The 54,828-nt window shown below is 67.8% G+C and carries 55 protein-coding genes (1 of these 55 only partly in view); 32 read left to right on the top strand and 23 right to left on the bottom strand.

Going from position 1 to position 54,828, the window contains the following annotated elements; translation table 11 throughout:
- The 7 genes from HMPREF2924_RS37145 to HMPREF2924_RS31435 form a co-directional block, all read right to left on the bottom strand.
- On the bottom strand, positions 1–86 hold an 86-nt coding region (locus HMPREF2924_RS37145; protein WP_239667264.1), incomplete at its 3' end, for a hypothetical protein.
- Positions 87–223: 137 nt separating this feature from the next.
- A complete protein-coding gene (gene mexW / locus HMPREF2924_RS31410) occupies positions 224–3,280 on the bottom strand; it encodes a multidrug efflux RND transporter permease subunit MexW (RefSeq protein ID WP_003110732.1) in 3,057 nt (1,018 codons plus the stop codon).
- Between the two features lie 50 nt (positions 3,281–3,330).
- Entirely contained in the window at positions 3,331–4,461 is a 1,131-nt protein-coding gene (gene mexV, locus HMPREF2924_RS31415; protein WP_003102651.1) for a multidrug efflux RND transporter periplasmic adaptor subunit MexV, read from the bottom strand.
- A gap of 169 nt (positions 4,462–4,630) precedes the next feature.
- Positions 4,631–5,725 (bottom strand): DUF1513 domain-containing protein, encoded by a 1,095-nt coding sequence (locus tag HMPREF2924_RS31420; protein ID WP_003134697.1) that lies wholly within the window; start codon positions 5,723–5,725, stop codon positions 4,631–4,633.
- A gap of 10 nt (positions 5,726–5,735) precedes the next feature.
- On the bottom strand, positions 5,736–6,800 hold the full coding sequence (locus HMPREF2924_RS31425; protein WP_003094017.1) for an imelysin family protein: 1,065 nt from the start codon (positions 6,798–6,800) through the stop codon (positions 5,736–5,738).
- 9 nt (positions 6,801–6,809) lie between these two features.
- A complete protein-coding gene (locus HMPREF2924_RS31430; protein ID WP_003094015.1) occupies positions 6,810–8,231 on the bottom strand; it encodes a di-heme oxidoreductase family protein in 1,422 nt (473 codons plus the stop codon).
- Between the two features lie 162 nt (positions 8,232–8,393).
- A complete protein-coding gene (locus HMPREF2924_RS31435; protein ID WP_003134694.1) occupies positions 8,394–9,734 on the bottom strand; it encodes an imelysin family protein in 1,341 nt (446 codons plus the stop codon).
- Positions 9,735–9,927: 193 nt separating this feature from the next.
- On the opposite strand from HMPREF2924_RS31435, the gene HMPREF2924_RS31440 reads away from it, so the two are divergent.
- Positions 9,928–10,500 (top strand): LemA family protein, encoded by a 573-nt coding sequence (locus tag HMPREF2924_RS31440; protein WP_003134692.1) that lies wholly within the window; start codon positions 9,928–9,930, stop codon positions 10,498–10,500.
- Between the two features lies 1 nt (position 10,501).
- Complete coding sequence (locus HMPREF2924_RS31445) at positions 10,502–11,404, top strand: GIDE domain-containing protein (RefSeq protein ID WP_003134691.1); 903 nt, start codon at positions 10,502–10,504, stop codon at positions 11,402–11,404.
- On the opposite strand, the gene bifA is transcribed toward HMPREF2924_RS31445, so the two are convergent.
- The 4 genes from bifA to HMPREF2924_RS31465 form a co-directional block, all read right to left on the bottom strand.
- A complete protein-coding gene (bifA, locus tag HMPREF2924_RS31450; protein ID WP_003094007.1) occupies positions 11,405–13,468 on the bottom strand; it encodes a cyclic-di-GMP phosphodiesterase BifA in 2,064 nt (687 codons plus the stop codon). It lies immediately after the preceding gene.
- A 180-nt stretch (positions 13,469–13,648) separates the two neighbouring features.
- Positions 13,649–14,230 carry a superoxide dismutase [Fe] gene (gene sodB / locus HMPREF2924_RS31455; protein ID WP_003094005.1) on the bottom strand — a complete coding sequence of 194 codons (582 nt, stop codon included), beginning with the start codon at positions 14,228–14,230 and terminating at the stop codon, positions 13,649–13,651.
- Positions 14,231–14,576: 346 nt separating this feature from the next.
- Positions 14,577–15,179, bottom strand: a complete 603-nt coding sequence (locus HMPREF2924_RS31460; protein WP_003094003.1) for a LysE/ArgO family amino acid transporter — start codon at positions 15,177–15,179, stop codon at positions 14,577–14,579.
- Between the two features lies 1 nt (position 15,180).
- On the bottom strand, positions 15,181–15,582 hold the full coding sequence (locus HMPREF2924_RS31465) for an ACT domain-containing protein (RefSeq protein WP_003094000.1): 402 nt from the start codon (positions 15,580–15,582) through the stop codon (positions 15,181–15,183).
- 97 nt (positions 15,583–15,679) lie between these two features.
- Here HMPREF2924_RS31465 and HMPREF2924_RS31470 point away from each other — a divergent pair, with 97 nt between their 5' ends.
- Positions 15,680–16,582 carry a LysR family transcriptional regulator ArgP gene (locus tag HMPREF2924_RS31470; RefSeq protein ID WP_003134688.1) on the top strand — a complete coding sequence of 301 codons (903 nt, stop codon included), beginning with the start codon at positions 15,680–15,682 and terminating at the stop codon, positions 16,580–16,582.
- Here HMPREF2924_RS31470 and HMPREF2924_RS31475 read toward each other — a convergent pair whose 3' ends face one another.
- A complete protein-coding gene (locus tag HMPREF2924_RS31475; protein ID WP_003134686.1) occupies positions 16,583–17,641 on the bottom strand; it encodes a saccharopine dehydrogenase family protein in 1,059 nt (352 codons plus the stop codon).
- A gap of 184 nt (positions 17,642–17,825) precedes the next feature.
- On the opposite strand from HMPREF2924_RS31475, the gene HMPREF2924_RS31480 reads away from it, so the two are divergent.
- Positions 17,826–18,815, top strand: coding sequence for an NAD-dependent epimerase/dehydratase family protein (locus HMPREF2924_RS31480; RefSeq protein WP_003103823.1), 990 nt, complete (start codon positions 17,826–17,828; stop codon positions 18,813–18,815).
- Here the strand turns inward: HMPREF2924_RS31480 and HMPREF2924_RS31485 are convergent, their stop codons facing one another.
- Entirely contained in the window at positions 18,816–19,079 is a 264-nt protein-coding gene (locus HMPREF2924_RS31485) for a hypothetical protein (protein WP_003103821.1), read from the bottom strand. It abuts the gene before it with no gap.
- Between the two features lie 290 nt (positions 19,080–19,369).
- On the opposite strand from HMPREF2924_RS31485, the gene HMPREF2924_RS31490 reads away from it, so the two are divergent.
- From HMPREF2924_RS31490 to HMPREF2924_RS31505, 4 genes are all read left to right on the top strand, one after another.
- Positions 19,370–20,206 carry an ATPase gene (locus tag HMPREF2924_RS31490; RefSeq protein WP_003093989.1) on the top strand — a complete coding sequence of 279 codons (837 nt, stop codon included), beginning with the start codon at positions 19,370–19,372 and terminating at the stop codon, positions 20,204–20,206.
- 216 nt (positions 20,207–20,422) lie between these two features.
- Positions 20,423–20,650 (top strand): ferrous iron transporter A, encoded by a 228-nt coding sequence (feoA, locus tag HMPREF2924_RS31495; RefSeq protein WP_003103819.1) that lies wholly within the window; start codon positions 20,423–20,425, stop codon positions 20,648–20,650.
- Positions 20,651–20,667: 17 nt separating this feature from the next.
- Positions 20,668–22,968, top strand: coding sequence for a Fe(2+) transporter permease subunit FeoB (gene feoB / locus HMPREF2924_RS31500; RefSeq protein ID WP_023094988.1), 2,301 nt, complete (start codon positions 20,668–20,670; stop codon positions 22,966–22,968).
- The gene (locus HMPREF2924_RS31505) at positions 22,968–23,210 is read left to right on the top strand and encodes a FeoC-like transcriptional regulator (protein WP_003134682.1); all 243 of its coding nucleotides are present in this window, start codon (positions 22,968–22,970) and stop codon (positions 23,208–23,210) included. The genes feoB and HMPREF2924_RS31505 overlap by 1 nt, the downstream gene beginning before the upstream one ends.
- Before the next feature lie 24 nt (positions 23,211–23,234).
- On the opposite strand, the gene HMPREF2924_RS31510 is transcribed toward HMPREF2924_RS31505, so the two are convergent.
- Genes HMPREF2924_RS31510 through pyeR form a run of 3 tightly spaced genes read right to left on the bottom strand, consistent with a single transcriptional unit; the run spans position 23,235 to position 25,841 of the window.
- The gene (locus HMPREF2924_RS31510) at positions 23,235–24,287 is read right to left on the bottom strand and encodes an alkene reductase (RefSeq protein WP_003093980.1); all 1,053 of its coding nucleotides are present in this window, start codon (positions 24,285–24,287) and stop codon (positions 23,235–23,237) included.
- Positions 24,288–24,323: 36 nt separating this feature from the next.
- Positions 24,324–25,490 carry an MFS transporter gene (locus tag HMPREF2924_RS31515; protein ID WP_003103801.1) on the bottom strand — a complete coding sequence of 389 codons (1,167 nt, stop codon included), beginning with the start codon at positions 25,488–25,490 and terminating at the stop codon, positions 24,324–24,326.
- Between the two features lie 48 nt (positions 25,491–25,538).
- Positions 25,539–25,841, bottom strand: coding sequence for an ArsR family transcriptional repressor PyeR (pyeR, locus tag HMPREF2924_RS31520; RefSeq protein WP_003093978.1), 303 nt, complete (start codon positions 25,839–25,841; stop codon positions 25,539–25,541).
- Between the two features lie 152 nt (positions 25,842–25,993).
- Here pyeR and HMPREF2924_RS31525 point away from each other — a divergent pair, with 152 nt between their 5' ends.
- Both HMPREF2924_RS31525 and HMPREF2924_RS31530 read left to right on the top strand, forming a co-directional pair.
- Positions 25,994–26,566, top strand: coding sequence for an acyl carrier protein phosphodiesterase (locus tag HMPREF2924_RS31525; protein ID WP_003093976.1), 573 nt, complete (start codon positions 25,994–25,996; stop codon positions 26,564–26,566).
- A gap of 149 nt (positions 26,567–26,715) precedes the next feature.
- A complete protein-coding gene (locus HMPREF2924_RS31530) occupies positions 26,716–27,576 on the top strand; it encodes a universal stress protein (protein ID WP_003093974.1) in 861 nt (286 codons plus the stop codon).
- On the opposite strand, the gene olsA is transcribed toward HMPREF2924_RS31530, so the two are convergent.
- On the bottom strand, positions 27,573–28,349 hold the full coding sequence (olsA, locus tag HMPREF2924_RS31535) for a lyso-ornithine lipid O-acyltransferase (protein WP_003134666.1): 777 nt from the start codon (positions 28,347–28,349) through the stop codon (positions 27,573–27,575). The two genes, HMPREF2924_RS31530 and olsA, sit on opposite strands and share 4 nt — an antisense overlap.
- On the bottom strand, positions 28,349–29,104 hold the full coding sequence (gene olsB, locus HMPREF2924_RS31540) for an L-ornithine N(alpha)-acyltransferase (protein WP_003093970.1): 756 nt from the start codon (positions 29,102–29,104) through the stop codon (positions 28,349–28,351). The genes olsA and olsB overlap by 1 nt, the downstream gene beginning before the upstream one ends.
- A 202-nt stretch (positions 29,105–29,306) precedes the next feature.
- Between olsB and HMPREF2924_RS31545 the strand changes: the two genes are divergently transcribed.
- The 16 genes from HMPREF2924_RS31545 (at position 29,307) to HMPREF2924_RS31620 (ending at position 44,620) form a co-directional block, all read left to right on the top strand.
- The gene (locus tag HMPREF2924_RS31545) at positions 29,307–30,203 is read left to right on the top strand and encodes an acyl-CoA dehydrogenase middle domain-containing protein (protein WP_003093969.1); all 897 of its coding nucleotides are present in this window, start codon (positions 29,307–29,309) and stop codon (positions 30,201–30,203) included.
- An 84-nt stretch (positions 30,204–30,287) separates the two neighbouring features.
- Positions 30,288–31,073: an oxygen-binding di-iron domain-containing protein gene (locus HMPREF2924_RS31550; RefSeq protein WP_003093967.1), complete on the top strand. Its 786-nt coding sequence runs from the start codon at positions 30,288–30,290 to the stop codon at positions 31,071–31,073.
- 67 nt (positions 31,074–31,140) lie between these two features.
- A complete protein-coding gene (locus HMPREF2924_RS31555) occupies positions 31,141–32,256 on the top strand; it encodes a serine hydrolase domain-containing protein (protein ID WP_023094987.1) in 1,116 nt (371 codons plus the stop codon).
- A complete protein-coding gene (locus tag HMPREF2924_RS31560) occupies positions 32,253–32,588 on the top strand; it encodes a hypothetical protein (RefSeq protein WP_003093963.1) in 336 nt (111 codons plus the stop codon). Before HMPREF2924_RS31555 ends, HMPREF2924_RS31560 begins: the two co-directional genes overlap by 4 nt.
- Positions 32,589–32,648: 60 nt before the next feature.
- Complete coding sequence (locus HMPREF2924_RS31565) at positions 32,649–33,239, top strand: YceI family protein (RefSeq protein ID WP_003093959.1); 591 nt, start codon at positions 32,649–32,651, stop codon at positions 33,237–33,239.
- Between the two features lie 164 nt (positions 33,240–33,403).
- Positions 33,404–34,624, top strand: a complete 1,221-nt coding sequence (locus HMPREF2924_RS31570; RefSeq protein WP_003134659.1) for a M20 aminoacylase family protein — start codon at positions 33,404–33,406, stop codon at positions 34,622–34,624.
- Between the two features lie 37 nt (positions 34,625–34,661).
- Positions 34,662–35,981 (top strand): citrate-proton symporter, encoded by a 1,320-nt coding sequence (locus HMPREF2924_RS31575; protein WP_003093955.1) that lies wholly within the window; start codon positions 34,662–34,664, stop codon positions 35,979–35,981.
- Positions 35,982–37,466 carry an amidase gene (locus HMPREF2924_RS31580; protein WP_003093953.1) on the top strand — a complete coding sequence of 495 codons (1,485 nt, stop codon included), beginning with the start codon at positions 35,982–35,984 and terminating at the stop codon, positions 37,464–37,466.
- Positions 37,467–37,565: 99 nt separating this feature from the next.
- A complete protein-coding gene (locus HMPREF2924_RS31585) occupies positions 37,566–38,336 on the top strand; it encodes an IclR family transcriptional regulator (RefSeq protein ID WP_003093951.1) in 771 nt (256 codons plus the stop codon).
- A 64-nt stretch (positions 38,337–38,400) separates the two neighbouring features.
- Positions 38,401–38,973 carry a YceI family protein gene (locus HMPREF2924_RS31590; protein ID WP_003093949.1) on the top strand — a complete coding sequence of 191 codons (573 nt, stop codon included), beginning with the start codon at positions 38,401–38,403 and terminating at the stop codon, positions 38,971–38,973.
- Positions 38,974–39,047: 74 nt separating this feature from the next.
- A complete protein-coding gene (locus HMPREF2924_RS31595; protein ID WP_003120863.1) occupies positions 39,048–40,127 on the top strand; it encodes a phospholipase D-like domain-containing protein in 1,080 nt (359 codons plus the stop codon).
- 99 nt (positions 40,128–40,226) lie between these two features.
- Positions 40,227–41,507 carry an acyltransferase family protein gene (locus tag HMPREF2924_RS31600; protein ID WP_003112774.1) on the top strand — a complete coding sequence of 427 codons (1,281 nt, stop codon included), beginning with the start codon at positions 40,227–40,229 and terminating at the stop codon, positions 41,505–41,507.
- A 93-nt stretch (positions 41,508–41,600) separates the two neighbouring features.
- Complete coding sequence (locus HMPREF2924_RS31605) at positions 41,601–42,212, top strand: DUF2846 domain-containing protein (RefSeq protein WP_003101143.1); 612 nt, start codon at positions 41,601–41,603, stop codon at positions 42,210–42,212.
- 103 nt (positions 42,213–42,315) lie between these two features.
- Positions 42,316–42,900, top strand: a complete 585-nt coding sequence (locus tag HMPREF2924_RS31610; RefSeq protein ID WP_003134656.1) for a DJ-1/PfpI family protein — start codon at positions 42,316–42,318, stop codon at positions 42,898–42,900.
- 20 nt (positions 42,901–42,920) lie between these two features.
- Complete coding sequence (locus tag HMPREF2924_RS31615; RefSeq protein WP_003093942.1) at positions 42,921–43,229, top strand: ribbon-helix-helix domain-containing protein; 309 nt, start codon at positions 42,921–42,923, stop codon at positions 43,227–43,229.
- Between the two features lie 83 nt (positions 43,230–43,312).
- The gene (locus tag HMPREF2924_RS31620) at positions 43,313–44,620 is read left to right on the top strand and encodes an Nramp family divalent metal transporter (protein ID WP_073699919.1); all 1,308 of its coding nucleotides are present in this window, start codon (positions 43,313–43,315) and stop codon (positions 44,618–44,620) included.
- Between the two features lie 96 nt (positions 44,621–44,716).
- Here the strand turns inward: HMPREF2924_RS31620 and HMPREF2924_RS31625 are convergent, their stop codons facing one another.
- Positions 44,717–46,240 carry a fumarate hydratase gene (locus HMPREF2924_RS31625; RefSeq protein ID WP_003093938.1) on the bottom strand — a complete coding sequence of 508 codons (1,524 nt, stop codon included), beginning with the start codon at positions 46,238–46,240 and terminating at the stop codon, positions 44,717–44,719.
- A gap of 277 nt (positions 46,241–46,517) precedes the next feature.
- Between HMPREF2924_RS31625 and HMPREF2924_RS31630 the strand changes: the two genes are divergently transcribed.
- The 3 genes from HMPREF2924_RS31630 to HMPREF2924_RS31640 all read left to right on the top strand — a co-directional run bounded on the left by HMPREF2924_RS31630 (position 46,518) and on the right by HMPREF2924_RS31640 (position 49,403).
- Entirely contained in the window at positions 46,518–47,645 is a 1,128-nt protein-coding gene (locus tag HMPREF2924_RS31630) for a GGDEF domain-containing protein (RefSeq protein ID WP_003093937.1), read from the top strand.
- A complete protein-coding gene (locus HMPREF2924_RS31635) occupies positions 47,638–48,564 on the top strand; it encodes an iron-sulfur-binding ferredoxin reductase (protein ID WP_003134650.1) in 927 nt (308 codons plus the stop codon). The genes HMPREF2924_RS31630 and HMPREF2924_RS31635 overlap by 8 nt, the downstream gene beginning before the upstream one ends.
- Positions 48,565–48,629: 65 nt before the next feature.
- Positions 48,630–49,403, top strand: a complete 774-nt coding sequence (locus HMPREF2924_RS31640; RefSeq protein ID WP_003110043.1) for an enoyl-CoA hydratase — start codon at positions 48,630–48,632, stop codon at positions 49,401–49,403.
- Between the two features lie 189 nt (positions 49,404–49,592).
- Here HMPREF2924_RS31640 and pyk read toward each other — a convergent pair whose 3' ends face one another.
- The 3 genes from pyk to HMPREF2924_RS31655 all read right to left on the bottom strand — a co-directional run bounded on the left by pyk (position 49,593) and on the right by HMPREF2924_RS31655 (position 52,932).
- Positions 49,593–51,044 carry a pyruvate kinase gene (pyk, locus tag HMPREF2924_RS31645; protein ID WP_003134648.1) on the bottom strand — a complete coding sequence of 484 codons (1,452 nt, stop codon included), beginning with the start codon at positions 51,042–51,044 and terminating at the stop codon, positions 49,593–49,595.
- Positions 51,045–51,126: 82 nt separating this feature from the next.
- Entirely contained in the window at positions 51,127–52,041 is a 915-nt protein-coding gene (locus tag HMPREF2924_RS31650; RefSeq protein WP_003134646.1) for a universal stress protein, read from the bottom strand.
- A gap of 84 nt (positions 52,042–52,125) precedes the next feature.
- Positions 52,126–52,932: a tol-pal system YbgF family protein gene (locus tag HMPREF2924_RS31655; protein ID WP_003093924.1), complete on the bottom strand. Its 807-nt coding sequence runs from the start codon at positions 52,930–52,932 to the stop codon at positions 52,126–52,128.
- Positions 52,933–53,025: 93 nt separating this feature from the next.
- Here HMPREF2924_RS31655 and HMPREF2924_RS31660 point away from each other — a divergent pair, with 93 nt between their 5' ends.
- The 3 genes from HMPREF2924_RS31660 to HMPREF2924_RS31670 all read left to right on the top strand — a co-directional run bounded on the left by HMPREF2924_RS31660 (position 53,026) and on the right by HMPREF2924_RS31670 (position 54,352).
- Positions 53,026–53,409: a tetratricopeptide repeat protein gene (locus HMPREF2924_RS31660; RefSeq protein ID WP_003120855.1), complete on the top strand. Its 384-nt coding sequence runs from the start codon at positions 53,026–53,028 to the stop codon at positions 53,407–53,409.
- 100 nt (positions 53,410–53,509) lie between these two features.
- Complete coding sequence (locus HMPREF2924_RS31665; RefSeq protein WP_003093901.1) at positions 53,510–53,932, top strand: DUF4124 domain-containing protein; 423 nt, start codon at positions 53,510–53,512, stop codon at positions 53,930–53,932.
- Between the two features lie 60 nt (positions 53,933–53,992).
- Positions 53,993–54,352, top strand: coding sequence for a PilZ domain-containing protein (locus HMPREF2924_RS31670; RefSeq protein ID WP_003093898.1), 360 nt, complete (start codon positions 53,993–53,995; stop codon positions 54,350–54,352).
- 4 nt (positions 54,353–54,356) lie between these two features.
- Here the strand turns inward: HMPREF2924_RS31670 and HMPREF2924_RS31675 are convergent, their stop codons facing one another.
- Positions 54,357–54,828, bottom strand: the 3' portion of a protein-coding gene (locus tag HMPREF2924_RS31675) for a DUF58 domain-containing protein (RefSeq protein WP_003110040.1). The gene runs 860 nt beyond the window's last position; 472 of the gene's 1,332 nt are visible here — the last part of the coding sequence; its start codon lies off the right edge, out of view; the stop codon is at positions 54,357–54,359.

Genomic DNA, 54,828 nt, shown 5'->3' on the forward strand with positions numbered 1-54,828 from the left:
AGCACCGCCTGCATCATGGTCAGCTTGTAGAAGTCGGTATCCAGCAGGTTCTGCACGATACGTTCGGAAAAAGCGCTCTCGGCCATGCTCGTCTCACCACTGCGTTTCAGCGGGCAGTCTACTGGAGGCGGCTGCCGGCGGACATAGGATCGCGCCCGGAGGGCTGTGGGATGGAGCGACAGCGCCGGCGGACAGCGCTGTTGTCGCTGTCCGCCGTTTCCGATCAGTGTGCGTTTGCCGCTTGCGTCACGCCTGGCGGGGCATCCGGCCTGGCCACCAGGGTGTAGATGCACGGCAGGACGAACAGGGTGAAGAGGGTGCCCACCGACATGCCGGTCGCGATCACGATGCCGATGTCGAAGCGACTGACCGCCCCGGCGCCGGTGGCGAGGATCAGCGGGATCACCCCGAGCACCATCGCCGCGGTGGTCATCAGTACTGGCCGCAGGCGGATCGCGGCGGCCTGCTCGATGGCCTCGCGACGCTCCAGCCCCTGTTCGTGGCGCAACTGGTTGGCGAACTCGACGATCAGGATGCCGTGTTTGCTGATCAGGCCGATCAGTGTCACCAGGCCGACCTGGGTATAGATGTTCAGGCTCGACACGCCGAGGAACAGCGGTATCAGCGCACCGCAGATCGACAGCGGCACGGTGACCATGATCACCAGCGGATCGCGGAAGCTTTCGAACTGTGCGGCGAGGACCAGGAAGATGATCGCCAGGGCCAGTCCGAAGGTGACCAGCAATGCGCTGCCTTCCTGCACGTATTGCCGGGAAGCGCCGGCGTAGTCGACGGCGAAGCCGCGCGGGGCCTCCTCGCGGGCGATCTGCTGAACCGTCTCGATGGCCTCGCCCATGCTGACGATGGGGAAGCCGGAGATGATCGCCGAGTTGAGCTGCTGGAACTGGTTCAGTTGCCGCGGCCGTGCCCGTTCGTGGGTCTCGATCAGGGTCGAGAGGGCGACCAGTTGGCCGTTGCGGCTCTTCACGTAGTAGCTGCCGAGCCAGCCGGGATTGTCGCGATAGGGGCGTTCGACCTGGGCGATGACCTTGTAGCTGCGCCCGTCGATGGTGAAGCGGTTGATCTCGCCCTCGCCGAGCAGGCTGGCCAGCGCCACCCCCAGGTCCTGCATGGAGACGCCCATCTGCGCGGCCTTCTCGCGGTCGATGTCGACCACCAGCTCGGGTTTGTCGAACGCCAGGTCGAGATCGAGGAAGGCGAACTTGCCGGACTCGCTGGCGCGCTGCTTCACCCGTTGCGCCACTTGCAGCAGCGACTCGTAGTCGTTGGCGGTGTTGAGCACGAACTGGAATGGCAGGCCCTCGCCGGTGCCCGGTAGCGACGGCAGGTTGAAGGCGAAGATCTGCACGCCGGGAATCTCGTTGAGCTTCGCCTGCACCGCATGGAGCAATTCCATCTGGCTCTTTTCGCGTTCGTCCCAGGGCTTGAGCAGCATGCCGCCGATGCCGGCCTGGACGCCGTTGTAGCCGTTGATCTGGAACGCCGAGTAATACTCCGGGAAGCTGCGGAAGATGCCTTCGAACTCGGCGGTGTAGCGATTCAGGTAGTCGAGGTTGGCGGTCTGCGGCGAGTTGGTCATGAGGAACACGATGCCCTGGTCCTCTTCCGGCGCCAGCTCCTTCTTGGTGAACATCAGCAGTACCGGGATCAGCGCCAGTACCAGCACGGCGAACACCAGGACCACCGGACGGGTGTCCAGGGTGCCGTGAAGGGCGCGCTGGTAGCGTCGCTTCAGGCCCTCGAAGATCAGGTCGAGGCGATGCGCCAGGCCCGAGGGATTCTCCTCGTGGCGCAGCAGGCGCGAGCACATCATCGGCGACAGGGTCAGGGCGACGATCCCGGAAATGATCACCGCGCCGGCCAGGGTGAAGGCGAACTCCTTGAACAGGGCGCCGGTGAGGCCGGTGAGGAAACCGATCGGCGCGTAGACCGCGGCGAGGGTGATGGTCATGCTGACCACCGGTACGGCGATCTCCCGCGCGCCCTCCAGGGCGGCCTCGAAGGGCGGCTTGCCCTCCTCGATGTGGCGGTGGATGTTTTCCACCACCACGATCGCGTCGTCCACCACCAGGCCGATGGCCAGGACCATCGCCAGCAGGGTCAGCAGGTTGATCGAGTAGCCCATGGCCTGCATGAAGAACAATACGCCGATCATCGACAGCGGAATGGTCACCACCGGGATCAGTACCGAACGGAACGCGCCGAGGAACAGGAACACCACCACGATGACGATCAGCACCGCCTCGCCGAGGGTCTTCACCACTTCATCGATGGAGGCCTGGATGAAGCGCGTGGCGTCGTAGGCGATGGACACCTTGAGGTTGGGCGGCAATTGCTCTTCCAGTTCGGGCATCTTCGCCCGCACTTCCTTGATCACGTCCAGCGGGTTGGCGCTGGGCGTGCCCTTGATGCCGATGTAGACCGAGGGAATCCCATTGAACGAACTGATCGCGTCGTAGCTGGCGGCGCCCAGTTCGACCCGTGCGACATCACCCATCAGCACCCGGCGGTCGCCGTCGGTCTTCACCGGGATGGCGGCGAAGGCCTGGGGCGACTTGAGGTCGGTGGAAGCATTGACGCTGGTGACCACCAACTGGCCCTTCACCTCGCCGGCGGCGGCGAGGAAGTTGTACTGCTGCACCGCCTGGTTGATCTCGCCGGCGGTGACGCCGAACGCGGCCATCTTCACCGGGTCCAGCCACAGGCGCATGGCGAACACCTGGTTGCCGAGGATCTCCGCCTCGGCGATACCGGGCAGGGTCGCCAGCTTGGGCTGGATCACCCGCGACAGGTAGTCGGTGATCTGCGGGTTGTTCATCTGCTCGCTGTAGAAGCTGATGTACATCAGCGCCGAGGCATCCGCGGCCTCCTTCTGCAGCACCGGGTCCTCGGCGTCCGGCGGCAGTTGGCTCTTCACTTCGTTGGACTTGGCCAGCAGCTCGGTGACCAGGCGATCGGTATTGGCGCCGATCCGCGCGTAGATGGAGATGGTCGAATAGTTCTGCCGGCTCACCGAGGTCATGTAGTCGATGCCTTCGGCGCTGGCCAGGCTCTGCTGCAGCGGTTGGGTGATGTAGCCCTGGATGGTCTCCGCGTTGGCTCCGGCGTAGAGCGTGGTCACCGTGATCAGCGCGTTCTCCATTTGCGGATACTCGCGGATCACCAGCTTGCTGAAGGCCTGCATGCCGAGCAGGACGATCAGCAGGCTGACCACGCTCGCCAGGACCGGACGACGGATGAACGGATCGGTAAAAGCCATGTTTCAGTCCCTTGGCAAGCCTTCCGCCTTGGAGCGGGAAGGCGCGCGACTCAGTGCTCTTGCTGGAGGTCCCGCTCGGCGACGATGGCCACCGCGGCGCCGTTGTCGAGCTTCAGTTGCCCGGAAGTCACTACCTGCTCGCCGCCCTCCAGGCCTTCGAGCACCACCGCCAGGCCTTCGCGGCGTTCGCCGATCCTGACGAAGCGGCGCTCGACGACCCGTTGCGGCTGGCCCTTGTCATCCTTCGACACCTGGCCCTGCTCGTCCTTCTTCTGCCCGACGACGTAGATCGAGTCGCCGTAGAGGGTGAAGGTGATCGCCGTCTCCGGCACCACGACGCGTTGTTCCTCGCCAGGCAACATCACCTCGAGGTTGGCGAACATGCCCGGCAGCAGCTTGCCGTCCGGGTTCTCCAGGGCGGCGCGGACCTGCAGGTTGCGGGTCTCGTTGTCGACCTTGGGGTTGATGGCGGCGATCTCGGCGTCGAACACCTGGCCGGGGTAGGCGGCGACCCGGACCTTCACCAACTGGCCGCGGCTGAGCAGGGGGAAGTCCTGCTCGGGCAGGTGGAAATCCAGGAGCAGGGTGGAAAGGTCCTGCAAGGTGGCGATCGGCGTCCCGGGCGAGACGTAGTCGCCGACGTCCACCTGGCGGATGCCGATGGTCCCGGCGAAGGGCGCGAGCACGCGCTTCTTCGCCAGCGCCGCCTTCAGCTCGGCGACGGTGGCGCTGGTCTTGGCCCACTGCGCGGCGAGACGGTCGAATTCGCTTTTCGAGATGGCCTTGCTGCCGATCAGTTCGCGGCCGCGCTGGTACTCGGCCCTGGCCAGGCCGAGATCGGCCTCGGCAGTGCGCAGGGTGGCTTCCTCGACGTCGCTTTCCAGCTGGATCAGCGGTTGGTCCAGCTTCACCTGGTCGCCGGAAAGGAACAGTACGTCGCGTACCGTGCCGGAGACTTCGGCGGTGAGGGTCACGCCCTGGAATGCCTTGAGGCTGCCGATGGCTGGCAGGCGGCTCTGCCAGGGACGCTTTTCGGCCAGGCTGGCGGTCACGCTGATCGGCGGTTTCGGTGCGCTGAAAAGGGCGATCTGCTGACGGATGGAGTAGACCTTGTAGCCGGCGAGAATCGCCACCACGGCGATCACCGCGGCGAGCATGATCAACATGCGGCGGAGCAACATAATCCTGGTCCCTGGTATGCCGAGAGCGCCCCGTTTCGGGGCGAATCCGACACATTACGTGCAGCTTTCAAGGCTTGTCAAAGCACAGGATTGGCGAAAGATTTCAAGCGTGTTGCAGGTCGCTTCCGACTTTCGCGGACCGGTATGGCGAGAGGTTGATGCCGCGCTCTCAGGCCAGGTGCAAGTGGTTGTCCCAGAGGCCGGAAGGCAGCTCCAGCGGTTGCGCGGCGATGCGCTCGCCCTGGCAGTCGTAGAAGCGGCAACGGCCCTGTCCGGACGTGACGACGAAGCCGTTCTTCACCGCGCCCACGCCGGCGCAGTCCGGCAACGGCGCGTCGAGGCGTACGGCACCGCTGTCCAGGTCCCAGATGAAGAAACGGTTGCCGCGCGGGGCGGTCAGGGCCACCAGGCGCAGGTCGTCGTGGATCGCCACGCTGGCGGTGTACTGGGCCATCGCCAGGCGCTGCTCCTCGGCCACCGGGAAGGCTTCGAAGGGACAGCCGGGGCGCTTGATCGCCAGCAGGTCGGCATGTTCGTGGGCATCGCCCATGAACTGCTGGCCGGCGACGATGGTGCCGTCGCGACCGATCGCCAGGTGGCGGACGCTGTTCATCTGCTGCGCCAGGGTTTCCTTGGACAGCAGGTTGCCGTCGCGGCGCATCAGCACCAGGCTGGGCTCCATGGCGTCGAGGTTCATCTCGACCCGGCTTTCCGCCTCGGTGCGAATGCCGCCGTTGGCCACTACCAGGGTCTCGCCGTCGGGCATCCAGGAAACCTGGTGCGGCCCGAGGCCGTGAGTAGAGATCTCGCCGCTGTGCTGCAGTCGCTCGCCGTCGAAACGGTAGACGCCGAGCACGCCGCGACCGGGATCGGTAGTGTCGTTCTCGGTGGCGTAGAGCCATTCGCCGCTCTGGTGGAACACGCCGTGGCCGTAGAAGTGGCGGTCTTTCTGCGAGACCAGGGTCTGCAGCAGGCGACCGTCGTTCAGGTCGATCAGGTAGCTTTCGGTGCCTGGCCGGCGGGCGACGAACAGCGCCAGCGGCAGGCTCGGGTGCTGGACGATGTCATGGCAGCGCTGGGCCACGCGGGTGGCGAACTGGCACTTGCCGTCCAGGCGGTAGCCCACCGCGTAATGCTGGCCATCGGCGTCGTCGCGCGCCGACAGCACCAGCGATTGGCTACCCTGGCGGCTGAAGCTCCAGCCGCCGAAGGACAAGGCGCCGAGCAGCAGGCTGCCCAGGCCGATCACATGACGTCGCAGCATGGTGCCGACCTCAGTCGCCATCGTTGGCGTTGAAGCCCAGTTGCACGCCGAGGGCGCGGGCCAGGTCGCCTTCGTGCAGGCGGTGGACCACGTTCAGGCTGTCATAGAGGGCGTTGAGCTGGTTGCGCCCGTCTTCGCTGGCGAGCAGTTCGGAGAGCGGTTTCTGTTCCAGCGCCGCCAGCTTCGCGTGGCTGTCGGCGTAGGCGGCGTCGATCTTGCCGGCCAGGGCCTTCTGTTCGGCCGGCAGCAGGGTCTTCAGGCCCTTGCCGTCGATACCTTCCCAGAGCGCCTGGGCGCCGCTCAGGCTGGCGTCCAGGCTGGCCAGCGAGGCGTTGCTGCGCCAGGCCTCGGCCTGGTAGGGCTGGGGAATGCCCTTGCTCTGCCGGCCCAGCGGAGTACCGAGTTTCTTCTTCAGCATGTCCAGGGCGGTGACCTGGACCCGCAGCAGCTCGGCGATCGCCTCGTGGGCGTCGGCGTAGCGGTCGTTGGGGAACTTGCTCATCTGGGTGAGCATGCCGCCGTCGTTCTTCCAGCGCGCCAGGATGTCCTGGGCCAGTTGCTGCTGGTGGGTACCGATGGCTTCCAGCAACGGGCAATAGCGGGCCTTGGTGGCGGCGTCGGCGAGGTCGATCTTGCTGTCGAAGAGGATGTATTCGTAGGCGGAGAGCCCCTGCACCACCACGCTGGCCTTGGCCAGGGCCGCGGCGTCGACCTGCGGGTTGTTCTTCAGCAACTGTTCGACCTGGCGCCCGACCAGATCCTTCTTGTCCGGCCAGAACTGCACCTGCCAGGCGCGGTTGCCCTCGGCCAGCGGGCCGATCAGCAGCGGTTGCAGCTCGGCCCAGGCCTTCTGCGCGGCGTGGAACGCGTCGCGGGCCTTGGCCAGGTCTTCCTTGCCCTGGCAGTAGGCCAGGGCGCTGCTGGCCAGGGCCTGGTCGGCCTCCACCCAGCGGCTGTAGGTCGGCAGGATCACCTGTTGCGCCAGGGCGGCACTGGTGACGGCCTGCGGGTCTTGCGGCGAACAGGCGCCGAGGGCGATGGCGAGGCTGGTCAAGAGCAGTCGTGGGCGGAACATGTGGGCTCCTCAGAGTGAATTCAGGAAGGCCAGCAGGGCGCTGCGCTGGTCGGCGTCGAAGCCGAGCACGTGCCGCTTGGCCGCTTCGGCTTCGCCGCCGTGCCAGAGGATCGCCTCCAGCAGATTGCGGGCGCGCCCGTCGTGGAGGAACTGGGTGTGACCGTTGACCGTTTCGGTCAGGCCGATGCCCCATAGCGGCGGGGTTCGCCAGTCCCGCCCGCTGGCGAGAAATTCCGGGCGATTGTCCGCCAAGCCGTCGCCCATGTCATGCAGCAACAGGTCGGAATAGGGACGAATCCGTTGGTTGGCCAGCTCCGGCTCGCTGGCGTCGGAACCGGTAGTGAAGGCGGGAACGTGGCAGGCCACGCAGTTGGCCTGGGCGAACAGGCGCTTGCCGGCCAGCACCTGCGGGTCGTCCACCTTGCGCCGCGCCGGGACCGCCAGGTTGCGGCTGTAGAACAGCACCTGGGCGAAGATGTTGTCGCTGACTTCCGGCTCGCCGCCGTCGGGCGCCCGGCGGCACTCGACCTGGGCGGCGCTGCAGTCGTCGTGGGGCAGCAGGCTGCTGGTCAGGCCCATGTCGTTGGCGAAGGCGTGCGCGTTCTGCTGCGGGATATCCGGCTGGCCGGCCTTCCAGCCGAAGCGGCCGAGCGCGGTGCGCTGCCGTGCGGCATCCCAGACCTGGTTGGCGCGCCCGCGGATACCGTCGCCGTTGCGGTCGTCCGGATCGGCATTGGCCAGGATCGCCTCTTCGGGAATCGCCTCGAGCAGGCCGAGGCCGATCATCGGCGGGGCGACGCGGGCGGAAAACATCGTCTGCGGATGCATCGGCCCATAGCCGAGCTGGCTGATACGCAGGATCGGCTTGCGCAGTTCGACCTCGGTGCCGTCCTCGAACCTCACCTTCATCGGCTCGTAGTCCATCCGCACCTTGCCTTCCGGGGCGACGCCGGGAATGCCGACGTCCTGCAACTGGCCGCCGTAGGTCGGCTCGGGAATCACCCCCTGGTGCAACAGGGTCTTGCCGTCCGCAGGGCCGGCCGGGATCGACAGGCGTACCAGCATCGACACCGCGCTGACCGCGTCCGCTCCCGGCGGGTGGCCGCGGCCGTCCTTCACATGGCAGTTCTGGCAGGCGTTGGTATTGAACAGCGGTCCCAGGCCGTCGCGCGCGGTGGTGGAGGAAGGGGCGATGACCCAGGGGTTGCGGAAGAAACTGTTGCCCACGCTGAAGTCCAGGCGCCGGCTCGGGGCGAGGTTGGCGGAGGGCAGGGAGAAGGCGTTGCGGTCGCTTTGCAGCACCGTGGTCGCGCCCCCGGACAGGTGTTCACCGGGCTCGGCGCGCAGCGGTTCGTCGTCGGCGCCGCATCCGCCCAGAAGGAGCGCCGTCAGGAGACAGGCGAGCGGCATGGAAGGTGACGGCAACGACATCGGCGAACATCCCGGACTGCGTAGAAACAGCCCGCAAGCTTACCAGTTGGAGCTAATCAAAATAAGAGGGATTTGCGTTTGTAAAGGCCCGTGAAGTCCGCTTTCGAGGCCCTGAAACGCAGCGTGCGGCCATGGGCCGCACGCTGTTGGCGCAGGAAGGAATCAGAACTCGTGGTCGGCGTTGTCCGGCTTCAGGTCCTGGATACCCAGCTTGCCCGCGGCCTGCTCGATGGCGCCGGTCTGCTTGACCAGGGCGGCGATGGCGTTGCGGATCTTCTGCTGGCCGTCCTTGTTGTCCGGAGCGATCATCTGGTCGAAGTGCACGCCATCCTTCTCGGCGCTGTCGACGATGGCCTGCAGCTTGGCCTCGGTGTCGGCCAGGTCGGCCTTCAGGGTGTCGTTGGCGGCGGCGTCGGCCTTGGCGACCAGGTCGGCCAGGCTCGGGCCCTTGACCACGCTGCCGTCGATGCGCTTGTACTCGCCGAGGTAGATGTTGCGGATGCTCTTGCCGTTGAAGAACAGGGTGTGGTGGGTGTCGTCGCTGAAGCAGTCGTGCTCGTCTTCGGTGGAGTTGGCCTCCAGCGCGACCTTCATGCGCTCGCCGGCCAGTTCGCCGAGGGACAGGCTGCCCATGCCGAAGAACATCTTGCGCAGGCCGGTATCCACCGGTTCGGCCTCCAGCTTGGCGCGGTAGTTGTCGGCGACGCCGGCTTTCCACTGTCCGGCCATGTATTCGAGGTCGCTGACCAGCAGGTCGGTGACGGCCTTCAGGTAGGCGGCGCGACGGTCGCAATGGCCGCCGGTGCAGTCCTTGCCCTGGGCATAGTCGGTGGCCGGACGATTGCCGGCGCCGGGACCGGTGCCGTTCAGGTCCTGGCCCCAGAGGAGGAACTCGATGGCGTGGTAGCCGGTGGCGACGTTGGCTTCGGAACCGCCCAGCTCGTTCAGGCTGGCCAGTTTCTCGCCGGTGATTTCCTTGACGTCGATCTTGTCTTCGCCGACCTGGATCTCGGTGTTGGCGACGATGTTGGCGGTGGCGCCGGGGTTGCCCAGGGCGTGCTGGTAGTCCTTGGCGACATAGTCGATCAGGCCTTCGTCCAGCGGCCAGGCGTTAACCTGTCCTTCCCAGTCGTCGATGATCGCGTTGCCGAAGCGGAAGGCTTCGCTCTGGGAGTAAGGGGTACGAGCGGCGAACCAGGCTTCCTTGGCGGCTTTCAGGGTCTCCGCGTCAGGCTTGGCGAGGAACGCGTCGATGGCTTTCTGCAGGTCCTTGGCGGTGCTCAGGGCATCGGCGAAGGTGGCTTCGGCGAGGTCCGCGTAGTTCTTGATCACTGCCTTGGCGGCGGCCTCGTCGACCTTGGCGGCCGGGGCGGCGGCGGGCGCGGCGGGCTGCGTGCTGGCCGCCGGTGTTGCGGGCGCTTCGGCTTTCTTGTCGTCGCCGCAGCCGGCGAGGGAGATGGCGAGGGCCAGCAGACTGGCGGTGGCCAGGGGCATACGAGTCATGGCGGATTCCTTTGCTTTATTGGTGGCGTGCCGAAGCGGCGTGCGCTTGTCGGAAACACCCGCGAGGGCGTTAAAAAACCGCCACATAATGCGAAAGATTTGCATTTTTGAAAAGGGCGCAGCGTGATCGCCGTCGTGCCTGGACATGTCGGGCGCAGCTAGAATGCCAGTATCTTCGTCCGGAGCTCCGTCCATGAGTCTGACCGCTATCGCTTTCTGGGTTGTCCTGCTGCTGCTCGCCGGCTACGCGGTGGTGCTCTACAACGGCCTGGTACGGCTGAAGCACGCCGTGGGCAAGGCCTGGGCCAACATCGACGTGCTCCTCAAGCAGCGCCATGACGAGCTGCCGAAGCTGGTCGAGGCCTGCAAGCAATACATGCAGCACGAGCGCGCCACCCTGGAGCGGGTCATCGCCGCCCGCAACGCCGTCGCCAGCGCCCGCGAGCGCGCCGACGTGAATGCCCTGGGCAAGGCCGAGAGCGGCCTGCGCGCCGGCCTGGGGCAGCTCTTCGCGCTGGCCGAGAATTACCCGCAGCTCAAGGCCAACGAAAGTTTCCAGTTCCTTTCCCAGCGCATCAGCGGCCTGGAGAACGGGATCGCCGATCGCCGCGAGCTGTACAACGAGGCGGTGAACCTGAACAACGTGCGCATCGAGCAATTTCCCGACCTGCTGATCGCTCGTGTCGCTGGCTTCAAGGCCGCCGAGCTGTTGCAGTTCAGCGAGGCGGAGAAGGTCGACGTCGATCTCAAGGCCCTGTTCGGCTGAGATGGACTTCGACCTGCGCTGGCTGTTCATCGCCGCCAGCCTGGGGCTCTGCGCCTGGGCCGGCTGGCAGTTCGTGCACCGCCTTGCCCGGGCGCGTCTGCTCGGCGACGTACCGACCTCGCGGATCCGTTCGGCGGCGCAGGGTTTCGTCGAACTCTACGGGGTGCTCGAGGAGGGCCCGGAAGGCCCGCTGCAGGCTCCCTTGACTGGCAAGCCGTGCCTGTGGTGGCGCTACCGCATCGAAGTCGAGGAAAAGCGCAGCGGCCGCGAGAAGGCCTGGCGCACCGTCGACAAAGGTGCCAGCGAGTCGCCATTCGGCTTGCGCGATGCCACCGATGCCTGCCTGGTCGACCCACGCGGCGCCGAGGTGCGACCCTTGACCCAGCAGCGCTGGGAGGCTTTTCGCGAAGCACCGATCGATACCCTGCGACTGCTGGAGAGCTTCGGCACCCTGGTCGGCGGAGAGCGGCTCTACCGCTACACCGAGGAGCGCCTGCATGCCGGCGAGCCGCTCTATGCGCTGGGCGAATTCCGCAGCAGCGGTGGCGGTCGCCAGGGACTCGATGCCGAACGGGCGCAGGGTGCGGTGATCCGTGAATGGAAGGGCGATTTCCACGGCCTGCTGGCGCGCTTCGACAGCGACGGCAACGGCGAGCTGGACGAGCGCGAATGGAACCGGGTGCGCCTGGCGGCACGGCTGGAGGCCGAGGATCGGCATCGGGCAAGCAGCGCCGCGCCGACCCGCCACCGGCTCGGCAAGCCGGGGGAGGTGCATCCCTTCATTCTCTCCAGCCAGGGCGAGGACGATCTCGCCGTGCAACTGCGCCGCCAGGCGGCGGGGGCCGCGTTGCTCTGCCTGGGCAGCGCGCTATTGGCGGGCTGGCTGTTCAGCCGCCTGTTCTGATCAGGGCCGTTCGCTGCTGGTGGCCTGGCTCAGGCGTCGCGCCTGCTTGAGGTACTGGGTCAGTTCCCTGGCCGGCAGCGGCTTGCTGTACAGGTAGCCCTGACCTTCGTTGCAACCTTCGGCGATGATGTACGCCTCCTGCTCGGCGGTTTCCACGCCCTCGGCGATCACCTGCATGCCCAGGCTCTTGCCGAGCTGGATGATGGCGCGAACGATGGTCGCGTCGTCCTCGTCCTGCAGCAGGTCCTGGACGAAACTCTTGTCGATCTTGATCTTGTCCAGCGGCAGGCTCTTCAGGTAGCTCAGCGAGGAATAGCCGGTGCCGAAATCGTCGATGGCGATCAGCGCGCCGGCGCGGCGCAGGCTGAGGAGGTGCTGGGCGGCAGTGGAAATGTCCTCCATCAGGCCGGTCTCGGTGACTTCCAGCTCCAGGCTGCGCGCCGGCAGGCGGTAGACCTGCAGCAGGTTGCTGACCACCCGTGGCAGGGCGTTGTGGTGGAGCTGCACGGTGGAAAGATTGACCGCCATGCGCAGGTCGTCGAAGCCCTGGTCGTGCCATTCGCGCAACTGCCGGCAGGCCTGGTCGAGCACCCACTCGCCGATGCTGAAGATGCTGCCGTTCTGTTCCGCCAGCGGGATGAACAGGTCCGGCGGGACGAAGCCGTGCAACGGATGTTGCCAGCGCAGCAGCGCCTCGACGCCGACCACGCGGTGGTCGCGGTAGTCCACCTGCGGCTGGTAGACGAGGTGCAGCTCGTGGCGCTGCAGGGCGTCGCGCAGGTCCTTTTCCAGTTCCCGGCGGCGACGCATCTCGCTGTCCACGCTGGCGATGTAGAACTGGTAGCGGTTGCGCGAGCGGGTCTTGGCCAGGGTCATGGTCTGCTCGGCCTTCTGCAGCAGTTTCTCCGTGGTCTCGCCGTCCTCGGGGAACAGGGTGATACCGATGGTGGCGCGCAGGCGCACCTCGTGCTGGTCGATCTCGAACGGCGCTTCCAGGCCGTCGAGGATGCTCTGCGCCAGTTCGGCCGCCTCGTAGGGTTGCTCGATGTCGGCCTGGACCAGGGCGAACTGGTCGCCGCCCAGGCGCGCCAGCGAACCGAGCCGCGCGCTGTGCCCGCGCAGGCGGTCGGCGAGGGCGATCAGCAGCTGGTCGCCGAGCTGGTAGGTGTACTGCTCGTTGATCCCCTTGAAATCGTCGAGGCCCAGGCACAGCACTGCCACCCGGCGCTGCTGGCGGCCGGCGCCGTCGAGGATCTGGTCGAGTTGCTGCTGCAGCAACTGGCGGTTCGGCAGGCCGGTGAGGAAGTCGTACTGGGAAATGCGCAGCAGGTTGTCCTCGGCCTCGCGACGCAGGTGGCTGTTGCTTTCGATCGAGGCGAGCAACTGGTTGGCGGTGGTCACCCAGAGCCCCAGCTCGTTGCGTTCGTGCCCCTTGAGCAGCGGCAACTGGTGCTGGCTGGGGCGGTCGGGATTGATGCTGACCAGATGCTCGATGATCTTCGACAGCGGCTTGGTCAGCATCCAGTGGTAGACCAGGAACAGTACCAGGCCCATGGCCAGGGCGCGGAGAATGCCGGAGATGAAGATGATTTCCGAAGTGGTGACGAAGTTCTCGCCGTAGGGCGCGGTGTCCAGGGTGATCTTCAGGTCGCCGTAGTATTCGCTATAGGGCGGGCGGCCGATCAGTCGAATGCTGAAGGTGCGCTCCTGGCCGAGGATCGGGTCGGTCAGCCAGCGCGTCGGCAGGTCCAGCAGCGGCCTGGATTTCTCCGCCAGCATCGGCTCGCCGGGATGGCCGATGCTCGCCTGGCGCACCGCCTCGTGCTGGAACAGGCCTTCGAGGACCTGCATCGCCATTTCCCGGTCGAGGCTGTAGACCGCCTGGGTGGAAGGGTCGCGGACCATCGCGAGGATGCGTTGGGCGTCGCTGCTCACCGCCTGCTTGGCCTTGTAGGCGTCGAAGACGATCTGCGCGCAACTGAGCACTACGCCAACGGCCAGCGCCGCCAGTAGCACGACACGCAGCAGCTTGAGCGAGAGGCTGTGTCGGGAGTCCAGTTTCAAGGGGCCTTCCTTGTTCGTCGCCAGGGCGAAAGACAAGCCGGTAGGAAGAGCTTGTTTACCTCAAGAGGCTATCACGAGCGAAGGTCTACCAGTTCCTGAGGGTAGACGATGGCTCCTGGACCGCAGATTAAAACGAAAAAGCCCGGCGAATGCCGGGCTTTTTCGTGGTTCTGATCAGACTCAGGCAGCGAAATTCTTCGCTACGAAGTCCCAGTTGACCAGGTTCCAGAACGCCTCGACGTACTTCGGACGCAGGTTGCGGTAGTCGATGTAGTAGGCGTGTTCCCAGACGTCGCAGGTCAGCAGCGGGGTGTCGCCGCTGGTCAGCGGGTTGCCGGCACCGATGGTGCTGGCCAGGGCCAGGGAGCCGTCGGCCTTCTTCACCAGCCAGCCCCAGCCGGAACCGAAGGTGCCGACGGAAGTCTTGGTGAACTCTTCCTTGAACTTGTCGAAGGAGCCGAAGGCGGCGTTGATGGCGTCGGCCAGGGCGCCGGTGGGCTGGCCACCGCCGTTCGGGCTCAGGCAGTTCCAGTAGAAGGTGTGGTTCCACACCTGGGCGGCGTTGTTGAAGATGCCGCCGGAGGAGCTCTTGACGATCTCTTCGAGGCTCTTGCCTTCGAACTCGGTGCCCGGGATCAGGTTGTTCAGGTTCACCACGTAGGTGTTGTGGTGCTTGTCGTGGTGGTATTCCAGGGTTTCTGCGGAAATGTGCGGCTCAAGGGCGTTCTTTTCGTAAGGCAGCGGCGGCAATTCGAAAGCCATGGTGTCTCTCCTATTCTTCCTCAGGTCAGGACTGGCGCGGCTAGCGCGCGACCGGTTCACGGGGCCGGTCCGATGCCTGTCCGGGAGCCCGTCCTGGATCCCCGGGGGGACGTTCGGCGGAGCGCTCCGGAAAGGGCGCCGGGTGCGACTCGGAGCCTAGGCTCCCAGTGCCGCGAACTCCGGATCATAGCACCCGTGTCGGGGCATATCCACGCAGCAACTGTAGGGGCAAAGGCCGGCGGCGGCGCGCTGCGACGGGCTTCTGCAAGCTCGCCGGCGAACACCGCCGCATTCTCTCTGGACTGCCTGGCGGCGCGAGGGTTCGCTCGGGAAGAGGGAAACCGCGTTATCCCCGGAACAGCAGTTGCGCGGCCATGCCCAGCATCATGGCCGCCACCATCAGGTCGAGCAGGCGCCAGGTGGCCGGGCGCGCCAGCCAGGGGGCCAGCCATGCCGCGCCGAGGGCGAGGGCGAAGAACCACATCAGCGAGGCGCTGGCCGCGCCGAGGGCATAGGCGCCCGGCGCGGCCTGCTGGGCGCCGAGCGAACCGATCAGAAGTACGGTATCGAGATAGACGTGGGGGTTGAGCAGGGTGACCGCCAGTGCCGCCAGAAGCACCGCCTTGCGCGAGCGTGGCCCGGTTTCCGCGGCGTTGCCGAGTGCGTCCGGGCGCAACGCGCGAAGCAGCGCCTTGAGCCCGTACCAGGTCAGGAAGGCGATCCCGCCCCAGCGGGCGATGGCCAGCAGCGTCGGGTTTTCCAGCAGCAGCTTGGCCAGGCCGAACACGCCGAGGCTGACCAGCACCGCGTCGCAGAACACGCAGAGCGCGGCCACCGAGAGGTGATGCTCGCGGCGCAGGCTCTGCGCGAGGACGAAGGCATTCTGCGCGCCGATGGCGATGATCAGGCCGGCAGCCACCAGGATGCCGTTGAGATAGCTCTGCCACATGTCAGTGTGCCTCCGCCGCCAGCCGCTGGAGCACGGCGAGGGCGCGCCGGCCCTCGTCGCGGGCGACGAACAGGTGGTCGTGGAAATAGCCGGCCATCACGTTGCAACTGATCCCGGCTTCGGCCAGCGCCGTGGCGAAGGCGGCGGTCAGGCCCACCGCCGCCAGCGAGGAGTGCACCGTCAGGGTGATCCAGGCCGCCACGTATTCGTAGGGCAGGCCCAGGCGTTCGGCCTGCCGGCGTTCGAGCACCAGGGTCAGGCCCTCGCGCTCGCGGAAGCTGGCGAGCGGCTCGGCGCCGTTCGGCAGCGCGCCATCGGCGCAGGTACAGAACACATAGTCGCCGGGATTGAGTTCGGGAGTGAGCGTGCGCAGCAGGGTGCGCAGCGAGGTTTCGCCAGCCATGGTCGGTCCGCGTCGGGTGGATCGGAAAAGTGCTGGCGAGTGTGGCCGCGGGCGGTTTATAAGGAAAACGAATCCTGCTGATCTCTCATTAGGAAAACTGATTTTGTTCGACTACAAGTTGCTCGCCGCGCTGGCCGCGGTGGTGGAGCAGGGCGGTTTCGAGCGCGCCGCACAGGCGCTGGGGCTGTCGCAATCGGCGGTATCGCAGCGGATCAAGCTGCTCGAGGCGCGGGTCGGCCAGCCGGTCCTGGTGCGCGAGACGCCGCCGCATCCCACCGATCTCGGGCGCCGCCTGCTCAACCATGTGCAGCAGGTGCGGCTGCTGGAGGGCGACCTGCAGCGCTGGGTGCCGAACCTGGATGAAGGCGGTGCCCCGGAGCGCCTGCGCATCGCTCTCAACGCCGATAGCCTGGCGACCTGGTGGGCCGCCGCGGTGGGCGATTTCTGCGCCGAGCGGCGGGTGCTGCTGGACCTTGTGGTGGAGGACCAGGAGGTCGGGCTCAAGCGCATGCGCGCGGGCGAAGTGGCCGGCTGCGTCTGCGGTAGCCCGCGGCCGGTGGCCGGCGCGCGTTCGCTGCTGCTCGGAGCCATGCGTTATCGCGGCCTGGCCAGCCCGGATTTCATTGCCCGGCACTTTCCCCGCGGGGTCGAGGCGGCCGCCCTGGCCGGTGTGCCGGCGATCGTGTTCGGCCCGGACGACCTGCTGCAACACCGCTTTCTCAAGGACCTCGGCGTTGAGGGCGGTTTCATCCACCACCTCTGCCCGTCCTCGGAAGGTTTCGTCCGCCTCACCGCCGGCGGTCTCGGCTGGGGCCTGGTGCCGGAGCGCCAGGTGCAAGGCGAGCTGGCGCGCGGCGAACTGGTCGAGCTGCTGCCCGGCCAGGTCATCGACGTACCGTTGTACTGGCACTACTGGCGCAACGGCGGCGAACTGCTCGCGTCGCTCACCGAGCACCTGCTCGCCCGCGCCGGCGACGGCTTGGTGCGGGTGTCAGGTTGATCAGCCGATGACGGTGATTCGTCCGGAGCCGGGCAACGATTCGACGCAGCGCGCGCCGAGCAACCGCGATGGCGTGAAGTAGCCGCCGGGACCCTGGTAGTCCAGCAGGTGGCGCACTGCCAGGAGCACGCCGTGCAGGGTCAGGTCGTACACGTTGGCCGTCTCCAGGCGCGCCGTGCGGCGTTCGCCGCGGGCGTTGCGCGCCTCGCCCCAGACCCAGGTGCGCAGGCGCTCGCGGGCCGCCTGGTCGGGACCGGCGATGCGTTTGTCGACCTGCCCCTTGAGCCAGTCCTGGACCCGTTGCCGACCGAGCAGCGGACGCAGCGGATCGATCAGGCGCATGCCCAGGGCCAGCAGCGGCGGCGCCGGCAGGTAGACCTCGATGTCCGGGATGCCGGTGCTGTAGTATGCGGTGGCCACGTCGCCCCAGGGAATCGTCACGGCGTGCCGCAGGCCGCGGCCGAAATCGATGTCGCGGCGCTTGTAGCCCAGCGGCACGTCGCGCAGGCGGCCATTCTCGCGGATCTTGCCGCCGAACTTGAGGCCTTCGACGCTGGTCTTCGCGGTTCCCGTCGACAGCCCGCTGCCGGTGTCGAAGCCCAGCGCCAGCCGTTGCGCGTCCGGCAGCGCCTCCTTCAGGCAGGCGGCCAGGCAATCGGTGGGGATCACATCGAAGCCCACGCCCGGGCAGACCACGATGCCGGCCTCGCGGGCCTCGGCGTCGCCGGCGTGGGCCTGCTCGAACACCGCGATCTCTCCAGTGATATCCACGTAGTGGGTGCCGGCGGCACGGCAGGCGGCGATCATCGGCGTGCTGGTGGCGGAGAACGGACCGGCGCAATGGGCCACCACCTTCACTTGGTCCAGGGCTTCGCGGCAGGCCTGCGGAGCCCCCAGGTCGAAGACCCGGCACTCCAGCCCGAGCTGGCTGCCGAGCGCGTGCAGGGCGGCCGGGTTGCGTCCGCCGAGGAGCGGCGTCAGGCCCTCGCGCTGCGCCTGTTCGGCGACCAGCCGACCGGTGTAGCCGTTGGCGCCGTAGATCATCCAGTGACTGGCCATGGTGCGTCTCCCAGCGTGCAGGTGGCTTTCAGGTTAGACCTTGTAGCGCGCAGCGCCGCTTCTGTCGCCCAACGCAAGTCGTGCCGGCGGCCCGCAAGGTCGTTGTTCTGGCATGCTGTGCCAGTGGTGGCGCGGCTCCGGGTTGCTAGAGTCGCGGCACAAGAAGGACAACGGGAGAAACGCAATGCGGATTCTGGTAACGGGGGCGACGGGCTTCATCGGCGGGCGTTTCGCTCGCTTCGCCCTGGAGCAGGGCCTGTCGGTACGGGTCAGCGGTCGTCGTGCGGACGCGGTGGAGCATCTGGTGGCGCGGGGCGCCGAGTTCGTTCCCGGCGACCTCGCCGACCCGGCGCTGGTCCTGCGTCTCTGCGAGGATGTCGAGGCGGTGGTGCATTGTGCCGGCGCGGTCGGAGTCTGGGGACCGCGCGAACGCTTCCTGGCGGCCAACGTCGGGCTTGCCGAGAGCGTCGTCGAGGCCTGCATGCGGCAAAAGGTGCGGCGCCTGGTGCATCTGTCGTCGCCGTCGATCTATTTCGACGGGCGCGACCACCTGGACCTGAACGAAGAGTACGTACCCCGGCGTTTTTCCGACCATTACGGGGCGACCAAGTACCAGGCCGAGCAACTGGTGCTCAGCGCCCGCGACCTGGGCCTGGAAGTGTTGGCACTGCGTCCGCGCTTCGTGGTCGGCGCCGGCGACACCAGCATCTTCCCGCGAATGATCCAGGCCCACCGCAAGGGACGTCTGCGGATCCTCGGCAACGGCCTGAACCGGGTCGACTTCACCAGCGTGCACAATCTCAACGACGCGCTGTTCAGTTGCCTGCTGGCCGGCGAGCCGGCGCTGGGCAAGGTCTACAACATCAGCAACGGGCAGCCGGTACCGTTCTGGGATGCGGTCAACTACGTGATGCGCCAGCTCGACCTGCCGCCGGTCGGCGGTCACCTGCCGTATGCCGTCGGCTATGGCCTGGCGGCGCTCAACGAAGGCGTCTGCCGGATCCTGCCGGGGCGCCCGGAGCCGGTGCTGTTCCGCCTGGGCATGGCGGTGATGGCGAAGAACTTCACCCTGGACATCAACCGCGCCCGCGAATACCTCGACTACGACCCGCGGGTCAGCCTGTGGACCGCGCTCGACGAGTTCTGCGCCTGGTGGCGCGCCCAGGGGCTCTGATCAGCCGCGTAGCGGGCCGGCGTATTGTCGGCTCGGCGCCTGCGCGGGCAACAGGGAAGGTTCCGCCGGCGGCAGCGCGACCCCACTGAGCCTACCGAGGCGCTGTCCCAGCTCCCGCGTCGTCGCATCGCCGGAGCGGGCGCAGGCCGCCTGCATCGCGGCGATCGCATCGCGTTGCTGGAAGTGGATATCCAGCGCCTGTTCCTCGCGCAGGCGTCGGCGCACGGCGCGCATGCAATCCAGCAAGGATTTGTTCAACTCCATGCATCCTCCGGCTCTCGAATCTGCCCGGCAAAGCCCAGGCAAGCGACGTGCCATGCGGGCCGCGGACCAGCGCCGGCGTGCGGGGCGGGGAACCGCTGGCGGCCTGCGGCGGTCTGTGCCGGACAGCGTTCGCTCCGTCTTGGGGCGCACGGCTTCGCGGTGGAGCGCCCCGGTCCGGCAATTTGCTTCGAGCAGACGCTGAAGGGGCGGGGCCGAACCGATATAATGCGCCATTCGGCCCTTTCTCCAGGCCTCCGGCAGGATGCCGTTCCCCTTCACAGGTTTTCACCATGCGTAACGATGCTTTCGACGAACTCGACGATGTGCCCAGCCTGACCACCGATGCTGCCGACCGTGATGAATTCGGCCACCACCCGCGGCACGTCTACGAACCGGAGCAGCGCCGGGTCGTCGACACCAAGGAGCGCCGTCCGGCCTCTACCGGCCCGCTCTGGGCCCTGCTCGGGGCGATGCTGATCGCCCTCGCCGGGGTGGGTTGGTGGAGCCACCAGCAAATCAGCCTGATGGAACAGCAGTTGGTGGCGACCCAGGAAAGCTTCGTGAGGATCAGCGAGGAAGCCGCCGGGCGCCTCGACGACATTCGCGGCAAGGTGGTCGCCAGCGAGTCCAGCGTCACCAGCGAACGCGAGGCGCTGCGCCTGCAGGTCAAGCAACTGCAGGAGAAACTCGGCAGCCAGGAACGCCAGCAGGCCGATGTGAGCAACCAGTTCGGCGGCCAGGGCAAACGCCTCGATCAACTGGCCAGCGATCTCAAGGCCCAGCAGGAAAGCGCGGCGCAACTGGTCGCGCAACTGGACGGCAAGCTGCAGACACTGGCCGCCGAACAGGAGAAGCTGAAAGCCCTGCAGGTCGAACTGGGCAAGACCAACGAGCAACTCAAGGCCCTCGGCGGCGATGTCGCGGCGCTGAAGAAGCAGGGCAACCCGAGCCAGACGATCAAGGGTATCCAGGACGACCTGCTGGTGCTGCGCAGCCAGCTCGACAACCGCCCGGCCCAGGGCGGCAATACCGCCGAGTTCGACGCCTTCCGCACCCAGGTGATGCGCAACATCAACACCCTCCAGGCCCAGGTGCAGAACCTGCAGCAGCAGCTCAATACCCGCTGACCCCTTGCGCCGCCAGCCGCCCCGTCGCACCGGGCGCTGGCGGCGACAGTTCGCCGCGCCCGGCGAAAATCCCCGCTTCCATTGCTCTGGATCAGCGAATCCGCTGCTCCTCCGCTCCGATACTGCGTCCTTAAGCGAGCCTTAAGTGAGAGTCGTTTAGATTCTCGGTCACCGGCCAGGGAGGCCATTGGTCCCTTCCTCTGCCTGGAATCCGCCATGAGCGCATTGCAACCGTCCCGTTCCTACCGCATCACCGGTTATTCTCCCGCCATCAGCAATGGCTATCGCCAACGCCTGTTCTCCATGGGGCTTCTGCCCGGCGCGGCGCTGCGCGTGGTGCGCATCGCCCCGCTGGGCGACCCGATCCAGGTCGAGACCCGCCAGACCAGCCTGGCGCTGCGGCGCAAGGACCTCGCCCTGCTGACCCTCGTCCCGCTCGACTGACCCCGCCCGGAATCCCCATGACCGCATTGACCCTCGGCCTGATCGGCAATCCCAACTCCGGCAAGACCACCCTGTTCAACCAGCTCACCGGCTCGCGCCAGCGGGTCGGCAACTGGGCCGGCGTCACCGTGGAGCGCAAGGAGGGTGCGTTCCACACCGCCCGCCACGCGGTACGCCTGGTCGACCTGCCCGGCACCTATTCGCTGACCAGCGTTTCCGCCCAGGCCTCGCTGGACGAGCAGATCGCCTGCCGCTACATCGCCAGCGGCGAAGTCGACGTGCTGGTCAACGTGGTGGATGCGGCGAACCTGGAGCGCAACCTGTACCTCACGGTGCAGTTGCGGGAGATGGGCATCCCCTGCATCGTCGCGCTGAACATGCTCGACATCGCCCGTAGCCAGCGCATCCGCATCGATATCGACGGTCTGGCGCGGCGTCTCGGTTGCCCGGTGGTGCCGCTGGTGTCCACCCGCGCCGATGGCATCGACGAACTGAAGGCGGCCATCGACTCCCTGCAGCTCCCGCAGGCGGCGCTGGCGGTGGATTACCCGCCGGCCATCCAGGCGCAGGTCGGCTACCTCCTGGAAACGCGCGCTCCGGCGGCCTCGGCCATCGAGCCGCGCTGGCTGGCGTTACAGGCGCTGGAAGGCGACATCTTCAACGGCCCGGCGCTGGGCTTGCCGCCCGCCACCCTGGAACAGGCGCGCCAGGGCTGCGGCGAGGAGCCCGAGCTGGCGATCGTCGATGCGCGCTACCGACTGATCGGCGAGATCTGTGCGGCGGTCTGCGACCACCAGCAGGCGCAGCCGCACCGGATGACCCAATGGCTCGACCGGATCGTCCTGAATCGCTGGCTGGGCCTGCCGATCTTCCTGCTGGTGATGTACCTGATGTTCTTCTTCGCCATCAACATCGGCGGGGCGCTGCAACCGATCTTCGACAAGGGCTCGTCGGCGATCTTCATCGACGGCATCCAGTGGCTGGGTATCCGCTTCGGCCTGCCCGATTGGCTCACGGTGTTCCTCGCCCAGGGCATCGGTGGCGGGGTCAACACGGTGTTGCCGCTGGTGCCGCAGATCGGCTTGATGTACCTGTTCCTCTCGCTGCTCGAGGATTCCGGCTACATGGCCCGCGCGGCCTTCGTCATGGACCGCCTGATGCAGGCGCTGGGCCTGCCGGGCAAGTCGTTCGTGCCGCTGATCGTCGGCTTCGGCTGCAACGTGCCGTCGATCATGGGCGCGCGGACCCTGGACGCGCAGCGCGAGCGGCTGATCACCATCATGATGGCGCCGTTCATGTCCTGCGGCGCGCGCCTGGCGATCTTCGCCGTGTTCGCCGGGGCCTTCTTCGGCCAGGGCGGCGCGCTGGTGATCTTCTCCCTGTACCTGCTCGGCATCGTCGTGGCGATCCTCACCGGGCTGCTGCTCAAGCACACCTTGATGCGCGGCGAGGCCTCGCCGTTCGTCATGGAGCTGCCGCTGTACCATGTGCCACACCTTAAGAGCCTGCTGCTGCAGACCTGGTCGCGCCTGCGCGGCTTCGTGGTGCGGGCCGGCAAGGTGATCATCCTGGTCAGCCTGGTGATCGGCGGCCTGAACAGCATCACCCTCGACGGCAAGCCGGTGCAGGGCGACATCGGCCATTCCGCGCTGGCCAGCGTCAGCCAGCGTCTCACTCCGCTGCTGGCGCCGCTCGGGGTGCAGCCGGACAACTGGCAGGCCACCGTCGGCCTGGTCACCGGGGCGATGGCCAAGGAAGTGGTGGTCGGCACCCTGAACACCCTCTACACCGCCGAGCAGATCCAGGGCGAGGCCTTCGACTACGAAGGCTACGACCTGCCCGGGCAACTGCGCGACGCCCTGGTCGAAACCTGGGACGGCCTGGTCGATACCTTCAGCCTCAGCGTGCTGGCCAACCCGGTGGAGGCGAGCATGGCCGACGGCGACATGGAGACCGGCTCGATGGGCACCATGGCGAGCAAGTTCGGCAGCCCCATCGCGGCCTACAGCTATCTGGTCTTCGTCCTGCTCTACGTGCCCTGCGTGACCGCCATGGGCGCGATCGCCCGGGAAAGCAGCAAGGGCTGGATGGCTTTCTCGGTGCTCTGGGGGCTGAACGTCGCCTACTCGCTGGCGACCCTCTGCTACCAGGTCGCCACCTTCGCCGCGCACCCCGAGCGTAGCGTCCTGACCATCGCCGTGGTGCTGCTCTTCAACCTGATCCTGATGACCTGCCTGCGTCTGTTCGGCCGCGAGCAGGTACTGCAACTGCCAGGCCGAATGGCCGATGCCCCGAGCGGGCAGGGAGGATGTCACTGATGGCGACACTCATGCAGATCCGCGCCGCCCTGGAAGACGGCCAGGTGCGTGGGCTGAAACAGCTCAGCCGCCAGGTGGACGCGCCGCCGGCGCTGGTGGAGGCGATCCTGGAGCGGCTGATCGCGCTCGGCAAGGTCGAGCGGGTGGCTGCGCAAAGCTCGGGCGGTTGCGGCGGCGGTTGCAAGGGCTGCGCCCAGCGCGATCCGTGCGCGGAGCCGGAGCCGTATTTCCGCCTGCGCTAGACGGGCTCTTCCTGGCTGGCGCGATCAGGCCAGGGTCGGATAGTCCAGGTAGCCTTCGGTACCGCCGGTATAGAAGGTTTCCGGGCGCGGCGGGTTCAGTTCGGCGCCCTGGCGCAGGCGTTCGACCAGGTCCGGGTTGGCGATGAAGGGGACGCCGAAGGCCACCGCATCGGCGTCGCCCTTCGCCAGGATGGCGTTGGCGCTGTCGAGGGTGAACTTCTCGTTGGCGATGTAGGGTCCGCCGAAGGCTTTCTTCAGGGCTACGCCGATGCTGTCGTCGGCCTGCGCTTCGCGGGCGCAGATGAAGGCGATGCCGCGCTTGCCCAGCTCACGGGCGACATGGCTGAAGGTTTCCAGGCGGTTGGAATCGCCCATGTCGTGGGAGTCGGCACGCGGCGCCAGGTGTACGCCGACGCGCTGGGCGCCCCATACGGAGATCGCCGCGTCGGTGACTTCCAGCAGCAGGCGCGCGCGGTTCTCGATGGAGCCGCCGTAGCGGTCGGTGCGCTTGTTGGTGCTGTCCTGGAGGAACTGGTCGAGCAGGTAGCCGTTGGCGCCGTGGATCTCCACGCCGTCGAAGCCGGCGGCCTTGGCCCGCTCGGCGCCCTGGCGGTAGGCCTCGACGATGTCGGCGATCTCCTCGGTGTCCAGCGCGCGCGGGGTGACGTAGGGACGCTTCGGGCGCACCAGGCTGACGTGCCCCTCGGCGGCGATGGCGCTCGGCGCCACCGGCAGCTCGCCATTCAGGTAGAGCGGATCGGAAATCCGCCCGACGTGCCAGAGTTGCAGGAAGATGCGTCCGCCGGCGGCGTGCACCGCCTTGGTCACGTTGCTCCAGCCACGGACCTGGTCATCGGACCAGATGCCGGGGGTGTCGGGGTAGCCCACGCCCATCGGCGTGACCGCGGTGGCCTCGCTGAGGATCAGGCCGGCATCGGCGCGCTGGGCGTAGTACTCGGCCATCAGGGCGTTGGGCACGCGTCCTTCATCGGCGCGGCAGCGGGTCAGCGGCGCCATGACGATGCGGTTGGGCAGCTCGAGGTCGCCGAGCACGATGGGATCGAACAGAGTAGCCATGGAACATCCTCCACTAGGGAATAGACGGACAGGGGATCAATCGAGGACCGGCTGCGCCTGGGCGCGGCCGTTTCCGGAAAAGGCGATCAGGGTGGCCAGCAACGCCAGCGCGGCCAGCGCGGCGGCGGCCAGCGGCACGCGGGTCAGGCCCAGGCCGTGGTCGATGACGCTGCCGCCGACCCAGGCGCCGAGCGCGTTGCCGACGTTGAAGGCGCCGATGTTCAGGGTCGCCACCAGGTTCGGCGCGGCATGCCCGACGCGGACCACGTTGACCTGCAGCGCGGGCACCGCGGCGAAGGCGGCGGCGGCCCAGAAGAACAGGGTGATTTCCGCCGGCAGCAGGGCCTGGCTGGTCCAGCTGAACAGCGCCGAAACCAGTGCCATGGCGGCGAACACCGCGGCCATGGTGGTGCCCAGGCGCCAGTCGGCGAGGCGGCCGCCGATCACGTTGCCGACGGTCAGGCCGACGCCGATCAGCAGCAGGGTCCAGGTCACGCCGCGCGGGCTGACCCCGGTGACTTCGCCGAGCAGCGGTGCGACGTAGGTGAACAGGGCGAACATCGAGGCGGCGAACAGCACGGTGGTGCCCAGGGCCAGCCACAGCGACGGGTTCTTCAGCGCGGACATTTCCTGGCGCAGGTCGACCTTCTCTTCCTCGCGGTCGTTTGGCAGCACCCTGGCCAGGCCGACGAAGGCGACCACGCCGATCAGGGTCACCACCCAGAAGGTCGCGCGCCAGCCGGCTTCCTGGCCGAGCGCGGTACCCAGCGGCACGCCGAGCACGTTGGCCAGGGTCAGGCCGGTGAACATCAGGGCCACGGCGGAAGCGCGGCGGTTCGGCGCCACCAGGCTGGCGGCGACCACCGAGCCGATGCCGAAGAAGGCGCCATGGCAGAGCGCGGTGACGATCCGCGCCAGCATCAGCAGGCCGTAGTTGGCGGCCACCGCGCAGAGCAGGTTGCCGACGATGAAGATGCCCATCAGCGCGAGCAGGGCTTTCTTGCGTTCCAGGCGGGCGGTGGCCATGGCCATCAGCGGGGCGCCGAAGGCCACGGCGAAGGCGTAGCCGCTGATCAGCCAGCCGGCGCTGGGAATGGATACCCGCAGGTCGCCGGCGACCTGCGGCAGCAGGCCCATGATGACGAATTCGGTGGTACCGATGGCAAAGGCGGATAAAGCGAGGACGAGAAGAGACGCCGGCATCGGTCGAGCTCCTGGACTGCGAGGTGGTGGGGTGGAAGCGAGTGCTGCTTACAGCTCGTCGCCGAGTTGGTCGAGGAAGGCCTGGATGGTCTCCTCGTTGCGCTTGAAGAAGTTCCACTGGCCGACCCGGCGGCTGGTCACCAGACCGGCGCGTTGCAGGGTGGCGAGGTGTACCGATACGGTGGACTGGGAGAGACCGGTACGCTGGTCGAACTTGCCGGCGCAGACGCCGATCTCGAACGGGTGGTCCTGCTCGACGAAGTACTTCTCCGGTTCCTTCAGCCAGCGCAGCATGTCGCGTCGCACCGGGTGGGAGAGAGCCTTGATGATTTCGTCGATGTCCAGTGGCATGGCGGTGGTCCGTTGGCCGTCCATATCGGGTTGGGACGAACTATATATCGGTGTGGGACGATATGGGGATCGATTGCGACGATAGTCGCTATCGACAGGGCTGATGACGATGATCGAAACGACCGTTCCGTCCCTGGGGTAAGCTAGCCCGCATGAACTACCTCGCGCATCTCCACCTCGGCGGCCCGCAACCGGCCCAACTGCTCGGCAGCCTGTACGGCGACTTCGTCAAGGGCCGCCTGCAGGGACAATGGCCGGACGAGATCGAGCGGGCCATCCAGTTGCACCGGCGCATCGACGCCTTCACCGACAGCCACCCACTGGTGCATGCGGCCAAGCGGCGCTTCCCGCTGGAGCGCCGGCGTTTCGCCGGCGTCCTGCTGGACGTGTTCTTCGACCACTGCCTGGCGCGCGACTGGAACGACTACGCCGACGAACCGCTGCCGCAGTTCGTCGAGCGGGTCTACGGCACCCTGCGCACCGCCTCGCCGCTGCCGGAGCGCCTGGCGCGCATCGCGCCGCGGATGGCGGCCCAGGACTGGCTGGGCAGCTACCGCGAGTTCGCGGTCTTGCGCGAAGTGCTGGGCGGCATGTCGCGGAGGCTGTCGCGACCGCACCTGCTGGACGGTTCCTGGGAAGAACTGGCCCAGCGCTACGATGACCTGAGCGCGGATTTCCGCGCCTTCTACCCGCAACTCCAGGCTTTCGCCCTGAGCCAGCGCTGAGCCTGGCGCAGCGGCCATTGGCCCGGCCGGCGGAATCACCTATCAATTGTTTCAGTCCGAAGCATCCGCTTGATGCACATCAACCGGCAGCGGTCGCGTCGATCGTTCAATGGGGCCGACGTTCAACGCTCTGCCAATGGAGGTGGAAGATGAAACGAATCCTGGTGGCGACCGACCTGTCCTCGCGTTCCGAGCTGGCGGTCATGCGCGCCGCGGCGCTGGCCAAGGCGAGGAATGCCGAACTGACCGTGCTGAACGTGCTCGACGACGACCAGCCGCCGGTGCTGATCGCGCCGCAACGGCTGGCCATCGCCAACCTGCTGGAAGTGAACGGACAGGCCCTGAAGGAGCGCCTCGGCGTCGAGTCCAAGGCGATCGTGCGGGTCGGCGATCCGGTGGTGGTGATCAACGCGGTGGCCGAGGAGATCGGCGCCGACCTGCTGGTGATGGGCGCGCACCGGCACACGCCGCTGCGCGATCTGTTCATCGGCACCACCCTGGAGCGGGTGGTACGCAATGCGAAGATCCCGGTGCTGCGCGCGGCCGGTGCGCCGGAAGAGGAGTACCGCCGGGTGCTGCTGGCGCTGGACTTCTCGCCGACCTCGACGCGCGCGGTGCAGATGGCCGGCCAGCTCGGCTTCCTCGACGCCGCCAGCCTCACCGCGCTGCATGCCTTCGAGCCGTTCGCCAAGGGCATGATGCGTTATTCGGGGATCAAGGAAGACCGCGTCGAGCATTACGTCGACCAGGAGGAACTCAAGGCCAACGTCGAGCTGCGCGACTACGTCGCCGGCCTGGGGCTGGGCCGCGAGGACATCCAGTTGCGCGTCGGCGAAGGCTTGCCGATCAACGTGATCATGACCGAGGTACGCCGCCAGGCGCCGCAGTTGACGGTGCTCGGCACCCAGGGGCTGACCGGCTTCCGCCGCGCGCTGATCGGCAGCGTGGCCGAGGCGGCCCTCGGCGACCTGCCATGTGACGTGCTGGCGGTGCCGCCCAAGCGCGACTAGGCGGCGCGCCGGGTTTCCGTAGGGGCGGCAGTGCCGAACAGCGCCAGGCGCACCGCCTGCTGGGCCTGGCGGGCCAGTTCGGCGCGGTCCAGGCCCTGGCTGGGGATCGGTTCCAGCAGCTGGATATGCACGCTGCCGCGCTCGCCGCGCAGCAGGCGGCCGAGGTGGCTGAGCAGGTCGTCGTCGCCGATGAACGGCGCCTGCGCATCGGGCACGCCGTCGCGGCGGTAGCTGATCGCCACCGGCTGCACCGCCACGCCGGCTTCCAGGGCGCTGGCCATCAGGCGACCGTGGAAGGTGCGCAGGCTTTCGCCGTTGGTGGTGGTCCCTTCCGGGAAGATCAGCAGGTTGCGTCCGCGGTGCAGCTGTTCGGCCAAGCGCTGGTTGATCAGCCGGCTGTCGCCCGAGCCGCGGCGGATGAACAGGGTGCCGGCCTTTTCCGCCAGCCAGCCGGCCAGCGGCCAGGCACGCACCTCGGCCTTGGACAGGAAGGTCAGCGGCGCCAGGGCGCCGAGCAGCGGGATATCGGTCCAGGACACATGGTTGGCTACCCACAGCATGGGTTGCCGGGGCGCTTCGCCGCTGACCCTGACCTCGAAGGGCAGGGCCGCGCAGAGGCGCGCCAGCCACCAGCGGGTCAGGCGCTGGCGCAGCGGCGTGACGTCGGCGCCGGGCAGCCGCTCGCGCAGGCTGACCCAAGCGGCCAGGCCCAGTCCGAGCGCGACCAGCCCGAGCAGGCGGGCGCTGCGCAGCAGCAGGCGCAGCCGCGCCATCAGACCGCCGCCTTGAAGTGGCGGGCGTAGCGCGGGCAGAGTTCGTCGCGCTTGAGCAGGATGAACACGTCGGCGACCTGGAAATCCGGGTCCCAGCAGGGCTCGCCGCAGATCTTGGCGCCCAGGCGCATGTAGGCCTTGAGCAGCGGCGGCAGCTCGGCGGTGAGGTTTTCCGGGACGTCCAGCGGCGGCAGCGGGTTCTTCGGCTCGGCCTGCAGGTAGTCGGTGCACAGGTAGCGTTCGCGCAGCCGCTGCATCACCGCCTTGGCCTGCATACCGCCGTCGCGCATGGGAATGCTGGCGCAGCCCATCAGGTAGCGGTAGCCGCCCTCGTTGAGGACCTCGGCGAGTTCGCCCCAGAGTACCGCGATGGTGGCGCCGTTGCGGTATTCGGGAGCGACGCAGGTGCGGCCGATCTCCAGGACCGGGCCGTGCAGGGCGTCGAGGCCGGAGAGGTGGAACTCCTCTTCGCTGTAGAAGCGCCCGAGGCGTTCGGCGGCGCGATGGTCGAGCAGCCGGGTGGTGGCCACCAGGGCGCCGCTGTCGAGGTCGCGGACGCCGATGTGTGCGCAGTGACGGTCGTAGTCGTCGCGGTCGAGGCCGTCTTCGGCGCCTTCGAGCTTGGCGTCGAACTCGGCGCTGAATACGCGGTAGCGCAGGGCCTGGGCCTCGCGCAGGGCGCGGGCGCCGTTCAGGCGCTCGGCCTTCAGGCGGCGTCCGGCGACGGGTTCGCGGGTAATGGCGGTCTGGGTCATGCCTGGGCCTCCTTGGGCCGGCGCCGCGGGTTGCGGCCGCTCGGCTTTGTTGTGCAAGCTCAGGCTAGGAAGGCGCGGTGTCACCCCTGTGACAGGGGCGTGATGCTTGTATGACATTGTCGCCGGATGTAACGCGCCGTTGTTCAACGCTGGCACCCTCGGCAGGATGCCGGTTCCGACACATTCCACACTGGAGTCCGCCATGTCCTGGCAACGCTTGCTCGGCCCGCTCGACCGCCTGCCCACCGAAGGCTCCCTGGAAGACTGGCACGCCGCCGCCCTGGCGCGCGCCGACGGTCTTGGCACCCTGGAGCGGGCGGTGCTCGGCGGACGTTTGGCGGCGAGTCCGGGCCTGGCCTTCCTCGCCGGCTACCAGGCGGCCCTGCGCGCGCTCTGGCCGGCGGCGCCGGAAGGTCTCGGCGCGCTGTGCGTGACCGAGAAGCGCAGCGTGCGCCCGGCGGACCTGCAGACCCGCCTGGAGGGGCTGGTCCTGCATGGACAAAAGGATTTCGTCACCGCTGGCGACAGCGCCTCCTGGTGGCTGGTGGCCGCCCGCGACGAGGCGCCGGGGCAGCCGCCGCGACTGTCGATGACGGTAGTCTTGGCCGGCGCCCCGGGGGCGCGCCTGGAGGCGTTGCCGGCGCTGCCGCTGATGCCGGATGTGCCGCATTCCCGCCTGTTGCTCGACGGTGCCCATTGCGAGCGCCTGCCCGGCGATGGTTGGGACGACTATGTCAGGCCGTTCCGCCTGCTGGAGGATGTCCATGTGCTGGCGGCGCTGGTCGGCTGGCTCTATGGGGTCGGCCATGAATGCGGCTGGCCCTCGCCGCTGCTGCTGCGCCTGGCCGGCATCCTCGGCGGCTGCGCCGAGGTCGCGCGGCATCCGGTCGCCTGCGTCGGCACCCAGGCGGTACTGGCTGGGCTGTTCGAACAGTTCTCGGCGCTGGAGGGGCAACTGGATGCCGCCTTCGCCGCCAACGCCTCGACCTGGGAGGCATTGTGGCAACGCGATCGCGGCTTGCTGGCGATTGCCAACGGGGCCCGCAAAGTTCGCCTGGAGAAGGCCTTGACCCGCCTCGGGCTTGACCCAGGTCAGTGAGGCGCCGCGCCGCAGGCGCTTACCCTGCGCAGCATCCGGCGAGGAATGCTCCTCGGCGCCTGCACAGAGTAGATTTCACCGACCATGCGACGCGAACCGATCGTGCTGTTCGACAACGGCAGCCACCAGTGCCTGTGTTTCGATGACCTCGTCAGCGGCGAAGGGGTCCAGTCCAACCAGTTCCTGATTGTCGACAACGGCCAGTACCTGCTGCTCGATCCTGGCGGCGACCTGACCTACACGCCGCTCTCGCTGGAATTGTCGAAACGCTTTCCGCTGCAGGAGCTGGACTACATCTTCGCTTCGCACCAGGACCCGGACATCATCGCCGCCCTCGACAAGTGGCTGCTGCACACCCGCGCCCGGGTGATCTGCTCCAAGCTGTGGGCGCGCTTCCTGCCGCACCTGACGGCCAACTACCTGGCGGTCAGCCATGGCATCAACACCTACGACCGGGTCATGCCATTGCCCGACCGCGGCCAGGCGATCGCTCTCGGCGACTGCTCGCTGAAGGCGATCCCCGCACATTTCCTGCATTCGGTGGGCAACTTCCAGCTCTACGACCCGGTGAGCAAGATCCTTTTCTCGGGCGACATGGGCGCCTCGCTGGTGGACGACGCCGCGCCGGTCAGCGATTTCGCCGCGCATATCCAGTACATGGACGGATTCCATCGCCGCTACATGGCGGCGAACAAGATCTGCCGCCTGTGGGCGCGGATGGTCCGGGACATGGATGTGGAGATGATCGTGCCGCAACACGGGCGGCCCTTCGTCGGCAAGGAAATGATCAGCGCCTTCCTCTACTGGATCGAGAACCTCGAGTGCGGCATCGACCTGCTCGGTCCGGACGACTACCGCATGCCCGGCTGAGTCCGCGCTTCCTGGCGTCATCGACGCCATGCTAGGGTTGCCCCTCGACCGTCGAGAGGGCCCGCCGATGCCCGCTTTGCCGTTGTCCCGCCGCGCCCTCGCCGCGCTGGCCCTGGTATTCGCCCTCCCTGCCCTGGCCGAAGACTGGCCCGACACCGACTGGCCCCGTGCCCAACAGCCCGCGGGGCCGGCGCTGGAGGCATTCGAGCGCTATGCCTTCGGCCGTCGCGACGATGTTCGTCGCAAAGGCATCCGTACCGACGCGGTAGTGGTGATCCGCGACGGTCGTCTGGTCTATGAGCGCTACGCCGGCCCGAGCCGTGCCGAGACCCCGCACCTTACCTGGTCGGTGAGCAAGAGCCTGCTCGCCACGCTGCTCGGCGTCGCCGAGGGCGAAGGGCGCTTCCAGCTCGACGACCCGGTGGCGCGCTACTACCCGCCGTTCGCCCGTCATCCCGAGGTGACGTTACGCCACCTGCTGAACTGGTCTTCCGGGCTGGACTGGCAGGAGGACTACGAGTTCGCGCCATTGAAATCCTCCGTAGTGGCGATGCTCTACACCCGTGGGCGTGACGACATGGCCGGCTTCGTCGCCGAGACCCCGCCGGCCCGGCCGCCGGGCCGGCGTTTCCGCTACTCCAGCGGCGACAGCAACGTGCTGGCGGCGGCCCTCCACGGCATGCTCGGCGCGGACTATGCCGAGTACCCCTGGCGCGCGCTGTTCGAGCCGCTGGGCATCCGTTCGGCGGTATGGGAGCGGGACGCCGCCGGCACGTTCGTCGGCTCGTCGTACGTCTACATGAGCGCTCGCGACCTGGCGCGCGTCGGCCTGCTGATGCAGCGCCACGGGCGCTGGCGCGAGCGGCAACTGCTGCCGCTGGCATGGGTCGAGTTCAACCTGACGCCCTTCGCCCGCTACCGGCCAAGCGCGGAAGAGGAGGGCGAGGCGGTGCCGGGCGGCCAGTGGTGGTTGAACCGTGCGGTGAAAGGCGCGCCGGCGCCCTGGCCGGACGTCGCCGAGACCGCCTTCGCCGCGCTCGGCCACTGGGGCCAGGCGCTCTACGTGCTGCCCGAGGAGAAGCTGGTGATCGTGCGCTACGCCGACGACCGCGACGGGCGTTTCCGTCACAACGAATTCCTGCGCCTGGCACAGGCGGCGTTCGCCGGGGAGGCGCGGCCATGATCCGTCGCCATCCCTTGCTCTTCCTGTTCGTCCTGGGGCTGCTCGCCGCCCTCGCGTGGGCCTGGCAGAACCGCATCCACCTGGCGGCCTTTCCCGCCATCATCGGCGCCTACACGGCCAAGGAGTACTGCTCCTGCCGCTACGTGATGGGGAACTCCGCGGACTATTGCCGGGCCTATACCCAACAGTACGTGCCGATCAGCGGCTTCTTCGACGACGAAGCCCGCCGCCGGGTGACCGCCCGCGGCCTCGGCAGTACGCAGACGGCCGCCTGGCTGGGCCCGCGCGAGGGATGCCGGCTCATGCCCGAGGCGGACAGGCTGCCGGACTGACCGGCGGCGCATGTCGGGGCGCGGGGCGAGGGACGGCGCCGGCCCGAAGCCGGAGGTGGAATGCCTGTTGTATTGTGTGTCCTGTTGTTGCTCCTCAGCCCGCTGCTGTCGGCGGCGGAATGGCAACTGGAGCCGGATTACTCGCGGATCAGCTTCGTTTCCGTGAAACGCGCGAAGATGGCCGAGGTGCAGCGCTTCGACCGTCTCAGCGGCCAGATCGACAAGCAGGGCGTCGCGCGCATCGTGGTGCCGCTGGGCACCCTGGACAGCGGCCTGGCCCTGCGCGACGAGCGAATGAAGGACAACTTCTTCGAAACCTCGCGCTTCCCCGAGGCCACCGTGGAGAGCCGCCTGGACATGGCCGGCTTCGACGACCTGCGGGTCGGCCAGTCGCGGGTCGAGAAGCTCGACTTCACCCTCGACCTGCACGGCCAGCAGCGCCGCCTGAAGGCCGACGTGCTGGTCACCCGCCAGGGCGAAGGGCTGGTCCAGGTGGCGACCCTGGAGCCGGTGCTGCTGAAGCTGCTCGACTTCGACCTGGAAGAGAAGCTCAAGCCCTTGAAGGACATGGCCAATATTCCCTCGATCACTCCCGAGGTACCGGTGTTCGCCGTGCTGAACTTCCGCGAAGTGCCGCCGGAACAGTTCTGACGCGCCGGTGCAGGGCGGCGCGGGCCTTGGGTTCCACCCAGTGGAACCGCCTTCCGTTGTCCTTCGCCGCGCGCCGCGCTTAGCTGTGACCACGCCCGGCCGGCCTTGCGTCCGGGCCTCCCGCCAACAAGACCGGAGCGCAATCCGGCCAGAGGAGAGACGGCATGGCTCGACATCGACACATCGTGGCCTGGCTCGAGGAGGTCGCCGACGACCTGCGTAGCCTGCGCCAGGACATCCACGCCCATCCCGAACTGGGCTTCGAGGAGCGACGCACCGCCGCGCTGGTTGCCGAATGCCTGCGCGGCTGGGGCTACGAAGTGCACGAAGGGATCGGCTGCACCGGCGTGGTCGGCGTCCTCCGCCAGGGCGACGGCACGCGGCGGCTCGGCCTGCGGGCGGACATGGATGCGCTGCCGATCGACGAGGCCACGGGGCTCGGCTACAGCAGCTGCCACGGCGGGCGCATGCACGCCTGCGGCCACGACGGACACACCGCGATGCTGCTCGGCGCGGCACGCTACCTGGCGGCGACGCGGCGTTTCGACGGCACCCTGGTACTGATCTTCCAGCCCGCCGAGGAAGGCCAGGGCGGCGCCGAGGCGATGCTCGCCGATGGGCTGCTGGAGCGCTTTCCCTGCGATGCGCTGTTCGGCATGCACAACATGCCGGGACTGGAGGCCGGGCACCTGGGCTTCCGCGCGGGACCGATGATGGCTTCCCAGGACCTGCTGAGCGTCACCCTGGAGGGCGTCGGTGGCCACGGTTCGATGCCGCACTTGAGCGTCGATCCGCTGCTCGCCGCGTCGAGCGCGGTGATGGCCCTGCAGAGCGTGGTGGCGCGCAACGTCGATCCGCAGAAGGCCGCGGTGGTCACGGTCGGTGCATTGCAGGCCGGCGAGGCGGCCAACGTCATACCCCAGCGCGCCGTGCTGCGCCTGAGCCTGCGGGCGCTCGACGGCCAGGTGCGCGAGCAGGTGCTGCAGCGGGTTCGCCAGATCATCGAGTTGCAGGCCGCCAGCTATGGGTGCCAAGCCAGCATCGAGCACTACCCGGCCTATCCGGTGCTGGTCAACAGCGTCGAGGAAACCGAGTTCGCCCGCCAGGTCGGGGTCGAGCTGGCCGGCGCGGAGCAGGTCGACGGCGACACGCCGAAGCTGATGGGCAGCGAGGACTTCGCCTGGATGCTACAGCGCTGCCCCGGCAGCTACCTGTTCATCGGCAACGGCAGAGGACGGCCGATGGTGCACAACCCGGCCTATGACTTCAACGACGACATCCTGGTCCGGGGCGCGGCCTATTGGGGCGCGCTCGCCGAGACCTGGCTGGCCGCCCCCGCGGCGTCCGGCCTTCGACTGACTGCCGCCAATAACGGCGCGGCCTGAGCCGCGCCGGCATTCCCCCGGTTACCAGGAGATTCCCATGCACGCTTGCCCGAGCGGTACCTCGCGTACCCGCCAGGTGGCGGCTGCCGTGATCGGCAACGCCCTGGAGTGGTACGACTTCATCGTCTACGGCTTCCTTTCCAGCCTGATCGCCAGGCTGTTCTTCCCCTCCGGCGACGAGTACACCTCGCTGCTGATGGCCCTGGCCACCTTCGGCGTCGGTTTCTTCATGCGTCCGGTCGGTGGGGTCCTGCTCGGCCTGTATGCCGACCGCAGGGGACGCAAGGCGGCGATGCAACTGATCATCCTGCTGATGACGCTGTCCATCGCGATGATCGCCTTCGCCCCGACCTACGCGGCGATCGGCGTCGGCGCACCGTTGCTGATCGTGATCGCGCGAATGCTGCAGGGTTTCGCCACCGGCGGCGAGTACGCCAGCGCCACGGCTTTCCTGGTGGAAAGCGCGCCGCCGCACCGGCGCGGTCTCTACGGTTCCTGGCAATTGTTCGGCCAGTGCCTGGCGGTGTTCGCCGGTGCGGGGATGGGCGCGCTGGTCACCCATTGCCTGGACGCCGAGTCCCTGGAGAGCTGGGGCTGGCGGGTGCCGTTCCTGTTCGGTCTGCTGATCGGTCCGGTGGGATTGTGGATCCGCCGCTACATGGGCGAGACCGAGGCCTTCCTCGAAGCCATCCGGGAGCCCGGCGAGCGCCAGGGGCTGCTCGGCGTGCTGCGCGAATACCGGCGCAGCGTGCTGGTGAGCATGGGCCTGACGGTGATCGGCACGGTGTCCTTCTACGTGGTGCTGGTGAACATGCCGACCTTCGCCCACAAGCAGTTGGGCCTGCCGCTGGACGAGGTGTTCATGGTGCAGATGGCGGCGGTGGCGCTGATGACCCTGGTAATCCCGTTGGCTGGGGGACTCTCCGACCGGCTCGGGCGGCGCCCGGTGCTGTTGGTCGCGACCCTGGCCTTCATGCTCATGGTCTATCCGCTGTTCGCCTGGGTCGCCGCGGCGCCGAGCCTGGGGCGCCTGCTGCTGATGCAACTGTTGCTGTGCACGGCGATCGGCGGCTTCTTCGGCCCGGCGCCGACCGCGGTGGCCGAGCAGTTTCCGGTGCGGGTGCGTTCCACCGGCCTGGCGGTGGCGTATAACCTGGCGGTGATGCTGTTCGGCGGTTTCGCCCCGTTCATCGTCACCTGGCTCACCGAGGTCGGCGGCTCGCCAGTGGCGCCGGCGTTCTACGTGCTCGGCGCGGCCTTCCTCGGGCTGCTCGCCACCCTCTATCTGCGGGAGGGCGCGACGCCCGCCCCGCGCCCCCGTGAACCGGCCCTGGGCAAGCCGGCAAGGAGTCTGTGAATGAGCGCCACCCGCCATCGAAGCGACGGCCACGAGGAAATCGTCGCGCTTGACGCGCTGCCGCTGTCCGCGGCGATCCGCCGACGCGAACTGTCCTGCCGCGAGGTCATGCAGGCCTACCTGGCGCAGATCGAACGGTTCAACCCGCGGGTCAACGCCATCGTCTCGCTGCAGGCGGAAAGCCGCCTGCTCGCCCAGGCCGACGAGCGCGACCGGCAACTGGCGCGCGGCGAATGGCTGGGCTGGATGCACGGCATGCCGCAGGCGATCAAGGACCTCGCCGCCACCTCCGGCATTCCTACCACCCTGGGTTCGCCGCTGTTCGCCGGGCAGGTGCCGGAGCACGACGCAATCGTCGTCGAGCGGGTGAAGAGCAGCGGTGCGATCGTCATCGGCAAGACCAACGTACCGGAGTTCGGGCTCGGCTCGCAGACCTACAACCCGCTGTTCGGCACCACCCGCAATGCCTACGATCCGGCGCGGATCGCCGGCGGCAGCAGCGGTGGGGCGGCGGTGGCGCTGGCGCTGCGCATGCTGCCGGTGGCCGACGGCAGCGACATGATGGGTTCGCTGCGCAACCCCGCCGCCTACAACAACGTCTACGGCTTCCGCCCGTCCCAGGGACGGGTGCCGCACGGCCCGCAAGCGGAACTGTTCGTTCAGCAACTGGCCACCGAAGGCCCGATGGGGCGCAGCGTGGCCGACCTGGCCCGGCTGCTGGCCACCCAGGCCGGCTACGATCCGCGCTGTCCGCTGTCGTTGCGCGACGATCCGCGCAGGTTCGCCGACGACCTCGGGCGCGACTTCCGCGGAGCCCGGCTCGGCTGGCTCGGCGACTACGCCGGCTACCTGCCGATGGAGGAGGGCGTGCTGGAGCTTTGCGAAGCCGCGCTGGGCGATTTCGCCGAGCTGGGCTGCGACGTCGAGGCGTGCCTGCCGGACTATCCCCTGGAGCGCCTGTGGCGCACCTGGCTGGTCCATCGCCAGTGGCTGGTGCAGGGCTCGCTTGGCGAGCTTTACGCCGATCCCGCACGGCGCGTCCGACTCAAGCCGGAGGCGCAGTGGGAAGTGGAGTCCGGGCTCGGCCTCGGCGCCGCCGAGGTCTATCGCGCCTCGCTGGATCGCAGCGACTGGTATCGGGCGCTGGCGCGTCTGTTCGAACGTTACGATTTCCTCTTGCTGCCCAGCGCCCAGGTGTTTCCTTTCGATGCAGAAACGGCGTGGCCGCGGCAGGTCGCCGGGCGACCGATGGACACCTATCACCGCTGGATGGAGGTGGTGATCGGCCCGACCCTGGCCGGTTTGCCGGCGATCAGCGTACCGATCGGCTTCGGCGCGGCGGGCCTGCCGATGGGATTGCAGATCATCGGCCCGGCGCAGGCCGACCTGGCGGTGCTGCAACTGGCCCATGCCCACGAGGGCCTGACCCGTTGGGTCAGCCGCCGTCCGCCGGCGATGCTCGAGGCTCCAGGGGGAATCGACTAGGCCGCGGAGCAATGCTGGCGTATTCGCAGACTCTTCCTACATGACCTGGGCCTGCATCTTGCTTTGCCATAACGGTCTGTCGACGGTGGAGGTGTCGTCATGCCGGAAAGAGAAGAGGCGGGAACCGTGCGTTCGGTGGAGCGGGCGCTGGCGATCCTCGATCTGCTGGGCCAGCACCAGGCGCTGGGGCTCGAGGAACTGCATTACCTGACCGAACTGCCCAAGGCCACGGTGTCGCGGCTGCTGCATACCCTGCTGGAGCAGGGCTGGCTGTACCGCGGCTTGACCGACCGGCGCTACCGGCTGCGTTCCACCCGCCTCTACGGTGACGCCGCCGAGCGCTTCCGCTGCCAGGTGGTGGAGCGTTCCGCGCCGCTGCTGGTGGAGTTGAGCGAGCGCACCGGGCTGGTCGCCGATTTGTCGATTCTCGACGGCGACCGCCTGCTGGTGGCGGAAAGCTCGGTGCCCGGCGTCCTGCGCAAGCGCTACCCGGCCAACCGGCTGGTGGTCGGCCAGCACGCCAGCCTGTTCCATTCGGCCATGGGCAAGGCCTGCCTGGGCGAACTGGCAGACAGCGAGGTGCGCCGCCTGGCGCGCCAGCACCAGGTAGACGAGGACCTCTGGTTGCGCACCCGCGAGCAGGCCCACGGCCAGGGCTACGGCGAGCGTACCGAGGGACACTGGGAGTATCCGGTGCGCCTGCCGTTCCTGATCCGCGCGGTGGCCTTGCCGGTACGCGCCCAGGGTCGCCTGCTCGGCAGCGTGGCGCTGCACTGGCCGCGCGACCAGGATTGCGTCGAACGGGTGCGCCGCCGGCACCTGGGAACCCTGGCCGATACCGTCAGTCAGTTGCAGCACGCGCTCGACTGACGCGGGAGTTTGCCTGCTCCCAGGCGGCCGGTTTAAGGTGGCGCCGGACGCAAAGGGAGCCCGCATGCACAAGTTGATCTGCCTCGGCCTGGCCCTCCTGGCCTTGCCGGTCCAGGCCGCCTGGTACCTGGACTACGAGTCGTCGCGACTCAGTTTCATCTCCACCAAGAACGCTACCCTTTCGGAAGTCGGCCGCTTCCTGGTCATGCACGGCAAGGTCGACGACAAGGGGCAGGCGCGCCTGCGCGTCGAGCTGGACTCGGTGAGCACCGACATCCCGCTGCGCGACGAACGCATCCGCGAGCATCTGTTCGAGACCAAGCGCTTCGCCGAGGCGGAGATCACCGCCCAGCTCGACCTGGCGCCGATCGTCGAGCTGGCCGACGGCGTGCAACTGGAAATGCGCCAGCCGGTGACCGTCAGCCTGCACGGCAAGCGCAAGAGCTACGCCAGCGACCTGTTGGTGACCCGCCTGGACGAGCATCGCTTCCAGGTGGTGACCCTGTCGCCGCTGGTGCTGGACGCCGCCGACTTCGACCTCGCCCCCGGCATCGAGACCCTGCGCAAGCTGGCCGGCGCCGGCAGCATCGGGCTCTCGGTGCCGGTCGGCGCCGTGCTGATCTTCACTTCGCGGTGAGCGGCCCGGTCTTTCCCTGGCGCAGCGACAACCGCTTCGCCCTGCTCAATGACGGCGTGCGGTTCTTCCCGCGCATGCTGCTGGCCATCGAGGCGGCGCAGCGGAGCATCGAGCTGGAGCTGTACCTGGTGGAAGACGGGCATTGCGCCGAACTGTTTCTCGTCGCCCTGCTGGATGCCCGCCGCCGGGGCGTCGCCGTGCGCTGCCTGTTCGACGGCTTCGGCTGCCTAGGCCTGGGCAGCGCCTGGATCCAGCGCCTGCGCGAGGCCGGCGGCGAACTGCGGCTGTACAACCCGCTGCGCTGGAAGCTGACTGGCGGCAATCTCTACCGCGACCATCGCAAGCTGCTGCTGGTGGACGGGCGCCTCGGTTATGTCGGCGGCGCCGGGATCACCGACGAATTCTGGGAACCGGTCAGCGACGTCAGCGCCTGGCGCGAGGTGATGGTCGAGATGGACGGCCCGGTGGTGGCGGACTGGGCGGCGCTGTTCGAGCGGCAATGGCTGGCCTGTCTCGAAGAGAAAGCCTGGAAGCCCCGCGAGGGCATGACCCTTACCCGCCTTCCGCCGCAGCCGGGGGCGGCCCGTGGGTTGGGCCGGGTGGCCTACGCCGACGCCCGCCAGCACCGCGACATCCTGCAATCGCTGGTCCGCGCGCTGAACGGCTCGCGCCGACGGATCTGGCTGGCGACGCCGTACTTCCTGCCGACCTGGAAGGTTCGCCGGGCCCTGCGCAAGGCCGCCCAGCGCGGCGTGGAGGTGCGCCTGCTGCTGGCCGGGCGGCTCACCGACCACGCCCCGGTGCGCTATGCCGGGCAGCGCTACTACCCGCGCCTGCTGCGCGCCGGCGTGCGCATCCACGAATACCAGCCGCGCTTCCTGCACCTGAAGATGGTCATGGTCGACGATTGGGTGAGCGTCGGCTCCTGCAACTTCGATCATTGGAATCTACGCTTCAACCTCGACGCCAATCTCGAGGCCCTCGACCCGGACTTCACCAATGAGGCGGCGGCGAGCCTGCTGGCGGACTTCGCCGACAGCCGCGAGGTGACCCTGGCGATGTGGCGCGCGCGACCCCTGTGGATGCGCCTGCACCAGCGCCTGTGGGGTTGGCTGGACCGGGTAGTGGTGAATTTCCTCGACCGCCGGCGCTAGGGAGCGGCCGTTCGTAGCCGCTGGCCGGCCCGGTGAAACTTGCCGGGGAGCTTGCGGGTCTACCCCGGACCGCCCATTACAATGACAAAGGAGAGATGCGTGGCAACGCCCGACTCCAAGGAACGTTTCATCGGACTGGAATGGTTGCGCTTCCTGCTCGGCCTGTACGTGGTGGTGTACCACACCCTGCATACCTATCCGAAAGAGCAGAAGTTTCCCGGTCTCGACGAACTGACCAGCTTGGGGTTCTTCGCCACCAGTACCTTCTTCGTGCTTTCCGGCTTCCTCCTGGCCCATGTCTACGCACGCAGCGGCCGGTTGCGCGAAAGCGCCCGCAGCTTCTGGACCAAGCGACTGTCCAATCTCTATCCGCTGCACCTGTTCTCCCTGCTGCTGTCGATCCTGGTGCTGCTGGCCCTCAGCCACCTGGGAATCGGTCCCGAGCTGGACAAGGCCACCCCGCGCTTCGTCATCTACGACACCAACGAAGTGCTCGGCCGCACCCACCCGGAACTCTTCCTGCACTGGATGAGCAACACCGAACTGTTCGTCAACAGCATCCTGCAGATCCTCCTGCTGCAGGCCTGGAATCCCTATTACCTGACCTTCAACGCGCCGTTGTGGTCGCTGTCGACGCTGATGTTCTTCTACCTGGCGTTTCCCTTCGTCGCCCCGCGGCTGATGCGCAGCCGGCACAAGTGGAAGGTGCTGGCGCTGGTCTGGCTGGTCTACCTGATCCCGCCGGCGCTGGTAGTGGCCAGCGAGAGCTACGGGATCCCCTGGACCGGCCTGCTGCACCGCAATCCGTTGCTGCGCCTGCCGGAATTCCTTGGCGGCATCCTGGCCTACGGGTTGTTCCGCGGCTACCGCGACCGCGGCATGGTGCCGGGACGCGGCCTGCTGGCCGCGCTGGTGGCGCTGGTGGTGGCGGCCTTCCTGGTGGCCGACTACCTGTTCACCCAGGGCGCCAAGCATTGGTACTTCCTGCTGCACAACGGCCTGCTGCTGCCGGCCCAGTTGCTGCTGGTGTGCCTTTGCGCGCTGCCCGCCGACCCGAAGAGCGCTTTCGTCCGCCACTGGTCGCCGCGCCTGGGGGCCGCCTCGCTGTCGCTGTTCGCCCTGCATGTGCCGATGTTCACCCTGTTCTCCCGTAGCGAGCGCCTTATCGCCGTGCCGGGGCGTTGTCTCGACGACTGGCGCGCCTGCACCGAGGCGGCGGCCGCGCTGCCATCGTCGCTGCTCTACTACCCGCTGTTCCTGGTCCTGCTGGTGGCGTTCTGCGTACTGTTCCAGGAGCGCGGCGTGGTGCCGGTGCGCAAGTGGCTGGTGCGCCGGCTGATGCCGGCGCCGGCGCTGGCCAAGGTGCCGCGCCCGGCCTGAGGCCGTTCTCCCGGCGAACCGGACTTTCGACGGGTGGCAGGCCCGGCCCGGCTGGTTATGCTGCGCGGATAACCATAAGAAGAGGGATGGAGCATGCTGCGCAGCCTGTCGCTGGCCCTGTCGATCGTCGCGAGCCTGGTCGGCTGCAGCACGCCCGGCGCGTTCTTCGGTGCGGTGGACGGACCGGCCTTCGTCGCCCATCCGAGTGCCGATGCCAGCCACGCCACCGTCTACCTCTACCGTCCGCGGAGCCAGTGGGCGGACGAGGAACTCGAGGCGCCGGGGATCTTCCTCAACAACGAACTGATCGGCAGCCTGCCGAGCAACGGCTACCTGGCGTTCGAGTTCGAGACCGGCAGCTACAAGCTGGAAATGCGCCGGCCGTTGGCGGGCAGCTTCTGGACCCTGTTCGCCGACGGTCCGATGGATTTCACCCGCATCGCCAGCTTCATGCTCGAGGCCAGGGCCGGCTCGGTCTACTACCTGCGCTACGACGAACTCAACCCGCCACCGAAGAGCGAGCACCCGGCGGGTGAGGGCGATGGCCCGCTGCAATTGGTGGCGGCCGATCTCGGCGCTGCGGAAATCGGCGCTACCCACCAGGTCCAGGAACCCATGCAGTTCGCCGCCAGCGGCTACCGGAAACGCGTGCAGCGCTCGTTCTGGGAAGGCGTCGGGCGGGCCCTGGACAAGATCGGCATCTGAACCCGGCACGCGTGTAGTAACCGTCTATTACCCGCGTCCCCCTGCGGATTGGCTACCTTAGGTGCATCCCCGGTATGACCGGGCCCTGCCCGAAGGAGTGCGCGTGATGGCTGCGAAGAAGATCCTGATGCTGGTTGGCGACTATGCCGAAGACTACGAAACCATGGTCCCGTTCCAGGCCCTGCAGATGGTGGGCCACCAGGTGCATGCGGTGTGTCCGGACAAGCGGGCCGGGCAAAGCGTGCGCACCGCCATCCACGATTTCGAAGGCGACCAGACCTACAGTGAGAAGCCGGGCCACAACTTCACCCTCAATGCCGACTTTGCCCAGGCCCGCGCCGAGGATTACGATGCCCTGCTGATCCCCGGCGGCCGCGCCCCCGAATACCTGCGCCTGAACGAGCAGGTGCTGGCTCTGGTGCGTGCCTTCGACGCCGCGCGCAAGCCGATCGCCGCGGTCTGCCATGGCGCCCAGCTGCTGGCCGCCGCCGGCGTCCTGCAAGGGCGGGCGTGCAGCGCCTATCCGGCCTGCGCCCCGGAGGTGCGGCTGGCCGGCGGCGAGTACGTCGACATTCCGTTGGACCAGGCCCACGTCGACGGCCACCTGGTCACTGCGCCGGCCTGGCCGGCGCATCCGGCGTGGCTGGCGCGCTTCCTCGAGGTGCTCGGCACCCGCATCAGCCACTGAGACCCAGGAGACCCCCGCGCATGTGCGAACTCTATGTGAAAGCCGACCCGATCCTCTATGAATCGCGCTCGCGTTCCTTGCGCATCCGCGGGGTGGTGACCACCCTGCGCCTGGAGAACCAGTTCTGGGACATCCTCCGGGAAATCGCCGAAGGCGAGGGCCTGAGCACCAACCAGTTGATCACCAAGCTCTACGAGGAAGTGATGGACTATCGCGGCGAGGTGCTCAACTTCGCCTCCTTCCTGCGTGTCAGTTGCACCCGCTACCTGGCGCAGCGGCGCGAGAAGGTCGCCGAGCTGAGCCTGGTCGGCCAGCGCGCCCAGGCCTGAGGGGAGGGAAGACGCGACCGGGGTGAAACGTTTAGGCTGGTCGCACTTCCTCCCCGATCCGGCGTCGCCTCGTGAAATACTCCCTGCCCACCACGGCCACCGCGCCGTTCTGTCCCTCGGCGGTCAGCCACAGCGTGGCGGTGCCGGCCGACGCCTCGCCGCTGCGCAAGCTGGCGCTGTTCGTCGGCCCCGGCCTGCTGGTCTCGGTCGGCTACATGGACCCCGGCAACTGGGCCACCGCCATCGAGGCGGGCTCGCGCTTCGGCTACGCGCTGCTGTTCGTGGTGGTGCTGGCGAGCTTTTCCGGGATGCTCCTGCAAAGCCTCTGTTCGCGCCTGGGGATCGCCACCGGCCGCGACCTCGCGCAGCTCTCCCGGGAGCGCTACCGCCCTGGCGTGGCGCGTGGCCAATGGCTGCTGGCGGAGCTGTCGATCGTCGCCACCGACCTTGCCGAGGTGCTCGGCGCGGCGCTGGCCTTCCACCTGCTGCTGGGAGTCTCGATTACCACCGGGGTGGTCCTCACCGCCTTCGATACCCTGATCGTGCTGGCCCTGCAGGGCGCCAACTTCCGCCGCCTGGAGGCCATAGTGCTGGGGCTGATCGCGACCATCGGCGCGTGTTTCTTCGTCGAACTGGTGCTGATCGGCCCCTACTGGCCGGATGTCGCCGCCGGCCTGCGGCCATCCTGGGACACCCTGAGCAGCCAGGAGCCGCTGTACCTGGCGATCGGCATCCTCGGCGCGACGGTGATGCCGCACAACCTCTACCTGCATTCGTCCGTGGTGCAGACCCGGGTCAGCGGCGACGACGCGGCGAGCAAACGCTCGGCGATCCGCTTTTCCCGGCTCGACACCATCGGCTCGCTGTCCCTGGCGCTGCTGGTCAATGCGGCGATCCTGATCCTCGCCGCCGCGGCTTTCCACGGCAGCGGCCATACCGAGGTGGTGGAGATCCAGGACGCCTACCACCTGCTCGACCCGTTGGTGGGCGGCGCCCTGGCCAGCTTCCTGTTCGGCTTCGCCCTGCTGGCGGCAGGGCAAAGCTCGACCTTCACCGGCACCATTGCCGGGCAGGTGGTGATGGAGGGTTTCCTCCGGGCGAAGATTCCCTGCTGGCAGCGGCGCCTGATCACCCGCGGCCTGGCCCTGGTGCCGGCCTTGATCGGCGTGCTCTGGCTGGGCGAAGGCGCGGTAGGCAAGCTGCTGGTGTTCAGCCAGGTGGTGCTTAGCCTGCAATTGCCGTTCGCCCTGTGGCCGCTGATTCGCTTCAGCAGCGACCGGGGCCTCATGGGGGAATTCGTCAACCCGCGCTGGGTCAGCGCGCTGGCCTGGTCGTTGTTCGGCCTGATCTCGGCGGCGAACCTGACCTTGCTGTATTTCTGGTTCGGCTGAACCAAGGCGCCTGCGGCGCTGCCAGTCCAGGCTCCGGCCAGTGGCCGTACGAAAAAGCCCGGCGCGGGGCCGGGCTTTTCCAGGGATGGAGCAGGCTTACTTGACCTCGACCGCCAGGCTTTCGGCGATCTTCTTCTGCCAGACCGCCGGGCCGGTGATGTGCACCGACTCGCCGTTGGTATCGACCGCGACGGTGACCGGCATGTCCTTCACCTCGAACTCGTAGATCGCTTCCATGCCCAGTTCGGCGAAGGCCAGCACCTTGGACTTCTTGATCGCCTGGGCGACCAGGTAGGCGGCGCCGCCGACGGCCATCAGGTATACCGCCTTGTTGTCCTTGATCGCCTCGATGGCGATGGGACCGCGCTCGGACTTGCCGATCATGCCCAGCAGGCCGGTCTGTTCGAGGATCTGGCGGGTGAACTTGTCCATCCGGGTGGCGGTGGTGGGACCGGCCGGGCCGACCACCTCGTCGCCGACCGGATCGACCGGGCCGACGTAATAGATGAAGCGGCCTTTCAGGTCCACCGGCAGCGTTTCGCCCTTGTTCAGCATGTCGACCATGCGCTTGTGCGCGGCGTCGCGGCCGGTGAGCATCTTGCCGTTGAGCAGCAGGGTCTCGCCCGGTTTCCAGCTTTGCACCTCTTCCGGGGTGATCTTGTCCAGGTCGACGCGGCGCGCGGACGGGCCGGCTTCCCAGACGATCTCCGGGTAGGCGTCGAGCGACGGCGCTTCCAGTTCGGCGGGGCCGGAGCCGTCGAGCACGAAGTGGGCGTGGCGGGTCGCGGCGCAGTTGGGGATCATGCACACCGGCAGCGAGGCGGCGTGGGTCGGGTAGTCCATGATCTTGACGTCGAGCACGGTGGTCAGGCCGCCCAGGCCCTGGGCACCGATGCCCAGCTGGTTGACCTTCTCGAACAGCTCCAGGCGCAGTTCCTCGATGCGGTTCTGCGGGCCGCGGGCCTTCAGTTCGTGGATGTCGATCGGGTCCATGAGGACTTCCTTCGCCATCACCGCTGCTTTCTCCGCGGTGCCGCCGATGCCGATGCCGAGCATGCCCGGCGGGCACCAGCCGGCGCCCATGGTCGGTACAGTCTTCAGCACCCAGTCGACGATCGAGTCGGACGGGTTGAGCATGGCCATCTTCGACTTGTTCTCCGAGCCGCCGCCCTTGGCCGCGACATCGACCTCGACCTTGTCGCCGGGAACGATGGAGTAGTGGATCACCGCCGGCGTGTTGTCCTTGGTGTTCTTCCGCGCGCCGGCCGGGTCGGCCAGGATCGAGGCGCGCAGGACGTTCTCCGGCAGGTTGTAGGCGCGGCGCACGCCTTCGTTGATCATATCGTCGACGCTCATGGTAGCGCCGTCCCAGCGCACGTCCATGCCGACCCGGACGAACACGGTGACGATCCCGGTGTCCTGGCAGATCGGGCGGTGGCCGGTGGCGCACATGCGCGAGTTGATCAGGATCTGCGCCATGGAGTCGCGGGCAGCCGGCGATTCTTCGCGCAGGTAGGCCTCATGCATGGCCTGGATGAAATCGACCGGGTGGTAGTAGGAGATGAACTGCAGGGCATCGGCGACGCTCTGGATCAGGTCGTCTTGCTTGATCACGGCCATGGAGCACGGTCCTCTTCAGGCGGGTAATTCGGATGCGGGGCAGGGTCACGGAGCCGGCCGCAGCCGAGGAGCGCGCCGGTCAGGCACCGGCGCAAAAAAGGCGCGACAGTATAGCCGTTCCGGCGAGACGGGCGCACGCGCCGACGATCAGACCTTGGTCGGCCAGCCGGCTGGTCGGCCGATAAATCCGCGGTCCGCTAGCTGGCAGTTCGTTCGACTAGGCAACCCGCAGGGGGCAGGGTACATTGCGGCCAGGTGCCATTACGGGACGGAGCCCATGCGCACAGACAAGCCTCCTCTGAAACAGCGTGCGCTGCAAAAGCTCTTGCTCCGCCGGTTCGGCATGGCCGCAGGCACCTACCTGCTCGGCCTGGTCCTGCTCTGGCTGGCGCTACTCAGCGGCTTCTACCGCGCAGCGCCGACCACCGCGGCAGCCAGCACCACCCTGGTGGTGGCTTGCCAACTGGCCTTCCTCTGGCTGTTCGCCAGCGGTCGCAACCTGCGTTACGCCGATCCCAGCCTGACCGAGCCGCAGGTGCTGGTGGCGATCGCCTGGCTGACCTATTTCCTCTATCACGTCGACAGCCTGCGCGGCACCTTCATGGTGTTCTACGTGCTGGCCCTGCTGTTCGGCGTGTTCCAACTGCCGCCGCGGGTCTTCGCCCGCTGTGCGGCGCTGGCGTTCATCGCTTTTTCCGGCATCTACCTGGTAGAGGCCTTGCAGCAGCGTCTCGAGCTGCCGGGCCGGGCTGCATTGCAGGTGCTCGTGATGTTCATCGTAATGGTCTGGCTGAGCCTGTTCGCCAGCTACATACAGGCGATGCGGCAACGCATGCGCCAGCGCCGCTATGCCTTGCAGGCGCACCAGGACACGCTGCGCGGCATGATGCGCCAACTGGAAGACCTGGTGGCCACCGACGAACTCACCGGGCTGTTCAACCGCCGGCATTTCATGCGCCTGGCCAGTCGGGCGCTGGAAGACCTGCTGCCGAACCGGCAGCACGGCCTGGCGCTGATCGACCTCGATCACTTCAAGCGGATCAACGACCGCCACGGCCACGCCGCCGGCGATCGGGTCCTGCAGACCTTCGCCGCGGTGGCGCGTTCCTGTCTACGCGATGGCGACGTCCTGGCCCGTTACGGCGGCGAGGAGTTCGTCCTGCTGCTGCCCCACGCCGACGCGGAACAGCTGGAAAGCTGTTGCGAACGCCTGCGCCTGGCGTTCGAACAGGCGGAACCGGTCGGGGTCACGGTGGATACCCTGAGCCTTTCGGTGGGCATGACCCTGCTGTATGCCGACGACGATCTCGACGAGGCCTTGCAGCGGGCCGACCAGGCGCTCTACCGTGCCAAGCGTGGCGGACGAAACCGCTGCGACGCCACCTGGGAGGTCACCAGTGCCTGACATACGGGTCGGCGAGCGACGTCTTGCCGTCGCCGCCGGCAGCAACCTGCTGGATGCGCTGCTCGCCGGCGGCATCGCCGTGCCCCATAGCTGCCGCGCCGGCAGTTGCCACGCCTGCCTGGTGCATTGCCTGCAGGGCGAGGTGGAAGACACCCTCCCGGAGGCGCTCGATCCGGTACGGCGCGAAGCGGGCTGGCGGCTGGCCTGTCAGTGCCGGGTGCTCGGCGACCTCGTGTTGCAGCCTTTCGATCCTGAGCGCGACGGGCTGCCGGCCAGGGTCGTCGCCTGCCACTGGCTGGGCGATGTGCTGCGCCTGCGCCTGGAGCCGGAGCGGCCCTTGCGCTATCGCGCCGGGCAGCACCTGCTGCTGTGGAGCGACGATGGCGTGGCGCGTCCCTATTCGCTGGCCAGCCTGCCTCACGAGGACCCATGGCTGGAGTTCCACATCGACTGTAGCGCTCCCGGCGCGTTCTGCGACCGCGCCCGGCGCCTGGCGCCTGGCGCGCTCCTGCGTCTGGGCGAGTTGCGCGGCGGGGCGTTGCGCTACGAGCCGGACTGGCAGGAGCGACCGCTGTTGCTGATGGCCGCCGGCACCGGGCTGGCGCCGCTCTGGGGGATACTTCGCGAGGCCTTGCGCGCGGAACACCAGGCGCCGATCCAGCTACTGCACCTGGCGCGCGACCACTACCTGGCGAGCGAGTTGGCGGAGTTGGCCGGGCGTCATCCGCAACTGCGCGTCAACCTGGTGTCGGCGGCGCAGTTGCCCTCTGCCTTGGCCGATCTCCGCCTTGTTCCGCGGCGCAGCATGGCCTTACTCTGCGGCCAACCCGTCAGCGTCGAACGCTTCGCCCGGCATCTCTACCTGGCCGGCGTACCGCGTAGCCAGACCCTGGCGGACCTGTTCCTGCCCCACGCCTGACGCGGCGCCGGTGGCGGTGCCTTGCAGCCATTGCCGCGGCCTTGCGCCGCATCCCTGGAGTGACGATGAGCGAGCTGATTCGGGTCGAACGCGAAACAGGGCTGCTGACCCTGCGCCTGGACCGCCAGGACAAGAAGAACGCGCTGACCCGCGCGATGTACAGCCGGATGGCCGAGGCGCTGCTGGAGGCGCAGGCCGATACGGCTGTGCGGGTAGTGCTGATCACTGGCGGCGATGCCTGCTTCACCAGCGGCAACGACATCCTCGACTTCCTCGAGCAACCGCCATCCCTGCGCGACAGCCCGGTCGGCCGCTTCATGAGCGCCCTGCTGGAATTCCCCAAGCCGGTGATCGCCGCGGTGAACGGACCGGCGGTGGGTATCGGCACCACCCTGCTGCTGCATTGCGATCTGGTCTTCGTTGGTCGCAACGCGCGATTGAAGATGCCGTTCGTCAACCTCGGCCTGACACCGGAGTTCGGCTCGAGCCTGATCCTGCCGCGCATGCTCGGTCATGCCAGGGCTGCGGAATTGCTGATGCTTGGCCAGGACTTCAGCGGCGAGCAGGCGGCGGCCTGGGGCCTGGCCAATGCGGCGCTGGAGGATGGCGCCACGGTGCTGGAGCACGCCCGCGATGCGGCCCGGCGCTTCCTGCACCTGGCGCCCTCGGCGGTAGTGGAGAGCAAGCGCCTGATGAAAGCGCCGTTTATCGAGGAGCTTCGCCGGGTGATCGCCGAGGAAGGCGATATCTTCAGTACCCGACTGCGCTCGCCCGAGGCGATCGAGGCGCTCAGCGCCTTCATGCACCGGCGCCAGCCGGATTTCTCCAGGTTCGCCTGAGCACACCGCTGTTGGGCCAGCGGAGCGACGATCCGTAGGGCGGATAACGCCCCAGGCGTTATTCGCCGCGATGCGGCTGAAACGGCGGATAACCGCGTAGCGGTTATTCGCCCTACACCACGTTGAGTTAGCGGAGCGCCGGTCCGTAGGGCGGATAACGCCACGGGCGTTATCCGCCGCGACGTGCGCTTATACCAGCAGGTCGCCGACGTGCAGCACCTTCATGGTGTTGGTGCCGCCCTGGGCGGTGTAGCTGTCGCCCTTGGTCAGGATCACCCAGTCGCCCTTGGTCACCACGCCGCGCTTGAGCAACTCGTCGACCGCGGCCTGGCTGACCTTCTCCGCCGGCAGCGCCGCCGGGTCGAAGGGGATGGTTTCCACGCCGCGGAACATCGCCACGCGAGCCTGGGTCTCGCGGTGCGGGGAGTAGGCGTAGATCGGTACCGACGAGCGGATGCGCGACATGATCAGCGGGGTGAAGCCGCTTTCGGTCAGGCAGATGATCGCCTTGATCCCCGGGAAGTGGTTGGCCGTGTACATCGACGCCAGGGCGATGCTCTCGTCGCAGCGGTCGAAGGTCTGGCCGAGGCGGTGGCTGGATTTCTGGCTGGTCGGGTGCTTCTCGGCGCCCTGGCAGACGCGGGCCATGGCTTTCACCGCTTCCACCGGGTACTCGCCGGCGGCGCTTTCCGCCGAGAGCATCACCGCGTCGGTGTAGTCGAGCACGGCGTTGGCCACGTCGGAGACTTCCGCGCGGGTCGGCATCGGGCTGTGGATCATCGACTCCATCATCTGGGTCGCGGTGATCACCACTTTATTGTTGCGGCGGGCGTGCAGGATGATCTTCTTCTGGATGCCGACCAGCTCGGCATCGCCGATTTCCACGCCGAGGTCGCCACGGGCCACCATCACCGCGTCGCTGGCACGAATCAGGCCGTCGAGGGCGTCGTCGTCGGCGACCGCCTCGGCGCGCTCGATCTTGGCCACCAGCCAGGCCTTGCCTCCGGCCTCGGTGAGCAGGCGGCGGGCGTATTCCATGTCCTTGGCGTCGCGCGGGAAGGAAACGGCCACGTAGTCCAGGTCCATGTCCGCGGCCAGCTTGATGTCGGCCTTGTCCTTGTCGGTCAGCGCCGGCGCGGTGAGACCGCCGCCGCGGCGGTTGATGCCCTTGTGGTCGGACAGCGGGCCGCCGATCAGCACCCGGCAGCGCAGTTCGTCGGCGGTGACTTCCTCGACCACCATCACCACCCGGCCGTCGTCCAGCAGCAGTTCATCGCCGACCCCGCAGTCCTTCACCAGGTCCGGGTAGTCGATGCCGACCACTTCCTGGGTACCGGCGTCGCGGGCGTGGCTGGTGGAGAAGCGGAACTTGTCGCCGACCTGCAATTCGATGCGCTTGTTGGCGAACTTGGCGATGCGGATCTTCGGTCCTTGCAGGTCGCCGAGCAGGGCGACGAAGCGGCCGTGCTTGGCCGCCAGTTCGCGCACCAGCCTGGCGCGGGCGCGGTGTTCATCGGGGGTGCCGTGGGAAAAGTTGAGGCGGGCGACGTCGATCCCGGCCAGGATCAGTTGCTCCAGCACTTCCGGGGAATTGCTGGCTGGGCCGAGGGTAGCGACGATTTTGGTGCGGCGAACGGACATGCAAAGGACTCCTTGGATAACGCTGGCGTGCAGGCTACCACCGGCGAGGCTCGGCGGCGACTGCGGAGTCATACTATCTGCATCAGATGTCATTTGTCGGTTTGAGCACCAGCAGGTCGCATTCCACCTCCTCCAGGACGCGTTCGGCGGTTTGCCCGATCAGCGCGTTGTCCAGGTGCCCCCGGGCGACCGCGCCCATCAGCAGCAGGTCGATGTCGTTGGCCCGGACGAAGTCGGGGATCGTCTGCTCGGCATAGCCGGCCAGCAGGTGGCGGCGCTCCGCGGCGATCTCCGGGTAGGCTGCCAGCAGGTCGTCGAAGGCCTGGCGGTGACGTTCCTCATGTTGCAGCACGAAACGCTCGTAGCCGGCGAGCATTTCCGCGTCGAACAGCAGGCTGCGCGGCATCGCCGCGTGGGTATGCAGGTAGTCGGCGCGCAGCCCCAGGCTGGCTTCGAGCTGGCGGGCGGCGGCGATCAGCCGGTGATCGAGGGCGGCCGGCTTGTCGCTGGCATGCAGCGGGTCGAGCGCCGCGCACAGGCGCTGGCCGCGCCAGGCGTCGTGATGGACCAGCCAGAGCGGCTGCGGGCAGTGGCGGATCAATTGCCAGTCGCTGTTGCCCAGTAGCAGGCGGCGCAGCAGGTTGTGCTTGCGGGTGCTCTTGAGGACCAGGTCGGGCCGGGTTTCGCCGACCCGTTGCAGGACCATCCGGTCCAGCGGCTTGCCCCACTGGGCCTCGACCTGAGTGCGGATGCCGGCCTGCTGCAGCGGCATGGAAAGCTGCTCCAGCCAGGTGACCCGTTCGTCCAGGTAAAGGTCGCGGGCACGCTGCAGCGAGTGACTGTCGAAGAACAGCCCGCCGTCCAGCGCCGGGTTGAAGTCGCACAGCAGCAACTCGACGCTGGCGCCGCTGCGTTCGGCGATCCACTGGGCACGGGTAAGGGCCGGCTGTTCGTCGCTGCTCGGGTCGACGACCACCAGCAGGTTATGCAGGTTCATGGCAACGCTCCTGGCACTGGGCGGGAATGCCATTGCAGACCAGGCGCCGCGACGGGCGCTTGATCTGGGTCAGTCCGGCGGGGATCAGCGCGGTTGCACGTTGAGCGCCTGGTCGAGGTGCCGGCTGGCCTTGTTCGACAATTCGCCTTCAGGATAGTCGAGCAACTGGCGGCGCAGGTATTCGATGGCCTTGTCGCGGTTCGGGTGCGGGTTGTCTGGCGCCAGGTACATCAGGCCGAGCTGGTAGAGGGCCTTTTCCTTTATACCGGCAGGAATCGCCGGATCGTTGACCGCCAGCAGGTAGAGCTCGGCGGCCTCGTCGACGCGATCCTTGAGCACCGCGCGGCGCGACAGCAGGGTCATGTCCGGGTCGAGGCTGGTCTTGTAGAGGTCGAGGTTCTGCTGCGGCTTCCAGGTGGCGAGCAATTCGCGGGCGCTCTTCTGCACCGGCTCCCTGGCTCGCTGGCGCATCGCCAGCAGGCGCGCCTGGGCATGCTCGGCGGCGTGGGTGCCGGGGAACTCGCGGACCACGCGCTGGAAGTAGTCGGTGGCCTTGGCGTCGTCGCGCTGGTCGTTGTAGCGGCTCATGTAGATCAGGCCGATCTGGTACAGCGAGATACCGCGCACCTCGGCGCTGTAGCGGCTATTGTCGTAGCCGGTGAGGTAGAGCTTCTCCGCCTCGGCGCTCCTGTTGTCGCGGATCGCCATGGCGCTGTAGGTCAGCAGGTCGCCTTCCTCCTCGATGGCGGCGGTCATGCGGTTGCTCTTCATCTGCTTGTATTCGGCGACTTCGCCAGTGGTCACCTGGGCGACGAACAGCGGCGTGGTCGGCGAACAGGCGGCCAGCAGCGACAACAATGGGAGCAGGACGAGACGGCGGGCGAAGCGCATGGCATCTCCTTGGCGCCAGGGCGAGAGCCACCCCAGTCTAGTCAGGCCCTTCAGTCACGCCAATACGCGCCGATACAGTTCCCAACGGAGGATATGCCTATGCGAAGCTTGATCGTTGCCTGCCTGGCGCTGAGTGCCACCGGTTGTAACAGCTGGTCGCTGAACAGCGACCTGAACGGGGCCTACCGCGCCTACGACAAAGGCGATTGCGCACAGGTGATGCTCGACCTGTCGCGGGCCGAACGGCGGATTCGCGCGCGGCCCTACCTGCAGCCGGAAATCTCGCTGCTGCGCGGCCAGTGCCTGGAACGCCAGAGCCTGTTCGTCGACGCGGCGCAGACCTACCACTTCATCATCGCCCGTTACCCCACCAGCGAATATGCCTACCGTGCCAAGGCGCGGCTGGAGACCTTGCGCCAACTGGGCCGGCTGAGCGAGACGCCGGCCTCGGCCAGCGCCGTGCCGACCCGCCTGTAGGCGGCCGGGAGACTGGACGGGCGTTCAGGCTGACCGTCGGTCGCATGGGACCCCGGTCGATCCGGTAAGCTTCGTCCTGGATTTCACGGAGGAGGTTCGCATGCGTGCCCTGTGGTTCTGTGTCGCCCTGATGCCCGTGCTGGCGCAGGCGGACATCTATCGCTGGACCGATGCCCAGGGCAAGGTACACTTCTCCGCCACGCCACCGGCCGGCGCGCAACGCGTCGAAGTCAGGCCGCAGGTGGTGGAACGTGACGCCGCGACCCGCCAGCGCGAGCAGCGCACCCAGGAGTATTTCGATGCTCGTCGCGAGGAACGCACCGCCGCCGCCGAACGTGCCGGCCAGCGCCAGGCTGCGCTGGCCGAGGAATGCGGGCGCTTGCGGCAACAGTTGTCCCAGCTCGAACGCGGCGGCCGCTTCTATCGGCAGGACGCCGGCGGCGGGCCGGTTTACCTGAGCGATGCCGAGCTGGACGCCATTCGTCGCGAACTGGCCTCGCGGGAGTCCGAACGCTGCCGCTGAGCTTGTTCCCCGAGCGCCGGCATCGTCATACTGGACTGCAAATCATAGCGAAATGCCATTATGGGTCTTCAACGACATATCCAGCGCCATCAGTTGCCCAGCTACCTGAAGGTGTTCAATCGCATCACCGATAAGCCGATGGGCTACATCGGCAACGTCTCCGAGGACGGCCTGCTGCTGATCAGCCAACTGCCGATGCTGGTCGGCGCGCGTTTCGAACTGCGCCTGAAGGTTCCGGGACTGGGCGGTCGCCCGCAATGCATCGATTTTTCCGCCGACTGCCGGTGGACCTGCGAGGACGTCACGCCCGGTCATTTCGATTCCGGCTTCCACCTGCTGGCGCCGCCCGCCGAATTCCTCGAACTGGTGGAGGCGCTGCGCCGCTACTTCAGCTTCCCCCGCCAGCCGCAGTCGGTCTGATCCGTCAAAGCACGCCGGCGCGCTTCCAGCCCAGGTAGCGGCTGATCAGCTCCGGCCCGAGTTCGCTGGGACGCGCATCGAGCACTGGCACGCCGTGGGCCGCGAGCTTCTCGTGGAGGCCGTTGCGCGCATTCAGGTAGTCGATGGTGCCGGTGTAGGCGAGCGCCTGCTCATAGCGGGCGACCGGCTCCTGGCGCAGGGTGTCGAGCACTTCCTCGCGCAGGCTGGCGACCAGCACCCGGTGCTGGCGGCCCAGGCGTTTCACCGCGCCGAGCAGTTCCTCGTCGTCCTCGTCGCGCAGGTTGGTCACCAGGATCACCAGGGCCCGCCGCCGCTGGCGGGACAGCACCGCCTGCACGGCTTCCGGGAAGTCGGCGGGACGCTGGCTGGTCTGCAGGTCGTAGACGGTGTTGAGCAGCGCGCCGAGCTGGGCGCTGCCCTTGCCCGGCGGGAGGTGCCGGCGGTCGTCGCCGGCG

Origin of the sequence: Pseudomonas sp. HMSC063H08, from assembly GCF_001813645.1 — a bacterium.
In the GTDB taxonomy this organism is placed as follows: Bacteria; Pseudomonadota; Gammaproteobacteria; order Pseudomonadales; family Pseudomonadaceae; genus Pseudomonas; species Pseudomonas aeruginosa.

Coding starts and splice junctions, on each gene's coding strand:
- pyk (WP_003134648.1), bottom strand. CDS start 51,044: ATGTCCGTTCGCCGCACCAAAATCGTCGCTACCCTCGGCCCAGCCAGC.
- HMPREF2924_RS31545 (WP_003093969.1), top strand. CDS start 29,307: ATGTCCTGGCAACGCTTGCTCGGCCCGCTCGACCGCCTGCCCACCGAA.
- HMPREF2924_RS31630 (WP_003093937.1), top strand. CDS start 46,518: ATGCGCACAGACAAGCCTCCTCTGAAACAGCGTGCGCTGCAAAAGCTC.
- olsA (WP_003134666.1), bottom strand. CDS start 28,349: ATGGCGCGGCTGCGCCTGCTGCTGCGCAGCGCCCGCCTGCTCGGGCTG.
- feoA (WP_003103819.1), top strand. CDS start 20,423: ATGAGCGCATTGCAACCGTCCCGTTCCTACCGCATCACCGGTTATTCT.
- HMPREF2924_RS31670 (WP_003093898.1), top strand. CDS start 53,993: ATGGGTCTTCAACGACATATCCAGCGCCATCAGTTGCCCAGCTACCTG.
- HMPREF2924_RS31420 (WP_003134697.1), bottom strand. CDS start 5,725: ATGCTGCGACGTCATGTGATCGGCCTGGGCAGCCTGCTGCTCGGCGCC.
- olsB (WP_003093970.1), bottom strand. CDS start 29,104: ATGACCCAGACCGCCATTACCCGCGAACCCGTCGCCGGACGCCGCCTG.
- HMPREF2924_RS31485 (WP_003103821.1), bottom strand. CDS start 19,079: ATGGAGTTGAACAAATCCTTGCTGGATTGCATGCGCGCCGTGCGCCGA.
- mexW (WP_003110732.1), bottom strand. CDS start 3,280: ATGGCTTTTACCGATCCGTTCATCCGTCGTCCGGTCCTGGCGAGCGTG.
- HMPREF2924_RS31515 (WP_003103801.1), bottom strand. CDS start 25,490: ATGCCGGCGTCTCTTCTCGTCCTCGCTTTATCCGCCTTTGCCATCGGT.
- HMPREF2924_RS31665 (WP_003093901.1), top strand. CDS start 53,510: ATGCGTGCCCTGTGGTTCTGTGTCGCCCTGATGCCCGTGCTGGCGCAG.
- feoB (WP_023094988.1), top strand. CDS start 20,668: ATGACCGCATTGACCCTCGGCCTGATCGGCAATCCCAACTCCGGCAAG.
- HMPREF2924_RS31555 (WP_023094987.1), top strand. CDS start 31,141: ATGCCCGCTTTGCCGTTGTCCCGCCGCGCCCTCGCCGCGCTGGCCCTG.
- HMPREF2924_RS31565 (WP_003093959.1), top strand. CDS start 32,649: ATGCCTGTTGTATTGTGTGTCCTGTTGTTGCTCCTCAGCCCGCTGCTG.
- HMPREF2924_RS31490 (WP_003093989.1), top strand. CDS start 19,370: ATGCGTAACGATGCTTTCGACGAACTCGACGATGTGCCCAGCCTGACC.
- HMPREF2924_RS31570 (WP_003134659.1), top strand. CDS start 33,404: ATGGCTCGACATCGACACATCGTGGCCTGGCTCGAGGAGGTCGCCGAC.
- HMPREF2924_RS31505 (WP_003134682.1), top strand. CDS start 22,968: ATGGCGACACTCATGCAGATCCGCGCCGCCCTGGAAGACGGCCAGGTG.
- HMPREF2924_RS31660 (WP_003120855.1), top strand. CDS start 53,026: ATGCCTATGCGAAGCTTGATCGTTGCCTGCCTGGCGCTGAGTGCCACC.
- HMPREF2924_RS31510 (WP_003093980.1), bottom strand. CDS start 24,287: ATGGCTACTCTGTTCGATCCCATCGTGCTCGGCGACCTCGAGCTGCCC.
- HMPREF2924_RS31640 (WP_003110043.1), top strand. CDS start 48,630: ATGAGCGAGCTGATTCGGGTCGAACGCGAAACAGGGCTGCTGACCCTG.
- HMPREF2924_RS31465 (WP_003094000.1), bottom strand. CDS start 15,582: ATGGCTGGCGAAACCTCGCTGCGCACCCTGCTGCGCACGCTCACTCCC.
- HMPREF2924_RS31595 (WP_003120863.1), top strand. CDS start 39,048: ATGCTGCTGGCCATCGAGGCGGCGCAGCGGAGCATCGAGCTGGAGCTG.
- HMPREF2924_RS31625 (WP_003093938.1), bottom strand. CDS start 46,240: ATGGCCGTGATCAAGCAAGACGACCTGATCCAGAGCGTCGCCGATGCC.
- HMPREF2924_RS31460 (WP_003094003.1), bottom strand. CDS start 15,179: ATGTGGCAGAGCTATCTCAACGGCATCCTGGTGGCTGCCGGCCTGATC.
- HMPREF2924_RS31435 (WP_003134694.1), bottom strand. CDS start 9,734: ATGACTCGTATGCCCCTGGCCACCGCCAGTCTGCTGGCCCTCGCCATC.
- HMPREF2924_RS31655 (WP_003093924.1), bottom strand. CDS start 52,932: ATGCGCTTCGCCCGCCGTCTCGTCCTGCTCCCATTGTTGTCGCTGCTG.
- HMPREF2924_RS31615 (WP_003093942.1), top strand. CDS start 42,921: ATGTGCGAACTCTATGTGAAAGCCGACCCGATCCTCTATGAATCGCGC.
- HMPREF2924_RS31590 (WP_003093949.1), top strand. CDS start 38,401: ATGCACAAGTTGATCTGCCTCGGCCTGGCCCTCCTGGCCTTGCCGGTC.
- HMPREF2924_RS31560 (WP_003093963.1), top strand. CDS start 32,253: ATGATCCGTCGCCATCCCTTGCTCTTCCTGTTCGTCCTGGGGCTGCTC.
- HMPREF2924_RS31445 (WP_003134691.1), top strand. CDS start 10,502: ATGGACTTCGACCTGCGCTGGCTGTTCATCGCCGCCAGCCTGGGGCTC.
- HMPREF2924_RS31605 (WP_003101143.1), top strand. CDS start 41,601: ATGCTGCGCAGCCTGTCGCTGGCCCTGTCGATCGTCGCGAGCCTGGTC.
- HMPREF2924_RS31530 (WP_003093974.1), top strand. CDS start 26,716: ATGAAACGAATCCTGGTGGCGACCGACCTGTCCTCGCGTTCCGAGCTG.
- mexV (WP_003102651.1), bottom strand. CDS start 4,461: ATGTTGCTCCGCCGCATGTTGATCATGCTCGCCGCGGTGATCGCCGTG.
- HMPREF2924_RS31440 (WP_003134692.1), top strand. CDS start 9,928: ATGAGTCTGACCGCTATCGCTTTCTGGGTTGTCCTGCTGCTGCTCGCC.
- HMPREF2924_RS31550 (WP_003093967.1), top strand. CDS start 30,288: ATGCGACGCGAACCGATCGTGCTGTTCGACAACGGCAGCCACCAGTGC.
- HMPREF2924_RS31525 (WP_003093976.1), top strand. CDS start 25,994: ATGAACTACCTCGCGCATCTCCACCTCGGCGGCCCGCAACCGGCCCAA.
- HMPREF2924_RS31430 (WP_003094015.1), bottom strand. CDS start 8,231: ATGTCGTTGCCGTCACCTTCCATGCCGCTCGCCTGTCTCCTGACGGCG.
- HMPREF2924_RS31425 (WP_003094017.1), bottom strand. CDS start 6,800: ATGTTCCGCCCACGACTGCTCTTGACCAGCCTCGCCATCGCCCTCGGC.
- HMPREF2924_RS31650 (WP_003134646.1), bottom strand. CDS start 52,041: ATGAACCTGCATAACCTGCTGGTGGTCGTCGACCCGAGCAGCGACGAA.
- sodB (WP_003094005.1), bottom strand. CDS start 14,230: ATGGCTTTCGAATTGCCGCCGCTGCCTTACGAAAAGAACGCCCTTGAG.
- HMPREF2924_RS31475 (WP_003134686.1), bottom strand. CDS start 17,641: ATGGCCAGTCACTGGATGATCTACGGCGCCAACGGCTACACCGGTCGG.
- HMPREF2924_RS31480 (WP_003103823.1), top strand. CDS start 17,826: ATGCGGATTCTGGTAACGGGGGCGACGGGCTTCATCGGCGGGCGTTTC.
- HMPREF2924_RS31580 (WP_003093953.1), top strand. CDS start 35,982: ATGAGCGCCACCCGCCATCGAAGCGACGGCCACGAGGAAATCGTCGCG.
- HMPREF2924_RS31585 (WP_003093951.1), top strand. CDS start 37,566: ATGCCGGAAAGAGAAGAGGCGGGAACCGTGCGTTCGGTGGAGCGGGCG.
- HMPREF2924_RS31575 (WP_003093955.1), top strand. CDS start 34,662: ATGCACGCTTGCCCGAGCGGTACCTCGCGTACCCGCCAGGTGGCGGCT.
- pyeR (WP_003093978.1), bottom strand. CDS start 25,841: ATGCCACTGGACATCGACGAAATCATCAAGGCTCTCTCCCACCCGGTG.